This is a genomic window from Pseudomonas sp. DWP3-1-3b3, from assembly GCF_049896305.1.
Classification (GTDB): Bacteria; Pseudomonadota; Gammaproteobacteria; order Pseudomonadales; family Pseudomonadaceae; genus Aquipseudomonas; species Aquipseudomonas azotoformans_A.
This window is the reverse complement of sequence record NZ_JAFCUA010000001.1, coordinates 1,235,805-1,291,431: the sequence shown is the minus strand read 5'-3', so window position 1 is coordinate 1,291,431 and position 55,627 is coordinate 1,235,805. Positions and strand designations below refer to the sequence as shown.

53 protein-coding genes, 1 tRNA gene and 1 pseudogene (2 of these 55 only partly in view) are annotated in these 55,627 nt (G+C 60.4%); 29 read left to right on the top strand and 26 right to left on the bottom strand.

Features of this window, described 5'->3' with window-relative positions:
- On the bottom strand, positions 1 to 737 hold the 5' portion of the coding sequence (gene mksB, locus ACP7BX_RS06315; RefSeq protein WP_426127975.1) for an Mks condensin complex protein MksB. Its footprint begins 541 nt before the window's first position; only the first 737 of its 1,278 coding nucleotides appear in the window; its start codon is at positions 735 to 737; its stop codon lies beyond the left edge, outside the window.
- Between the two features lie 187 nt (positions 738 to 924).
- Between mksB and ACP7BX_RS06310 the strand changes: the two genes are divergently transcribed.
- Together ACP7BX_RS06310 and rimI are read left to right on the top strand one after the other, a co-directional pair.
- The gene (locus ACP7BX_RS06310) at positions 925 to 1,671 is read left to right on the top strand and encodes an energy transducer TonB (protein ID WP_426128448.1); all 747 of its coding nucleotides are present in this window, start codon (positions 925 to 927) and stop codon (positions 1,669 to 1,671) included.
- Positions 1,664 to 2,116, top strand: coding sequence for a ribosomal protein S18-alanine N-acetyltransferase (gene rimI / locus ACP7BX_RS06305; protein WP_005784514.1), 453 nt, complete (start codon positions 1,664 to 1,666; stop codon positions 2,114 to 2,116). The genes ACP7BX_RS06310 and rimI overlap by 8 nt, the downstream gene beginning before the upstream one ends.
- An 11-nt stretch (positions 2,117 to 2,127) precedes the next feature.
- On the opposite strand, the gene ACP7BX_RS06300 is transcribed toward rimI, so the two are convergent.
- Positions 2,128 to 2,430 carry a hypothetical protein gene (locus ACP7BX_RS06300; RefSeq protein ID WP_033898397.1) on the bottom strand — a complete coding sequence of 101 codons (303 nt, stop codon included), beginning with the start codon at positions 2,428 to 2,430 and terminating at the stop codon, positions 2,128 to 2,130.
- Positions 2,431 to 2,584: 154 nt separating this feature from the next.
- Between ACP7BX_RS06300 and can the strand changes: the two genes are divergently transcribed.
- Positions 2,585 to 3,229 carry a carbonate dehydratase gene (gene can / locus ACP7BX_RS06295; protein ID WP_003188288.1) on the top strand — a complete coding sequence of 215 codons (645 nt, stop codon included), beginning with the start codon at positions 2,585 to 2,587 and terminating at the stop codon, positions 3,227 to 3,229.
- On the opposite strand, the gene ACP7BX_RS06290 is transcribed toward can, so the two are convergent.
- The 5 genes from ACP7BX_RS06290 to ACP7BX_RS06270 form a co-directional block, all read right to left on the bottom strand.
- Complete coding sequence (locus ACP7BX_RS06290) at positions 3,226 to 3,750, bottom strand: SET domain-containing protein-lysine N-methyltransferase (RefSeq protein ID WP_426127977.1); 525 nt, start codon at positions 3,748 to 3,750, stop codon at positions 3,226 to 3,228. The two genes, can and ACP7BX_RS06290, sit on opposite strands and share 4 nt — an antisense overlap.
- Positions 3,751 to 3,897: 147 nt before the next feature.
- Positions 3,898 to 5,067 (bottom strand): hypothetical protein, encoded by a 1,170-nt coding sequence (locus ACP7BX_RS06285; protein WP_426127979.1) that lies wholly within the window; start codon positions 5,065 to 5,067, stop codon positions 3,898 to 3,900.
- A gap of 122 nt (positions 5,068 to 5,189) precedes the next feature.
- Positions 5,190 to 6,890, bottom strand: coding sequence for an acid phosphatase (gene acpA / locus ACP7BX_RS06280; RefSeq protein ID WP_426127981.1), 1,701 nt, complete (start codon positions 6,888 to 6,890; stop codon positions 5,190 to 5,192).
- 82 nt (positions 6,891 to 6,972) lie between these two features.
- The gene (locus tag ACP7BX_RS06275) at positions 6,973 to 7,293 is read right to left on the bottom strand and encodes a hypothetical protein (protein WP_314533407.1); all 321 of its coding nucleotides are present in this window, start codon (positions 7,291 to 7,293) and stop codon (positions 6,973 to 6,975) included.
- Positions 7,294 to 7,419: 126 nt separating this feature from the next.
- The gene (locus ACP7BX_RS06270) at positions 7,420 to 8,838 is read right to left on the bottom strand and encodes a short-chain fatty acid transporter (RefSeq protein ID WP_033898403.1); all 1,419 of its coding nucleotides are present in this window, start codon (positions 8,836 to 8,838) and stop codon (positions 7,420 to 7,422) included.
- A gap of 184 nt (positions 8,839 to 9,022) precedes the next feature.
- Between ACP7BX_RS06270 and ACP7BX_RS06265 the strand changes: the two genes are divergently transcribed.
- From ACP7BX_RS06265 to ACP7BX_RS06255, 3 genes are all read left to right on the top strand, one after another.
- Positions 9,023 to 10,327 (top strand): MFS transporter, encoded by a 1,305-nt coding sequence (locus tag ACP7BX_RS06265; RefSeq protein ID WP_426127983.1) that lies wholly within the window; start codon positions 9,023 to 9,025, stop codon positions 10,325 to 10,327.
- 71 nt (positions 10,328 to 10,398) lie between these two features.
- A complete protein-coding gene (locus ACP7BX_RS06260) occupies positions 10,399 to 11,535 on the top strand; it encodes an ImmA/IrrE family metallo-endopeptidase (protein WP_426127985.1) in 1,137 nt (378 codons plus the stop codon).
- Positions 11,532 to 12,029: a DUF4411 family protein gene (locus ACP7BX_RS06255; protein ID WP_033898408.1), complete on the top strand. Its 498-nt coding sequence runs from the start codon at positions 11,532 to 11,534 to the stop codon at positions 12,027 to 12,029. Before ACP7BX_RS06260 ends, ACP7BX_RS06255 begins: the two co-directional genes overlap by 4 nt.
- Before the next feature lie 40 nt (positions 12,030 to 12,069).
- On the opposite strand, the gene ACP7BX_RS06250 is transcribed toward ACP7BX_RS06255, so the two are convergent.
- The gene (locus ACP7BX_RS06250; protein WP_033898410.1) at positions 12,070 to 13,440 is read right to left on the bottom strand and encodes a gluconate:H+ symporter; all 1,371 of its coding nucleotides are present in this window, start codon (positions 13,438 to 13,440) and stop codon (positions 12,070 to 12,072) included.
- A 242-nt stretch (positions 13,441 to 13,682) separates the two neighbouring features.
- On the opposite strand from ACP7BX_RS06250, the gene ACP7BX_RS06245 reads away from it, so the two are divergent.
- Genes ACP7BX_RS06245 through ACP7BX_RS06235 form a run of 3 tightly spaced genes read left to right on the top strand, consistent with a single transcriptional unit; the run spans position 13,683 to position 19,184 of the window.
- Complete coding sequence (locus ACP7BX_RS06245; protein ID WP_426127988.1) at positions 13,683 to 14,903, top strand: TolC family protein; 1,221 nt, start codon at positions 13,683 to 13,685, stop codon at positions 14,901 to 14,903.
- Positions 14,904 to 14,921: 18 nt separating this feature from the next.
- Positions 14,922 to 16,028 (top strand): efflux RND transporter periplasmic adaptor subunit, encoded by a 1,107-nt coding sequence (locus tag ACP7BX_RS06240; RefSeq protein WP_426127990.1) that lies wholly within the window; start codon positions 14,922 to 14,924, stop codon positions 16,026 to 16,028.
- Positions 16,029 to 16,046: 18 nt separating this feature from the next.
- On the top strand, positions 16,047 to 19,184 hold the full coding sequence (locus ACP7BX_RS06235; protein ID WP_178952477.1) for a CusA/CzcA family heavy metal efflux RND transporter: 3,138 nt from the start codon (positions 16,047 to 16,049) through the stop codon (positions 19,182 to 19,184).
- On the opposite strand, the gene ACP7BX_RS06230 is transcribed toward ACP7BX_RS06235, so the two are convergent.
- The 3 genes from ACP7BX_RS06230 to ACP7BX_RS06220 form a co-directional block, all read right to left on the bottom strand.
- Positions 19,108 to 20,544, bottom strand: coding sequence for a heavy metal sensor histidine kinase (locus ACP7BX_RS06230; RefSeq protein WP_426127992.1), 1,437 nt, complete (start codon positions 20,542 to 20,544; stop codon positions 19,108 to 19,110). The two genes, ACP7BX_RS06235 and ACP7BX_RS06230, sit on opposite strands and share 77 nt — an antisense overlap.
- On the bottom strand, positions 20,541 to 21,215 hold the full coding sequence (locus tag ACP7BX_RS06225) for a heavy metal response regulator transcription factor (protein ID WP_177050424.1): 675 nt from the start codon (positions 21,213 to 21,215) through the stop codon (positions 20,541 to 20,543). The genes ACP7BX_RS06230 and ACP7BX_RS06225 overlap by 4 nt, the downstream gene beginning before the upstream one ends.
- Positions 21,216 to 21,558: 343 nt before the next feature.
- A complete protein-coding gene (locus ACP7BX_RS06220) occupies positions 21,559 to 22,878 on the bottom strand; it encodes an OprD family porin (protein WP_426127994.1) in 1,320 nt (439 codons plus the stop codon).
- 226 nt (positions 22,879 to 23,104) lie between these two features.
- Between ACP7BX_RS06220 and ACP7BX_RS06215 the strand changes: the two genes are divergently transcribed.
- The 4 genes and pseudogenes from ACP7BX_RS06215 (at position 23,105) to ACP7BX_RS06200 (ending at position 25,488) form a co-directional block, all read left to right on the top strand.
- Positions 23,105 to 23,437 (top strand): DUF2790 domain-containing protein, encoded by a 333-nt coding sequence (locus tag ACP7BX_RS06215; RefSeq protein WP_033898422.1) that lies wholly within the window; start codon positions 23,105 to 23,107, stop codon positions 23,435 to 23,437.
- A gap of 63 nt (positions 23,438 to 23,500) precedes the next feature.
- Positions 23,501 to 24,319, top strand: a pseudogene (locus tag ACP7BX_RS06210) (PAS domain-containing protein); the annotation flags it as partial.
- A 108-nt stretch (positions 24,320 to 24,427) separates the two neighbouring features.
- Entirely contained in the window at positions 24,428 to 24,859 is a 432-nt protein-coding gene (locus tag ACP7BX_RS06205) for a methyl-accepting chemotaxis protein (protein WP_370590784.1), read from the top strand.
- Positions 24,860 to 24,912: 53 nt separating this feature from the next.
- Complete coding sequence (locus ACP7BX_RS06200) at positions 24,913 to 25,488, top strand: flavin reductase family protein (protein WP_426127995.1); 576 nt, start codon at positions 24,913 to 24,915, stop codon at positions 25,486 to 25,488.
- 6 nt (positions 25,489 to 25,494) lie between these two features.
- Here the strand turns inward: ACP7BX_RS06200 and ACP7BX_RS06195 are convergent, their stop codons facing one another.
- Positions 25,495 to 26,304, bottom strand: coding sequence for an AraC family transcriptional regulator (locus tag ACP7BX_RS06195; protein WP_314533423.1), 810 nt, complete (start codon positions 26,302 to 26,304; stop codon positions 25,495 to 25,497).
- Between the two features lie 166 nt (positions 26,305 to 26,470).
- On the opposite strand from ACP7BX_RS06195, the gene ACP7BX_RS06190 reads away from it, so the two are divergent.
- From ACP7BX_RS06190 to ddlA, 4 genes are read left to right on the top strand one after another with little or no spacing between them, the layout of a single operon-like run.
- The gene (locus tag ACP7BX_RS06190; protein ID WP_426127997.1) at positions 26,471 to 26,851 is read left to right on the top strand and encodes a DUF2975 domain-containing protein; all 381 of its coding nucleotides are present in this window, start codon (positions 26,471 to 26,473) and stop codon (positions 26,849 to 26,851) included.
- Positions 26,852 to 26,858: 7 nt separating this feature from the next.
- Positions 26,859 to 27,080, top strand: a complete 222-nt coding sequence (locus tag ACP7BX_RS06185; protein WP_177111333.1) for a helix-turn-helix domain-containing protein — start codon at positions 26,859 to 26,861, stop codon at positions 27,078 to 27,080.
- 33 nt (positions 27,081 to 27,113) lie between these two features.
- Entirely contained in the window at positions 27,114 to 27,752 is a 639-nt protein-coding gene (locus ACP7BX_RS06180; protein ID WP_314533429.1) for a LysE family transporter, read from the top strand.
- Between the two features lie 44 nt (positions 27,753 to 27,796).
- The gene (ddlA, locus tag ACP7BX_RS06175) at positions 27,797 to 28,891 is read left to right on the top strand and encodes a D-alanine--D-alanine ligase (protein ID WP_426128000.1); all 1,095 of its coding nucleotides are present in this window, start codon (positions 27,797 to 27,799) and stop codon (positions 28,889 to 28,891) included.
- Positions 28,892 to 28,917: 26 nt separating this feature from the next.
- Here the strand turns inward: ddlA and ACP7BX_RS06170 are convergent, their stop codons facing one another.
- The 5 genes from ACP7BX_RS06170 to ACP7BX_RS06150 form a co-directional block, all read right to left on the bottom strand.
- Positions 28,918 to 29,232: a helix-turn-helix domain-containing protein gene (locus ACP7BX_RS06170; RefSeq protein ID WP_426128002.1), complete on the bottom strand. Its 315-nt coding sequence runs from the start codon at positions 29,230 to 29,232 to the stop codon at positions 28,918 to 28,920.
- The gene (locus ACP7BX_RS06165) at positions 29,219 to 29,461 is read right to left on the bottom strand and encodes a hypothetical protein (protein WP_426128004.1); all 243 of its coding nucleotides are present in this window, start codon (positions 29,459 to 29,461) and stop codon (positions 29,219 to 29,221) included. Before ACP7BX_RS06165 ends, ACP7BX_RS06170 begins: the two co-directional genes overlap by 14 nt.
- A gap of 215 nt (positions 29,462 to 29,676) precedes the next feature.
- On the bottom strand, positions 29,677 to 30,429 hold the full coding sequence (pgeF, locus tag ACP7BX_RS06160) for a peptidoglycan editing factor PgeF (protein ID WP_426128450.1): 753 nt from the start codon (positions 30,427 to 30,429) through the stop codon (positions 29,677 to 29,679).
- Positions 30,430 to 30,455: 26 nt separating this feature from the next.
- Positions 30,456 to 32,285, bottom strand: a complete 1,830-nt coding sequence (gene ggt / locus ACP7BX_RS06155) for a gamma-glutamyltransferase (protein WP_426128005.1) — start codon at positions 32,283 to 32,285, stop codon at positions 30,456 to 30,458.
- A 36-nt stretch (positions 32,286 to 32,321) separates the two neighbouring features.
- The gene (locus ACP7BX_RS06150) at positions 32,322 to 33,101 is read right to left on the bottom strand and encodes a PhzF family phenazine biosynthesis protein (protein ID WP_426128007.1); all 780 of its coding nucleotides are present in this window, start codon (positions 33,099 to 33,101) and stop codon (positions 32,322 to 32,324) included.
- A gap of 179 nt (positions 33,102 to 33,280) precedes the next feature.
- Here ACP7BX_RS06150 and ACP7BX_RS06145 point away from each other — a divergent pair, with 179 nt between their 5' ends.
- Positions 33,281 to 37,573, top strand: coding sequence for an AvrE-family type 3 secretion system effector (locus ACP7BX_RS06145; RefSeq protein ID WP_426128009.1), 4,293 nt, complete (start codon positions 33,281 to 33,283; stop codon positions 37,571 to 37,573).
- Between the two features lie 2 nt (positions 37,574 to 37,575).
- Here ACP7BX_RS06145 and idi read toward each other — a convergent pair whose 3' ends face one another.
- The 5 genes from idi to ACP7BX_RS06120 form a co-directional block, all read right to left on the bottom strand.
- Entirely contained in the window at positions 37,576 to 38,118 is a 543-nt protein-coding gene (gene idi, locus ACP7BX_RS06140) for an isopentenyl-diphosphate Delta-isomerase (protein ID WP_426128011.1), read from the bottom strand.
- A 31-nt stretch (positions 38,119 to 38,149) separates the two neighbouring features.
- Complete coding sequence (locus ACP7BX_RS06135; RefSeq protein ID WP_426128013.1) at positions 38,150 to 38,956, bottom strand: class I SAM-dependent methyltransferase; 807 nt, start codon at positions 38,954 to 38,956, stop codon at positions 38,150 to 38,152.
- Positions 38,953 to 41,121, bottom strand: coding sequence for a cytochrome P450 (locus tag ACP7BX_RS06130; protein ID WP_426128015.1), 2,169 nt, complete (start codon positions 41,119 to 41,121; stop codon positions 38,953 to 38,955). Before ACP7BX_RS06130 ends, ACP7BX_RS06135 begins: the two co-directional genes overlap by 4 nt.
- Before the next feature lie 323 nt (positions 41,122 to 41,444).
- Positions 41,445 to 41,521 (bottom strand) — tRNA-Met (locus ACP7BX_RS06125).
- 191 nt (positions 41,522 to 41,712) lie between these two features.
- On the bottom strand, positions 41,713 to 42,264 hold the full coding sequence (locus ACP7BX_RS06120) for an RNA polymerase sigma factor (protein WP_426128017.1): 552 nt from the start codon (positions 42,262 to 42,264) through the stop codon (positions 41,713 to 41,715).
- A 262-nt stretch (positions 42,265 to 42,526) separates the two neighbouring features.
- On the opposite strand from ACP7BX_RS06120, the gene sctW reads away from it, so the two are divergent.
- The 11 genes from sctW to sctU are packed head-to-tail and all read left to right on the top strand — an operon-like array spanning position 42,527 to position 52,664.
- Complete coding sequence (gene sctW / locus ACP7BX_RS06115; protein WP_426128019.1) at positions 42,527 to 43,591, top strand: type III secretion system gatekeeper subunit SctW; 1,065 nt, start codon at positions 42,527 to 42,529, stop codon at positions 43,589 to 43,591.
- On the top strand, positions 43,588 to 45,681 hold the full coding sequence (gene sctV / locus ACP7BX_RS06110; RefSeq protein WP_426128021.1) for a type III secretion system export apparatus subunit SctV: 2,094 nt from the start codon (positions 43,588 to 43,590) through the stop codon (positions 45,679 to 45,681). Before sctW ends, sctV begins: the two co-directional genes overlap by 4 nt.
- 34 nt (positions 45,682 to 45,715) lie before the next feature.
- On the top strand, positions 45,716 to 46,615 hold the full coding sequence (locus ACP7BX_RS06105) for an FHA domain-containing protein (protein ID WP_426128023.1): 900 nt from the start codon (positions 45,716 to 45,718) through the stop codon (positions 46,613 to 46,615).
- Positions 46,612 to 47,970, top strand: coding sequence for a FliI/YscN family ATPase (locus ACP7BX_RS06100; RefSeq protein WP_426128025.1), 1,359 nt, complete (start codon positions 46,612 to 46,614; stop codon positions 47,968 to 47,970). Before ACP7BX_RS06105 ends, ACP7BX_RS06100 begins: the two co-directional genes overlap by 4 nt.
- Positions 47,957 to 48,385, top strand: a complete 429-nt coding sequence (sctO, locus tag ACP7BX_RS06095; protein ID WP_314533453.1) for a type III secretion system stalk subunit SctO — start codon at positions 47,957 to 47,959, stop codon at positions 48,383 to 48,385. Before ACP7BX_RS06100 ends, sctO begins: the two co-directional genes overlap by 14 nt.
- On the top strand, positions 48,382 to 48,840 hold the full coding sequence (locus ACP7BX_RS06090; RefSeq protein WP_426128027.1) for a type III secretion system HrpP C-terminal domain-containing protein: 459 nt from the start codon (positions 48,382 to 48,384) through the stop codon (positions 48,838 to 48,840). The genes sctO and ACP7BX_RS06090 overlap by 4 nt, the downstream gene beginning before the upstream one ends.
- The gene (locus ACP7BX_RS06085; RefSeq protein WP_426128029.1) at positions 48,837 to 49,850 is read left to right on the top strand and encodes a FliM/FliN family flagellar motor switch protein; all 1,014 of its coding nucleotides are present in this window, start codon (positions 48,837 to 48,839) and stop codon (positions 49,848 to 49,850) included. The genes ACP7BX_RS06090 and ACP7BX_RS06085 overlap by 4 nt, the downstream gene beginning before the upstream one ends.
- Complete coding sequence (gene sctR / locus ACP7BX_RS06080) at positions 49,847 to 50,500, top strand: type III secretion system export apparatus subunit SctR (RefSeq protein ID WP_033896936.1); 654 nt, start codon at positions 49,847 to 49,849, stop codon at positions 50,498 to 50,500. Before ACP7BX_RS06085 ends, sctR begins: the two co-directional genes overlap by 4 nt.
- Positions 50,501 to 50,507: 7 nt before the next feature.
- The gene (gene sctS, locus ACP7BX_RS06075; RefSeq protein ID WP_033896937.1) at positions 50,508 to 50,771 is read left to right on the top strand and encodes a type III secretion system export apparatus subunit SctS; all 264 of its coding nucleotides are present in this window, start codon (positions 50,508 to 50,510) and stop codon (positions 50,769 to 50,771) included.
- A gap of 10 nt (positions 50,772 to 50,781) precedes the next feature.
- On the top strand, positions 50,782 to 51,570 hold the full coding sequence (gene sctT, locus ACP7BX_RS06070; protein ID WP_314533461.1) for a type III secretion system export apparatus subunit SctT: 789 nt from the start codon (positions 50,782 to 50,784) through the stop codon (positions 51,568 to 51,570).
- On the top strand, positions 51,567 to 52,664 hold the full coding sequence (gene sctU, locus ACP7BX_RS06065; protein ID WP_033896939.1) for a type III secretion system export apparatus subunit SctU: 1,098 nt from the start codon (positions 51,567 to 51,569) through the stop codon (positions 52,662 to 52,664). The genes sctT and sctU overlap by 4 nt, the downstream gene beginning before the upstream one ends.
- On the opposite strand, the gene ACP7BX_RS06060 is transcribed toward sctU, so the two are convergent.
- The 4 genes from ACP7BX_RS06060 to ACP7BX_RS06045 form a co-directional block, all read right to left on the bottom strand.
- A complete protein-coding gene (locus tag ACP7BX_RS06060) occupies positions 52,665 to 53,003 on the bottom strand; it encodes a transcriptional regulator (RefSeq protein ID WP_314533464.1) in 339 nt (112 codons plus the stop codon). It lies immediately after the preceding gene.
- Between the two features lie 11 nt (positions 53,004 to 53,014).
- Complete coding sequence (hrpT, locus tag ACP7BX_RS06055) at positions 53,015 to 53,218, bottom strand: HrpT family type III secretion system protein (RefSeq protein WP_033896942.1); 204 nt, start codon at positions 53,216 to 53,218, stop codon at positions 53,015 to 53,017.
- On the bottom strand, positions 53,215 to 55,254 hold the full coding sequence (gene sctC / locus ACP7BX_RS06050; RefSeq protein WP_426128033.1) for a type III secretion system outer membrane ring subunit SctC: 2,040 nt from the start codon (positions 55,252 to 55,254) through the stop codon (positions 53,215 to 53,217). Before sctC ends, hrpT begins: the two co-directional genes overlap by 4 nt.
- A gap of 116 nt (positions 55,255 to 55,370) precedes the next feature.
- Positions 55,371 to 55,627: the 3' portion of a type III secretion protein gene (locus ACP7BX_RS06045; protein ID WP_314533468.1), read on the bottom strand. 136 nt of this gene lie beyond the right edge of the window; only the last 257 of its 393 coding nucleotides appear in the window; the start codon falls outside the window, past its right edge — the gene reads right to left on this strand; it ends in the stop codon at positions 55,371 to 55,373.

Here is a 55,627-nt window from a genome sequence, read left to right as displayed (position 1 = left end):
CGGGCATGACGCAAGGTCAGTTGGGCGCTGGTCTGCATTTCGAGGATGCGCGCGTGGGTACGCAGCAGCATGTCGTCGTCCACCAGGTGGCCGAGGCGCTGTTGCTCGGTGAGCATGCGCAGCAGCACATTTTCCACCTTGCGCACGCCTTGTTCGAAGGCGCCATCGGCGTTCACCAGTTGGATCATCGGTTCGACGTATTCGTCCCAGGTCGCCAGGACCTCGGCGTAACGCTGGCGCAACGGGATCTGCCGGTCGCTGGTCTTGGCCCGGTCGGCCACGGCGGCGAGGGCCTGTTCGTCGTTGGCGAGTTTTTTCAGCACATCCCGCACGCGCATATCGAGCAGGCGCAGTTGGCGGGCGAGGTCGTGGCCGTCACGGATGTCGAAGGCGTCCTGGATATAACCCGCCAGGCGCTCGAGATGGCGCAGGTAGGCTTCGATTTCCAGGCACAGGCCAAGCCGGTGCTCCTTGCGAAGATAGGCCAGGAAGTCGTGGATCTGCGCGTTGAGCTCGAAACGGTTCGGGCTTTTGGCGACAGGCACCAGGATATCCAGGCGAATCCACACGTCCAACAGGCTGGTAATGTCCTGCGGCGTGCTGTCCAGTTGTTGGGCCGCCAATTGCGCGCGCAACTCGCCAAGGCTCAAGGTGCCTTGGTCGAAGTGTTCGCACAGTGGCTCAAGCAGGGCCCAGTGTTCGGCGAGGGCGCGCAAGACGCGCTTGGGTTCGATCATCGGAATGGCCAGCTGGTTGGCGATTAAAAGTCGCGATTGTACTGCATCGGACGCGGGATTTATCCACAGCCGGTCAATGCGCAGTGGGCGATTGTTGCCGAACAGCGGTAGAATCCCCGCTCTTTAGTTATCCACAAGTGGCCGAGCTGTGCTTATCGAGTCCCGACGTCGCGCTTACTTGACCGCCATGCAGGTGGTCAACTGGCTGCCCCGCACCGAACTGCCGTTTGCCGCGCCGTCGCGGCCCGAGCTGTTGCAGGCGCTTGAGCCCTATGAGGCGTTCGAGTCGTCCGGCGAGGAGGCGGCCGCGCCAGTGACGGTGGTCAAACCTGCGCCTGAAGCGCGCCCGGTCGTCGAACGGGCCAAGGTCGAAGTACCGCGCCCGTCGCCGATGACCAAAGCGGTCAAAGTCGTGGAAGAGGCGGCCCCGGTGGTCAAGGCCCCGGTGGTGCCGCCGCCGCGTTTCGCCCTGCAGTTGTTGCGAGCCGGCCGCTGCCTGTTGCTGGTCGAGTTGCCCACCGGCGAACGCTTCCAGACCCGCGACCCCGCCTACATGCTGCTCAAGGACATGCTGCGCGCCGCCGGCCTGCCCGACAGCCCGCAAATCGTCGGCGACCCTGTGCGCTGGCCGCTCTTGGTGCGCGGCAAAATGGATCAGGGCCCGGAAGCGGCGCGGGATTTTGTGCAAGGTTTTGTGTCGGCGCGCCTGGAAGACGAACCCTGCGTGTGCCTGTGGCTGATTGGCCTGCCCGCTGTGCGCTTTGCCGGCGAAGCCAATGCCGAAGCCTGGTACCGCGAACTGCAGGTCGAAGGACTGGGCTCGGTGTGGGCCCTGCCGGGCCTGGAATTATTAATGGAAGAGCCACAGCGTAAGGCTGATGTCTGGCAAGCCATGCGCCAGCTGATGGCGCGCTGGAAAACAACCGATGAGTGAGGCTTTATCCTTTCGCCCGATGACCGAGGCTGACCTCGACGCCGTGCTGAAAATCGAATACGCGGCGTTCAGCCACCCCTGGACCCGTGGGATCTTTCTCGACGGGCTGGGCAAATATCAGATCTGGTTGATGTTCGAAGGTGAGCAGCAGGTAGGGCATGGTGTGGTGCAGATCATCCTCGACGAGGCCCACCTGCTGAACATTACCGTCAAACCGGAAAACCAGGGACGCGGCCTTGGCCTGGCGCTGCTGGAGCACCTGATGTCTCGCGCCTACGCTGCCAGTGCGCGTGAGTGCTTCCTGGAAGTGCGCGACAGCAACACCGGCGCGTTCCGCTTGTATGAGCGTTATGGTTTCAACGAAATCGGCCGTCGGCGGGATTATTACCCCGCCGTGGGTGGCCGAGAAGATGCGGTCGTCATGGCCTGTACCCTGGTCGACTGACCGCGCCTGACTTAGCGGTTTCCGTCCAGTGGATCCCGCTTCGCCAATTCCGCCTCATCCAGGCCATTGCCGCCGCCAATCTCGTCCTCGTCCACGATACTCAGGTCGTAATCCGCCGGATTGTCTTCGCCTTCCTCCCTGGCATCCCGCGCGCCATCCTCGGGGATCAAGGTTTCCGGGGTTAAATCATCACCGGTCTGCGCCGAGGGTTCATCCTGGTCAAAATCCAGCTCGCGCATCGAACCCATGCGATCTTCATTGTCATCAATCGGTTCGGGCTGCGTAGCGCCGTAGGGACGTCGTGATTCAGTCATGGCCTATCCTCATACTGTGGGGCTTATAGTGTGTGGACAGGCTACGCGGCCCAAAGATTCAAGCTAATTCACGCTTGTTATTCACCGGCAGGGCGTGACCTGGACGTGGGGTTGTCAGTCACAAAACTGCGCATCATTCCTGAGGCTTTCCCTGATGAACGAACTACAAGACCTGCTTGATAACAATGAACGCTGGGCGGACGCGATCAAACAGGAAGATCCCGAATTCTTCGCCAAGCTCGCCCGCCAGCAAACTCCGGAATACCTGTGGATCGGCTGTTCCGACGCCCGTGTGCCGGCCAACGAGATCGTCGGCATGCTGCCGGGGGATCTGTTCGTGCACCGCAACGTGGCCAACGTAGTGCTGCACACCGACCTCAATTGCCTGTCGGTGATCCAGTACGCAGTGGACGTGCTCAAGGTCAAACACATCCTCGTTACCGGCCACTACGGCTGCGGCGGCGTGCGTGCCTCGATGCAGGACCGCCAATTTGGCCTGATCGACGGCTGGCTGCGCACCATTCGTGACCTCTATTACGAAAACCGTGACGTGCTGGCCCAGTTGCCGACCGAAGAAGAGCGCGTCGACCGTATGTGCGAGCTGAACGTGATCCAGCAAGTGGCCAACGTCGGCCACACCAGCATTGTGCAAAACGCCTGGCACCGTGGGCAGAGCCTGTCGATCCATGGTTGCATCTACGGCATCAAGGATGGGCGCTGGAAGAGCTTGAACACCACGATCAGTGGCTTTGAGCAGTTGCCACCGCAGTATCGCCTGCGTCCGTTGGGTGAGGCCTAAGGGCTGTCGCGGCTGCGCTTCTGTTCCAGGAAGCGCAGCCCCTCTGTGTTGATTTGTTGCTTCCCTCCTTTGATCCAGCCTCTGCAATTAGGGGTGCCGCAATGGCAAGAAAATTGGCGGTGCAAGCTGTCGAATGTCAACGTGAAGTCGAGTGTGATCCAGCTGCCGGCGGTGACTTTCGCCACCGTCCACAGCTCCAGGTAGTCCGTGTCGGCACACGTATTGGGAGCGCACGAGTGACGAATCAGGCTCATGAACCATCGGTCATACAGGTAAATGCGCGAAGAAATCTGGAACGCATGTTGCCCCAGTTCACTCAACGCGTAGCCGGATAACCTGGCAATACACGTCTGACTGTCAAAATTGACGCGGGCCTTGATCCCTATGGACTCACCTTCTCGGTTGTTAACCACTTGAAACTCGCGGCTTGAGGGGTAGCCGCTTGCAGGAGATAGGTTCGCGAAAGGGTAAAGGCAGTCACTCACAGCAGTTTTAGCCTTGTCCATGGCCTGAGTTTTCATAACTCTCCTTGGCTAGGCTGCATCGACCTGCGGGTGGTGTCTGACTACCAGTCTTGCAGCGGATGGGCGCGGTTCAAGACTCGCTGAACGTGGATCCGATTTCTACTGTCAATGTTGACAGTAGAAATCGGTTGTTTTTTGTGCGATTTACAGCGCCGGGGCTGTGATCGCGGGGGCTGGGGCGGCGTTTTTCAGCTGTTTCAACTGGCCCTTGATGGCGGGTGTAGCGCACTTTGCATTGGCATCCACCGAGGTCATATGGCGCACCGAGGTGTAGAACAATTCACACGTCTGCTCCTTGCGCGTGACCTGCCAGGTATTCATGCACGCCTTGAGCAACACGTTCGGATCACTCGCGGGTTTCTGACCCATTCCGGCCTGCCAGCAGGCGGCGCTCAAATCCTGACCCATCACCTTCAAGCCGGCCTCGTCGGCTTTCTGCTCGTTGCCATCGTAGGTGTCGGGGCTTGCGGCATACCAGATATAACTCGGGTGATTGGCGCCCAGCACTGACACGCTTTTGCCCGGCGTCGGGCTGATCTGCGCCAGGCTCAGCACGTTCACGGTCTGCCCATACTGCTGCTTGATCCAGCTGCGTACCGGTGCGCCAAATGCCACCATCGGCAACGCGCCTTTGGCGGACAGGCTCAGTTCCTGGACCATGCGCGTCTGGTAATCGGTGAAGTAGCTGTAGACGGTTTCCAGGTCCTTGCCCGCGTTGGAAGGCGCGGCGATAGGCGCAATATCGATGATGGTCTGGTAAGCCGGCGTTTCGGTGGCCGGGATGCCGTTATCCGTGAGCAACGTGGCCCAGCGGTCGGTGGTGGCCGATTCCAGGTAATCCTGGGCCTGGGTCAGCGAATAATCCGGCGGGAAGTGCAGCAGTTCGATGCTTTTGCGGTTTTCAAGGGCCATGCCCAACGGCAGGAACAAGTACCAGTTGTAGGCCCAATTGCCGTCGCTGTTGAGCTTGCTGGCGCCTTGATAGGCCAGGTCGGCGGTATTGAGCAGCGTGGTCAGGGGTTGGCCGTAATTGTCAGGCACACCGCTGAAGGTCGCTGAGACCTGCCCGTCATGGGTCTTGACGCTGACTTTTGCGCGGCTGTAGCCATCCCGTTGGAGGCTCTGGTTCAAGTAATGCTCGGCAGTCTGTTCCAGCGTCCATGGCCGAAAGCAGATCACATTGCAATTGTTGGGGAAGGCGAACAGTTGGGTCACGCGTTGCGTACTCCCCAATGGCACCTCGATGTCGGCCTGTACGACCGCACTCGCCATCAGTGCGGCCAGGGTGAAGGACAACCTGGTCGGTTTAAACATTGTTGTTTCCTTGTCAGCGAAAGCCCGTCTGCGCGGGGTGAAAGCCCACCTCCACACAGTAGCGGTTGACCAGGAAAACCGCGTGCTAAATCGCCAGGTGTGTCGCTATTGGATAAGAAAACCTACAGGCTGAACTGCAACGCGTTGCTCAAGTCGCCCATGGGTTTCTGGCCACGGGCGGTCATCGCGTCATCGCGTTGCTTGAGGCCGTCCAAGGTCTCCAGCTGGAATACGCGGGTGATCAAGCGCAGGATCGACGCCGTGTCATACACCGTATGGTCAACGGTGCCCTTGCGTGCGAACGGCGACACCACAATGGCCGGGATCCGCGTGCCAGGGCCCCAGCGGTCGCCCTTGGGCGGTGCCACAGGGTCCCACCAGCCGCCGTTTTCATCGACGGTCACCACGACCACCATGTTTTTCCACTGCGGGCTCTCTTGCAGCACCTTCAGGGCGCGGGCGATATGGCGGTCGCCCGAGGCCACGTCGGCATAGCCCGCGTGCATGTTCAGGTTGCCCTGAGGCTTGTAGAAGGTCACGGCGGGCAGTTTGCCGGCCTGGGCGTCGGCGAAGAACTTGTTGGTGCTGGACTCGTCACCCAGGCCGCCATCGCGCAGACGCTTGTCACGCTCGACGCGATTCTCCGGACCCTGCTGCTTGAAGTAGTTGAATGGCTGGTGGTGATACTGGAAGTTGGGGATCTTCGGGATACCGCCCGAATCCTTGAACTGGTCCAGGGTGGCTTGCCACGCACCGGCATACCAGGCCCAGTCGACATTCTTTTTCGACAGTTTGTCGCCAATGTGTTCGTGGGTTTGCGGCACCAGCACGTTGGGCAGGTCGGGTTTGGAGTAATCCGGGTTTTCCGGGTCGCGGATCCAGGTCGGCCAGTAGGGCGGGGCCAGGGTATTCACGCCGTAACCGTCTGGGGTCAACGCGCTGGGACCGAACTGCGGTGGGCCGGTCATGGCGCTGGCTGGCGACTTGTCCAGCGGCTTGAGGCGCGGGTCGGTGGGGTCATCGCTTTGCAGCGTGGCGATCTGCGCCTTGGCCACCGATTGCGCGGCATTCGGATAAAACGGCGCGGTGGCGCTGATCAGGTACTGGTGGTTGAGGAACGAGCCACCAAACGCACCCTGGAAGAAGTTGTCGCAGAGCACGAACTCCTTGGCCACGTCCCACAGGCGCAGGGAATAACGGCTCTGGGCGTAGTGACCCATCACCAGGCCACCCGAGTCGGCCCAGGCGACGAAGCTGTCGTTTTTACCGCCGTTGATTTGCATCTGGTTCTGGTAGAACACGTGCCACAAGTCGCGGGTGACCAGGCTCAGGGGCAGGTCTTCGGCGTTCGGGCCCTTAAGGGCGAAGGGCGCATTGGGCAGGTTTTCCTGGAATTGCACTTCACTGGGGTAGGTCACCCCGTCCACTGATTGTGGGCCGACTTGCAGCACGCCACCCCAGGCTGGTGGCAGGGTGGTCAGCAGGCTACCGTCGCGGTCGCGTTGTTGGGTATCGGCGGCGGACAGCGCCGACAGCGGCTTCTCTACACCAGGGAAATCTGCAAACAAATTATTGAAGCTGCGGTTCTCGGCATAGATCACCACCACGGTTTTCACCTGGTCGTGCAGTGCCTTGTCCAACTCTTGCGACGTGAGCGGACGTGCCACCGGTTTGCCCGGCGCCTCGTTGGTGTTGCCGCAGGCACTTAACGTCGCGCCGACCCCCAACACCGCTGCGCCTCCCAGGAAGCGCCGACGGCTGGTGTCGACCGGAGGTTGGGCGGCGGAATCGGGGGCAGGGCGGTCTTCGTGCTCGTCACTCATTGCGGGGGAGTCCTTGGCGAGATGTTGCAAGATATTTCGCAGGACGGTAGCAATGCAATGTGACGGAACGAAGACACTGATTTCACAGCAGACGCAGTGCCAGCTGGCTGCCCGCGCGCAAGTACTCCACCTGGGCCGTCACCGCATCCTTGACGATGGCCTCGCCGGTGTCGGTCAGCTTGGCCTTCTTTGCATCGATGACACTGGTCTGCAACAGCTGCATCGCCACGTCGATCGATTTCTGGAACGCGGTGATGTTGTTATGCAGGCCGAACTCCTTGATCACGGCGGCCATGCGGCGGTCGGCGTCGTCGCGCAAGGTTCGGTATTCAGTGACCGAAACGTTGTCGTCCTTGTAGATATCAGTGATCAGTTCTTCCAGTGATTTGGAGAGGGGCGTCATCGGATTTTCCTTGGTTTCAGGTGAGGAGGAATCCGAGACAGGTTAATCAAAGGCATTGATGGGAGGAGTCAGGGGTTGTCGTCGTCTTGAGTAGGACAACCCCACGCGATTAATCGGAAGATGCGGTCAAGGCATGACCGGCGGCAAATACTTCAACGTCGTCCCCAACGCCCACAGCAAGAACAACACCAGCGGCGTGTGCACCAGCAACTGCACGAACGAAAACCCAATCAAATCCCGCGCCTTCAACCCCAGCACGCCCAGCAACGGCAGCATATAGAACGGGTTGATCAGGTTTGGCAGCGCCTCGGCAGCGTTGTAGATCTGCACCGCCCAGCCCAGGTGATATTGCAGGTCATTGGCGACTTGCATCACATAGGGCGCTTCGATAATCCACTTGCCGCCGCCCGACGGAATGAAGAAACCGAGCACCGCCGAGTACACGCCCATCAGCAGCGCGTAGGTGTCGTGGGAGGCGATGGAGGTGAAGAAGGTCGAAATGTGGTGGGCCAGGGTCTGGCCGTCACCGCCTTTCACCACCGTCATCAGCGCGGCAATCGAGCCGTACAGCGGGAACTGGATCAGCACGCCGGTGGTGGTGGGCACCGCACGGGCCACCGCATCGAGGAAGCTGCGCGGGCGCCAGTGCAGCAGGGCGCCGACCATGATGAACAGGAAATTGTAGGTGTTCAGCCCCGAAATTGCGCTGATCGCCGGCTTGGTCGAAAACTCGTGGAACAGCCAACCGGCTGCCAGCAGTGCCAGCAGGATGGTCAGCAATGGGCTGTGTTCCAGCCATTCACCGGGTCGCGTCGGTGCTTGAATCTTTGGCAGGTTGAACGCCGGGTCGACGCCACAGGCCTTGGCATCACGCGCGCTGTTCGGGCCGGGCGCGGTGGCGTAGGCGATGATGAGCGAGACCACGATCAACGCCAGCAGCAACACGCCGGATTGCCACAGGAAGATGGTGTCAGTGAACGGGATCACCCCCGTGATCGACAGAATCGACGGCGGCAGGCTGGCCGGGTTGGCCTGTAACTGCGCCGCGGACGACGACAACCCCAGCGCCCATACGGCGCCCAGCCCCAGATACGCCGCCGCACCGGCCGCGCGGTAATCCATCTTCAAGTCCGTACGACGCGCCAGCGCCCGTACCAGCAAGCCGCCGAACACCAGGGACAGGCCCCAGTTCAGCAGGGAGGCGACCATCGAGATCAACGCCACCCAGGCCACGGCCGAGCGGCCGTTCTTCGGGATACGCGCCAGGCGGTCGATCAGTTTCACCGCGGGCGGCGAACTGGCCACCACATAACCGCCGATCACCACAAAGGCCATCTGCATGGTGAAGGGGATCAGGCTCCAGAACCCGTCGCCGAACGCTTTGGCGGCCTCGGTCGGCGCGGCGCCCATGCCCAGGGTCGCCACGGCGACGATGATCACGGCGAGGGCGGCAAACACCCAGGAGTCTGGGAACCAGCGTTCGGCGAAGTTGGAGCAACGCAGGGCAAAGCGGGCATAGCGGCTTTCTTCGATAGCGTCGGCCACGAGTCTTTCCTCTTATAGTTATTAGGTGCAGGCAATTTTCCGGCATGTTCCGCTACGGCCATTGATATGGGAATGCAGTTATCTTCATCGATCCATGAGGAAAACAAATATATCTGTCGTGATTGCCATCAATGGGCTCAGCTCATAACCTGCACGCCATTTTGTTTGTCTGCCGAGCCTCCACATGACTGCCACCCTTCCTGCACAGGCGCAGCGTTTTTCCCGCTCCGACTACAAAACCCTGGGCCTGGCCGCCCTGGGCGGTGCCCTGGAAATCTACGACTTCATCATCTTCGTGTTTTTCGCGCTGACCTTGAGCCAGCTGTTCTTCCCGCCGGAAATGCCCGAGTGGCTGCGCCTGTTGCAAAGCTTTGGCATTTTCGTCACCGGTTACCTGGCGCGCCCGCTGGGCGGCATCCTGATGGCGCACTTCGCCGATCACCTTGGACGCAAGCGCGTGTTCAGCCTGAGCATTCTGATGATGGCGCTGCCCTGCCTGCTGATCGGGATCATGCCGACCTACGCGCAAATCGGTTATTTCGCACCGCTGATCCTGCTGGCGTTGCGCGTGCTGCAAGGCGCGGCGGTGGGCGGTGAAGTGCCGAGTGCCTGGACCTTCGTCGCCGAACACGCGCCGCCCCACCATCGCGGTTACGCCCTGGGCTTCCTGCAAGCCGGCCTGACCTTCGGCTATCTGCTCGGTGCGTTGACGGCGACCCTGCTGGCGCAAGTTTTCACCCCGGCCGAAATCCTCGACTACGCCTGGCGCTTTCCCTTCCTGCTCGGCGGCGTGTTCGGCGTGATTGGCGTGTGGCTGCGCCGCTGGCTCAGCGAAACCCCGGTGTTCCTCGAAATGCAGGCCCGCCGCCAGGCCGCCGCCGAACTCCCCCTGCGCACCGTATTGCGTGACCATCGCGCCGTACTGCTGCCGGCAATGATCCTCACCTGCGTGCTCACCTCCGCCGTGGTGGTGTTGGTGGTCATCACCCCGACCATGATGCAGAAAACCTTCGGCATGAGCCCCAGCCACACCTTCGCCTTGAGCGCCTTGGGCATCGTGTTCCTCAATATCGGTTGTGTGCTGGCGGGCTTGCTGGTCGACCGCATCGGCGCCTGGCGCGCAGTGCTGGTCTACAGCCTGTTGCTGCCGGTGGGGATTGCGGTGCTGTATGCCAGCCTGATCAGCGGCGGTATCTGGCTGGGTGCAGCGTACGCCGTGGCGGGCTTGAGTTGCGGCGTGGTGGGCGCGGTGCCGTCGGTGATGGTCGGCCTGTTTCCGGCGCAGGTGCGGGTGTCGGGGATTTCCTTTACCTACAACATTGCCTACGCGCTGTGGGCGAGTACCACGCCGTTGTTGCTGATTGCGCTGATGCCAACCAGCCCGTGGATTTGCGTGGGGTATTGCGTGGTGATGGGGGCGGTCGGGGTGGTGAGTGTGGCGCTGTTCGGCAAGCGCCACAGCTTGGCGGCTGTTACAAAAGGGGCCTAAAGGCTATCAATTGACGGGGTGGGTAGTCACTCCTATAGTCACGACCATTCTTGATGAGCACATCTACTGCCATGACCCAGACCGCCTTTATCAACCCTGCAATCCTGTCTTGGTCTCGACAGCGGGCGGGGCTGTCTGAGGCACAAGTTGCTAAAGGTCTTACGGTCAAATTGGAAAGAGTAAAGGCATGGGAAGGTGGCGAAAGTCTTCCATCCTTTACCCAGGCGCAAAAGTGGGCTGCTGTTGTGCACGTCCCTTTTGGCTTCCTCTTTCTCAAGACTCCACCGCAGGAGCGCCTTCCTCTCCCTGACCTGCGTACTGTGGGTGGCGTTTTTCCAGACAAACCCAGCTTGAACCTGCTGGACACAGTGCGAGACGTGCTGCGTAAACAAGACTGGTACCTGGAGTACCTACAGGATCACGAACGCTCTGCGCTGCCCTTCGTGGGAAGTTTCAACAGCCGTTCGCCTATCAAGGACGTGGTAACAGATATTCGTCGCGTACTCGGCGTGACGGATGACTTTGCTCGTATGACTTATGAAGACTATTTCAGAGCTTTGGTGAGTGGCGCGGAGGAGGCCGGCATTCTCGTCATGCGCAGCGGTGTTGCCTTGGGAAATACCCACCGCAAACTGGATGTCAGCGAATTTCGAGGATTTGCGATCAGCAACGCTCTAGCCCCCGTGGTTTTCATCAACAGTGCGGACGCACCCACGGCACGCCTTTTTACCTTGATGCATGAGCTGACGCATATCTGGATTGGTAGCACGGGGGTATCTGATGGCAGCAGTCACAGCGCGCGTCAGGAAGAAGCTTTTTGCAATTCGGTAGCGGGGGAGTTTCTGGCACCGGAACTCGTCTTTCGAGCGCAATGGGATTCGAACGTGCGCTGGGAGCAACACCTTGCGCCGCTGGCCGGGCGCTTTCGGGTCAGCACGCTGGTGATTGCACGTCGTGCCCGTGATCTCGGCTATATCAGCAGTGATCAATACGGCGCTTATTACCGTCGGATCTTGCAGGAATATCGAGATAAGGGCGGTAATGGAGGAGATTACTACCGCACCGCAGCTATTCGAAACAGTACGCGGTTGAGCAAGGCCGTCCTGGCAGAAGCGCAGAGCGGCCGAATTCTGCTACGAGACGCAGGAAAACTACTGGGTGTGCAGCCTGCCAAGTTGAAGACTTACGGGATGAAGCTATCGGCATGAAGCATCTACTGGATTCGAATACGCTGATTGAGGCCAAAAATCGCTATTACGGCATGTCGATTTGCCCAGGATATTGGGCGTGGATTCTTCAACAGCATCAGGCTCTGGAAATTGCCAGTATCGTGCCGGTAAGGGATGAATTAGCCAGAGGCAATGATGATTTGACCCAGTGGGTTAAAGGCAACGCGCACCTGTTCGAGGACTCCAGCGATGAGCCAACTCAAACCGCGTTTGGGCATATCGTCGCAAAGATTGCGCAGCAGATGCCTGCAATGAAAGCCGGAGCGTTTGAAGAGTTTCTCGAGGGCGCAGATCCCTGGTTGATTGCCAAGGCAATGACCACCGGCGCAGTGGTCGTCACGCATGAGGTCTACAACCCTGACATCAAGCGTAAGTTCACGATTCCCAATGTGTGTTCTCTGTTTGGCGTGCCTTACATGAACACATTTGAATTGCTCGGCAAGCTCGATGCTCGTTTTGTTCTGCATCACTGATTGAGTGAGGGGAAGGATACTTCCCCTCGACGTGGCAATTTCAAGTCAGGAAGTGCCAGAACAGCAGCGTACCGATCAAGCCGACGACTGAAACAATAGTCTGCAACACCGACCACACCCAGATCGTCTGCTTCAACTGCAAGCCAAAGTACTCACGCACCATCCAGAACCCGGCGTCGTTGACGTGGCAGAAGAACACCGAGCCGGCGCCAATCGCCAAGGCCACCAACGAACTCTGCGTCGCCGCCAGCCCGGCCATCATCGGCGCGAGAATACCGGCGGTGGTCGTCGTGGCGACGGTGGCCGAGCCGGTGGCCTGGCGCAGCGCAACTGCAATCAACCACGCGAGTAGCAGGTAGGGCATGTGCGCGCCTTCGGCGACCTTGCTGATGGTCTGGCTCACGCCGGCATCCAACAGCGTTTGCTTGAGGCCGCCGCCGGCGCCGATGGTCAGCAGCAACACGGCAATGGGCGCGAGGGCCTTGCGTAGGGTGTTGCCGACCTCGGTGCGCGGCATGCCGGCGGCCCAGCCCAGGCAGATCACGGCGGCGATCACGGCCAGGCCGAGGGCGATCAGCGGTTCGCCAAGGAATTTCAGGGTCAGGCCGAGGGTGCTTTCAGCCGGCAGTGCGACCTTGGCCAAGGTGCTGCCCAACATCAGAATCACCGGCAACAGAATAATCAACAACGACACTGCAAAACTCGGCTGGCGCGGTGCCTTGGGCGGTGCGCTGAACAGCGCGCCGATATCCGCAGGCTCATCCACATGCAGGCGCTTGGACAGCCAGTTGCCGTAGATCGGGCCCGCCAGGATCACCGCCGGTACCGCGATGCAGAAACCCAGCAACATGGTCAGGCCAAGGTCGGCGTGCAGCGCGCCTACCGCAATCAGTGGCCCTGGATGGGGTGGCATCAGGGCGTGCAGGGTGGTCATGCCCGCCAGTGCCGGGATGGCGATTTTCAGCAGCGGCTGGTTTGAGCGCTTAGCCATCACAAAGATGATCGGCACCATCATGACCAAGCCCACTTCGAAGAACAGCGGCAAGCCGATCACCATGGCCACCAATGCCATCACCCAGGGCAGTGACTTGCCCTTGCCCAACCCGAGCAAGGTTGTGGCGATGCGGTCGGCTGCACCGGATTCCGCCATCAGCGCGCCGAGCATCGAGCCCAGGGCGATGATGATCCCGGCTTCACCGAGAATCGCGCCGGCACCTTTACTGAACGCCTTGGCCACTTCTTCAGGCGGCAGGCCCGCGCCGACCCCGGCGATAAACGTGCCGATCAGGATCGACAGGAACGGCGGCAATTTGGTCGCACTGATCAGCACGATGATGCTGGCGATGGCCAGCAGTACACAGAACATAAGGCGGGTGTCGTGAACCATCCACGCGGCAGTCGATAACTCCAAAACGGGACTCCTTATCGAACAGGTTGGGGAAATTGTTTCTTTTTGTTTCCTGTCCGAAAAGCATACCTGATCCCGCGATGGCCAAGTGCTTATGTGCCGTTTTGGTGCGATCAGCGGTAAGGCGCCGTGAGGCCCGCCGCAGAGCCATTGCTGTCGGATTTGTAATCTTTGCTCCACCGCCCTGATAAGTCGTGACAGCTACATTGCCCCGGCTTGTACTTCATGGGCGTGGAACTCTCGTTATGGCAATTTCCGTTAGAAAACTTCTGGGGGCGGGCGTGTTGTGGGTGGTTGCCAGCGCGAGCCAGGCACAAACCCTCACCCTCGACTCGGCCCTGCAAACCGCCTTCGCCAACAACCCGGAACTGGCGGCAGCACAATGGGACATCGACATTGCCCAGGGTGGTCGCCAGCAGGCCGGGTTGATCCCCAATCCGGTGGCCTCCTGGGATGTGGAGGACACCCGTCGTGACTCCCGCACCACCAGCATCAAGATCAGCCAGGCCCTGGAACTGGGTGGCAAACGGGGGGCGCGAATCGACGTGGCGTCCCGCGCCCAGGACGCCGCTGCGCTGACGTTGGAGCAGCGCCGCAACACCCTGCGCGCCGAAGTCATCGACAACTACTACGGCGCTTTGCGTGCCCAGGAACGCCTCGACTTGGCGCAGCGTTCCATGACGGTGGCCGAGCGCGGGCTGGTTGTTGCCAACGGTCGGGTGACAGCAGGCAAGGCCTCACCGGTGGAGGCCACACGGGCCCAAGTGCAGTTATCGGAGATTCGTCTGGAACTCGACCGCGCGCAGATTGGCCTTACCGATGCCTATCGTCGCCTGGCCGCCAGTACTGGCAGCGCCGCGCCGAACTTCCAGGCCGTCGCCACACAAAACCCGTCAACACCGACCGTGCCGTCGGCCACCCAGTTGCTGGCGCGCCTTGAGCAGACCACCGAGTTGCGCCTGGCCGAACTGAGCATCCTGCAAAACGAAGCCAGCGTTGGCCTGGAAAAAGCCCAGCGTATTCCTGACCTCGACGTGTCCATCGGCAGCCAGTACGACGCCAGCGTGCGCGAGCGGGTGAACCTGGTGGGCGTGTCGATGCCGATCCCGTTGTTCAACCGCAACCAGGGCAACGTTCTCGCCGCCACCCGCCGCGCCGATCAGGCCCGCGACCTGCGCAACGCCACCGAACTGCGCCTGCGCACCGAAACCCGCCAGGCCCTGGACCTGTGGCAGTCCGCAAATACCGAGGTGCGCGCGTTCAACCAGCAGATCCTGCCCGCCGCCCAAAGCGCGGTGGACAGCGCCACCCGTGGTTTCGAAATGGGCAAGTTCAGCTTCCTCGACGTGCTGGACGCCCAGCGCACGCTGATCGCGGCCCGCACCCAATACCTCAACGCCACCGCCCAGGCCACCGATGCCTGGGTGCGTATCGAACGGATTTACGGCGACCTCGCCCGGTTTTGATTTTTCCTGGAGTCCTTTATGAACAACAAACATGGCGTGGCGCTTGCCGTCGCCTTGAGCCTGATGCTGTCCAGCTTTGCAAGGGCCGACGAAGAAGAAGGCGAGCTTGAACTCACCGAGCAGCAGATTCAGGCCGCTGGCATTCAGGTCGCCCAGGCTCAACCGCGTTCGATCAGCACGTTGCTGGTGCTGCCGGGTGAAGTGCGCTTTGACGAAGATCGAACCTCCCACATCCTCCCGCGTACGGCGGGCGTGGTGGAGTCGGTAAAGGTCAACCTCGGCCAATCGGTGAAGAAAGGTGAGCTGTTGGCGGTGATCGCCAGCCAGCAGATTTCCGACCAGCGCAGCGAATTGGCGGCCAGCGAGAGACGGGTCGAACTGGCACGCACCACCTTCCAGCGCGAACGCCAATTGTGGCAAGACAAAATCTCCGCCGAGCAGGATTACCTGCTGGCGCGCCAGGCGTTGCAGGAAGCCGAAATCGCCCTGAACAATGCCCGCCAGAAGATGACGGCTCTCAGTGGCAGCGCCGTATGGGTGGGCGGCAATCGCTATGAGCTGCGTGCGCCGTTCGCTGGCGTGGTGGTGGAAAAACACTTGGGTGTCGGTGAAGTCGTGAGTGAGACCACTAACGCCTTCACTCTTTCGGACTTGTCCCAGGTGTGGGTGACGTTCGGCGTGTTTCCCAAGGATTTGAACAAGGTGCGAGTCGGCAAGCCGGTCAAGGTCAGCTCTACCGAAATGGGCACCGAAGTGCAGGGCACTGTGGCCTATGTCGGCAGCCTGTTGGGTGAACAAACCCGTACGGCCACCGTGCGCGTGAGCGTGCCCAACCCTGACGATGCTTGGCGTCCTGGTTTGTTTGTCAGCGTGCAACTGGCCACCGACACGTTCCAGGCCAAGGTCACCGTCCCCCAGGACGCGATCCAGACCGTCGAGGACAAACCTTCGGTGTTCATGCGCACCGAGCACGGGTTTGTCACCCGTCACCTGGAGCTTGGCGCGAGCGAAAACGGCTACGTCGAAGTACGCCAAGGTCTCGACGCCGGCGCACAGGTGGCCACCGTTGGCAGCTTCATCCTCAAGTCCGAACTGGGCAAAGGCTCGGCCGAACACGCCCATTGATCCCGCGAGTGATTCCCCATGTTTGAGCGCCTTATCCAATTTGCCATCGAGCAGCGCATCATCGTGCTGCTGGCGGTGCTGTTGATGGCCGGTGTCGGCATCGCCAGCTATCAGAAGTTGCCCATCGACGCGGTGCCCGACATCACCAACGTGCAGGTGCAGATCAACTCGGCGGCGGCCGGGTATTCACCGTTGGAGACCGAGCAGCGCATCACCTTTCCCATCGAAACCGCCATGGCCGGTTTGCCGGGTTTGCAGCAGACGCGTTCGCTGTCGCGTTCCGGTTTGTCCCAGGTCACGGTGATCTTCAAGGACGGCACGGACCTGTTCTTCGCTCGCCAATTGGTCAATGAGCGCCTGCAAGTTGCCCGTGAGCAATTGCCCCTGGGCATCGAGACGGCGATGGGGCCGATTTCCACCGGGCTGGGGGAAATTTTCCTATGGACCGTCGAGGCCAAGGATGGCGCACTCAAGGACGATGGCACGCCCTACACACCAACCGACCTGCGGGTTATCCAGGACTGGATCATCAAGCCGCAACTGCGCAATGTGCCGGGCGTGGCCGAGATCAACACCATCGGCGGCTTCGCCAAGGAATACCAGATTGCACCCGACCCCAAACGCCTGGCCGCCTACAACCTGACCTTGAATGACCTGGTCACGGCGCTGGAACGCAATAACGCCAACGTCGGCGCCGGCTATATCGAGCGCAGCGGCGAGCAACTGCTGATCCGTGCGCCGGGGCAATTGGCGTCCATCGACGACATCGCCAATATCGTCATCACCAGTTCGGATGGCACGCCGATTCGCGTGCGCAATGTGGCCCAGGTCGAGATCGGCCGTGAGCTGCGTACCGGCGCCGCCACCGAAAATGGCCGCGAAGTGGTGCTGGGCACGGTATTCATGTTGATCGGCGAAAACAGCCGCAGCGTGTCCCAGGCCGTGGCGAAAAAACTTGAAGAGATCAACCGTTCGCTGCCTGAAGGCGTGGTCGCCGTCACCGTCTACGACCGCACCAACCTCGTCGAAAAAGCCATCGCCACCGTGAAGAAAAACCTCTTCGAAGGTGCGCTGCTGGTGGTCGCAGTGCTGTTCCTGTTCCTCGGTAATATCCGCGCCGCGCTGATCACCGCGATGGTGATTCCCCTGGCGATGCTGTTCACCTTTACCGGAATGTTCACCAACAAGGTCAGCGCCAATTTGATGAGTCTCGGCGCGCTGGACTTCGGCATCATCGTCGACGGCGCGGTGGTGATCGTCGAGAATGCCATTCGCCGCTTGGCTCACGCACAGCAGCGTCACGGGCGACTGTTGACGCGCAGCGAGCGCCTGCACGAAGTATTCGCCGCCGCCAAGGAAGCACGGCGGGCGCTGATCTTTGGCCAACTGATCATCATGGTGGTGTACCTGCCGATCTTCGCCCTCACCGGGGTGGCCGGGAAGATGTTTCATCCCATGGCGTTTACCGTGGTGATTGCCCTGCTGGGCGCGATGATTCTGTCGGTGACGTTCGTGCCGGCGGCGATTGCGCTGTTCGTCACCGGCAAGGTCAAGGAAGAAGAAAATATCGTCATGCGCAGCGCGCGTCGGGTCTATGCGCCCGTGCTGGATTGGGTGATGGCGCGTCGGCCGCTGGTGTTTGGCCTGGCCGTGTTGACCATCGTCGCTTCGGGTGTTGTCGCCAGCCGTATGGGCAGCGAATTTATCCCCAGCCTCAGCGAAGGCGACTTTGCCCAGCAGGCCCTGCGCGTGCCCGGCACCAGCCTGACGCAGTCGGTGCAGATGCAGCAGCAACTGGAAAAAACCTTAATGGCCCAGGTCCCGGAAATCGAGCGGGTATTTGCGCGCACCGGCACCGCGGAAATTGCTTCTGACCCGATGCCGCCGAACATTTCCGACAGCTACGTGATGCTAAAACCCAAGGACCAATGGCCGGATCCCAAGAAGTCCCGCGAAACCCTGATCGCTGATATCCAGCGTGCCAGTGCGATTGTGCCGGGCAGTGCGTACGAGTTGTCGCAGCCGATCCAACTGCGTTTCAACGAGCTGATTTCCGGGGTGCGCAGCGATGTGGCGGTGAAGGTGTTCGGCGATGACATGGCGGTGCTCAACAAGACCGCCGGGGAAATCGCCGAGACCCTGCAAAAGCTTAGTGGCGCCTCGGAGGTCAAGGTTGAACAAACCTCCGGCCTGCCGGTACTGACCATCAATATCGACCGCGACAAAGCCGCGCGTTTTGGCCTGAACGTGGGGGATGTGCAGGACACCATCGCCGTCGCTGTCGGAGGGCGTCAGGCCGGTACGTTGTACGAAGGCGACCGGCGTTTCGACATGGTCGTGCGTTTGTCCGACGCGTTGCGCACCGATATCGACGGGCTGTCGCGGCTGTTGATTCCGGTGCCGGGTAATGCGTCTGGCCAGTTGGGTTTCATTGCGTTGTCCCAAGTGGCCAGCCTGGACCTGGTGCTTGGCCCGAACCAGATCAGCCGCGAGAATGGCAAGCGCCTGGTGATCGTCAGCGCCAACGTGCGGGGACGGGATATCGGTTCGTTCGTAGAGGAAGCCGAGGCGGCCATCCTCGCTCAGGTGAAAGTGCCAGCGGGCTACTGGACCACCTGGGGCGGCCAGTTCGAACAGCTGAAGGAAGCCTCCGAGCGCTTGCGCATCGTGGTGCCGGTGGCGCTGCTGCTGGTGTTTGGCTTGCTGTTCATGATGTTCAACAACCTCAAGGATGGCCTGCTGGTGTTCACCGGCATTCCGTTCGCCTTGACCGGTGGGATCATGGCGTTGTGGCTGCGGGATATTCCGCTGTCGATCTCGGCGGGGGTGGGCTTTATTGCCTTGTCCGGCGTGGCGGTGTTGAACGGCCTGGTGATGATTGCGTTCATCCGCAACCTGCGCGAGGAAGGGCGCTCGTTGTCGATGGCGATCAACGAAGGCGCACTGACCCGGCTGCGTCCGGTGTTGATGACCGCGTTGGTGGCGTCCCTTGGATTTATCCCCATGGCGCTCGCCACCGGCACCGGCGCCGAAGTGCAACGTCCGCTGGCGACGGTGGTGATCGGCGGGATCATTTCCTCTACGTTGCTGACCTTGCTGGTGCTGCCGGCGTTGTATCAGTGGGCCCATCGCAAAGAAGAGGAAACACCAGGCTGAACCGTGTGAACCGGCCCGGCTGGCTGCTGACGTCGGCGTGCCCCTGATGCAGGCGCATGATCGACTGCACAATCGCCAGCCCAAGGCCGGTGCCGCCTTCGGCACGGGCGCGGCTGTTGTCGGCGCGGTAGAAACGTTCGAACAGGTGGGGCAGGTGATGGGCTTCGATACCGCGCCCTGGGTTGCCCACCGACAGCGACACGTTCTGGTCGTAGCTTTCCACCAGCAGCAACACACTGGAAGCATCGGGGGTGTGACGAATGGCATTGGACAGCAGGTTGGAGATGGCGCGCTGGATCATCAGGCGATCCCCCATCACCCAGGCATTGCCGCGCAGGCTCAGGGTGATGTGCTTGTCTTCGGCGCTGAGGGCGAACAGCTCCATCACCCGCTGTGCTTCCTGTGCCAGCGACACCGGGGCAAAACCGGCGCGCGCGGCGGGATGGCTGACCTGAGCGAGGAACAACATGTCCGAGACAATCCGCGACAGGCGCTCCATTTCCTCGGTGCAGGATTCCAGGCCGGCTTTGTATTCCTGCGAAGGCCGCTCGCGGGACAAAGTCACCTGGGCCTTGCCCATCAGGTTGGTCAACGGCGCGCGCAGCTCGTGGGCCAGGTCGTCGGAGAACTGCGACAGTTGCTGCACCCCGGCGTCGAGGCGATGCAGCATAACGTTGATGCCCTCGGCCAGTTCTCCCAGCTCCTTGGGCAGGTTGTCCAGGGACAGGCGATGGGTCAGGTCTTGGGTCGTGACCTTGGCCGCCACGCGACTGAACTGCTGCAACGGCGCGAGCCCGCGCTGCACCAGCCACCAGGCGCCCATGCCGATCAGGATCAACAGCATCGGCAGGGCGATCACCGTGGAGCGCAGGTAGGCACTGAGCAGCGCTTCATCATCGGAGCGGTCCAGCGACAGCAGCACGCGGACATACTCGCCCCCTTGCAAGGGCATCAGGCGCGTCGCACTGAGGATGCGATTGCCCTGGCCGTCGACCCAGTTCAAATAGGCCAGGTTCTTGCCGGTGGGCACGTCGAGTAGCAGCGGCTGCTGGGGCTTGGCGCCAACGCTGAGCAGTACCGGTGCATCGGGCCGTGCGCCGAGGATGGTCAGGTAGATGTTGTCATGGCCCATCACCAGGTCCAGCAGTGAATGAGGACGGTTGGTGATGCGGTGTTCATCGAGGCCCTGGTTGAGGGTATGGGCCAGTTGCTCCATTTTGTTTTCCAGGCCCTTGCGCGCAAGCTTGTCCAACTCGTGCGTCAGGGCCAGGTACGCCAGGCTCGCCAGCAGCACCACCAACCCGGCGCCCATCAGGCTGACCGTCAGCCCCAGGCGCATCGACAGGCTGCTGGTCTTCATGGGCGCGCCTCCAGCACATAACCCACACCGCGAATGGTATGGATCAACTTCACCTCGCTCTGGTCATCGACTTTGGCGCGCAGGCGGCTGATGGAGACTTCCACCACATTGGTGTCGCAATCGAAGTTCATGTCCCACACCAGCGAGATGATCTGCGTGCGGGTCATCACTTCGCCGGCTTGGCGCATCAGTACGTGCAGCAGGGCGAATTCCTTGGTGGTCAGGTCAATCCGACGGTTGCCGCGATAGGCGCGGTGTCGGCGGGGGTCCAGTTCCAGGTCCGAGACGCGCAGCACATCCGGCAGTGGGATGTGCTCGCTGCGTCGCAACAAAGTGCGCACACGGGCGAGCAACTCGGGAAATTCGAAGGGCTTGACCAGGTAATCATCGGCGCCCATGTCCAGGCCCTTGATCTTGTCGGCCAGCCGACCGCGCGCGGTCAGCATCATCACGCGCTGGTTACCGTCGCGGCGCAGTTGTTCCAGCACTTCCCAGCCGTCGGTGTTGGGCAAGTTGACGTCGAGGATCACCAATTCATAGCTGTGTTGCCTGGCCAGGTGCAGGCCATCAACGCCGCTGGCGGCGCAATCGACCACATAACCGCTTTCGGTCAGGCCTTGCTGCAGGTAGTCGGCGGTTTTTTGTTCGTCCTCAACCACAAGGATACGCATGGGGGTTACCTTCAAAGAAAACGAAGAGGGGCATGGCCTCATGGCGAGGCTGAGTAGGCTGTAGGAAAACTCTGAAGCGTGAAGTAGCTTTAGGGTCAAGCCGCGTCAGGCGGGTGCGACGATTCGTCACTGACCCAGCACACAAAAAAACGCCCCAACCGGGGCGCAAAAAGTTCATCTCTGTTCCAAAGGAGCTACACAAAAGCCGCAGAGATGAGTTGTGTTCGATGTGCAGTGTAAAAAGTGCAACTTAACGAGAAGGTGAGGCCAATATTACAGTTCTGACAGACTTCAACTTGTGAACAGATGTAGCGCATCGGCAAGTGAATGTAATTGGCCTCGCTTAAAGCACTGCAATGGGATACTCGACAATCAAGCGAACCTCTTCCAGGTCCGATTCAAATGCACTTGAGCGCACTGTCGCCTGGCGCAGTCGCAGCGATAAGTCCTTCAAGCGGCCACCTTGCACCACATACTTGGCCTCTATATCCCGTTCCCAGCGGCGTTGGTCGGTGAGCGGGTTGCCGGACGCATCGCGACGCATGTACACCGCGTTGGCGTTGCTGTAGTCAGCGCCGGTGCCTTTGCCGTAGCGGGTCATGAACGACAGGCCGGGAATGCCGAACGCCTGCATGTCCAGGTCGTAGCGCACCATCCACGAACGCTCCTTGGGCGAGTTGAAGTCGCTGTACTGGATCGAGTTGTTGAGGAAGATCGAGTCGGACTGGCGCAGGTAATCGAAGTCGTCATCGCCATTGTTGCGTTGGTGCGAGACGGCTAGGCTGTGGGCGCCGACCTTGACCCCGAGCCTGGCGCTCCAGATGTTGTTGTCGAATTCGCCCAGCAGCTTTTTACCTTCGTCCACGGCCTTGTAGTAGTTGAAGTCGCCGAACAGCGAGACGTCTTCGCCCAGCGGATAGTTGCCGGCGGTGCCGAAGTAGTATTGGTCCCAAGCGTCTTTCAAGCGGCTGCTGTAGAGGCTGACGCTGAGGTTTTTGTTGACGGTGTAGTCGCCGCCGAAATAGCCGATCCAGGGCGAGTCGACCGGGCCCGCGTAGAAGGTGGCAAAGCCCTTGTCCATGCCGCTTTGCGTCGGCTGGCTCATGCCGCTCAAGCGCCCGCCCTGCAAACTCAGGCCCTCAAGGCTGGTGTTTTGCGCGGTGACGCCGCGAAAGCTTTCCGGCAAAACACGTGAATCTCCGTAAGCCACGACCGGGGTCAGCGGGAATACATCGCCGGCCTTGATCACGGTATCCAGCACGCGCAGTTTCGCCGCGCCGCCGAATTTGCTGTAGCTGTCTTCCGGGCGGTTATCGCTGTCCACCGGCAATACGCCGAACGAGCCTTTGCCACCGCTGCGGCCGGTGCCCGAATCCAGCTTCACGCCGACCATGGCGAATGCGTCCAGGCCAAACCCCACGGTGCCCTGGGTAAAACCGGATTCGAAGCGCCCAATCAATCCCTGCGCCCAGGCTTCTGAGTAGCCGTTGCCGGTGGGGCTGGACTGGCCCTTGCGATCATCGCGGTTGAAGTAAAAGTTACGCGCCAGCACGTTGAAGCTGCTGCCTTCGATAAACCCCTCGGGTTTCTCTTGCGCCGCCACGGCGGCCAAGGGCAAGGCGGCGCACAGTGAAAGGGGAAGGCTGTAGTGACGGATACGCATGGTTCGCTCCTAAGTAATGGCAGTTTTCAGCTTCTTATGGGAGTGGGCGTTCTTATTGATCTGGCCCGGGCTGATAGTTGCAAACCGTGGATAACGAAGAAGTGGCGTGAAGATTACAATTCTGGAAGCTCACCGTTATCTAACAAATAAGTAATGTTCTGGTGAAGATTGCGTCAGGGTCAGTTGGTTAGTCTCGGCACTGAACTTTTCAACCGAGGAACTAACCATGAACTTTTATAAAATCGCGCTGGGCGTGTTAACGGCAGTTTTATCGTTCGGTGCATTGGCTGAAGGCGGGGGCGATCGTACGTTCGCGCTGATGATGGAGCGCAATCAGAAAGCCATGGCCGACTATGCCGCCAAAAAGGGCAAGCCGGCGCCCGAGGTGCAGGCGTACCGCTATGGCATGAAGCTGGACATCGCCAAGGTGGTCAACGTCACGCCGCCGATCCGTTCGTGCAACCCGGTGCCGTCGCGCATGACCTACGAAGACTCCAGCGGCAAGCTCAATACCCTTGAGTACCAAGTGATGGGGGTGTGCCGAAACAATGGCAGTTGATGGATCCAAAAATATAGTTGGGCCTGGGGCTAAAGCCCTCTTCAGAAAACGCCGACAGCGCCGATGCAGGTCAGATCACTCTCCCCATTTGACCATCGGTGCCCCATGTTCAACACCCGTTTGAAGCAGGAGCTGTCGGCTCTTCGCGAAGAATTGTCCAGCTTGAATCAGGTCAAGGAGAGCCTGGAAAGCGAAATGCTGTGCCTGACGCTGGACGCCGAAGGCCGGGTGGAGTGGGCCAATGCCAACTTCCTGCAAGAGTTGGCCTATCAGAGCGGCCAACTGCTGGGGCGAAAGATCGAAGATCTGGAGCCGGTCCATGTGCGTCGGGATGAATTCCAGCAGCGCTTCAAGAACGCCCTGGTACGCGGCGAGCACTTCGCCGGCACCGTGCGCCTGATGCGTGGCAACGGCCAGGAAGCCTGGCTGCGTTCGATTGTGCAGCCGGTGCGCAGCTCCGATGGGCGCATCAAGCATTTTTCGATTTACTCCAGCGACCTCACCCGCACTATCGAGGCTTCTCGCGAACACGAAAACCTGATTACTGCGCTGGTGCGTTCTACCGCCGTGATCGAGTTCGACCTCGGTGGCCACGTGCTGACCGCGAACGAGCGTTTCCTGGGCGGCATGGGTTACAGTCTGGCGCAGATCCAGGGCAAACATCACCGCATGTTCTGCGAACCGGAGGAATACAACAGCACCGAGTACCAGGATTTCTGGAAGCGCCTGAATGCCGGTGAGTTCGTTGCAGCGCGTTTCAAGCGAGTGGACAGCCACGGCCGCGTCGTCTGGCTGGAAGCCACCTACAACCCGGTGATGGATGCCACCGACCGATTGTACAAAGTGGTCAAGTTCGCCACGGTGATCACCGATCAGGTCAATCAGGAACAGGCGGTGGCCGAGGCCGCGAACATTGCCTATAGCACTTCGCTGCAAACCGATAACAGCGCCCAACGCGGCACTACCGTGGTGACCCAGGCAGTGGATGTGATGCGCGACCTGGCCAAGCACATGCAACAGGCTGGCGAGGGCATTGAGGCGCTGAACGCTCAATCTCAGGTGATCGGGACCATCGTCAAGACCATCAGCGGCATTGCCGAGCAGACCAACTTGCTGGCGCTCAACGCGGCCATTGAAGCGGCGCGAGCAGGCGAGCAGGGGCGTGGTTTTGCGGTAGTGGCCGATGAAGTGCGGCAGCTGGCCTCGCGTACCAGCAAGGCGACTGAGGAGATTGTCGGCGTGGTGCGTCAGAACCAGGACATGGCGCGCGATGCTGTGAGCCTGATGACTGAAGGTCGCCTGCAGGCTGAGCAAGGCCTGGCCCTGGCGGCCGAGGCGGGCACGGTGATCGTGGAGATTCAGGACGGCGCACAAAAGGTGGTCAGTGCGGTAGGGCAGTTCGCCAACCAACTCTCGAGTTGAGCCGGGGGCTTCAGGTATCGTAGGCGCTTTCTTGCATGAAGAGCCGACCGTCCATGAGCCCTACCCACCGTCGCCCCGTTCCGCTGTCCAAGGCCTATCGTTTGCTCAACCACGGCCCGACCGTGCTGGTGAGCGCTGCGCACAATGGCCAACGCAATATCATGGCGGCTGCCTGGGCCATGCCGCTGGATTTCGAACCGCCGAAAGTCGCCGTGGTGCTGGACAAGGCTACCTGGACCCGCCACCTGCTCGAAAGCGCTGGCACCTTTGTGCTCCAGGTGCCTTGCGTGGCCCAGACCGATCTTGTGCAAACCGTGGGTAACACCACCGGCGCCGACACTGACAAATTTGCCGCCTACGGCTTGCAGACGTTCAAGGGTGAACACACCGGAGCGCCGTTGCTGGAAGGTTGTGTGGCCTGGCTGGAGTGCCGTCTGCTGCCCGAGCCTCACAATCAGCAGACCTACGATCTGTTCCTCGGTGAGGTGGTCGCGGCCTATGCCGACGCGCGCGTATTCAGCGACGGCCGCTGGCATTTTGAAGGCCATGATGAACTGCGCACCTTGCACCATGTGGCGGGCGGGCATTTCCTTACCATCGGCCAGCCGATTGATGGGCGTCAGCTCTAAGCCTGATCAGCGCCCCAGCATCTTCACCCAACGCGACGGTGGCATGCCGTAAGTGCTGCGAAATTGCCGGGTCATGTGACTCTGGTCGGTGAAACCGGCGGTCATTGCCGCGTCGACCAGCGATTGGCCCTGGGCCAACAGGCTGCGCACCAGGTCCAATCGACGCATGGTCAAGTAGCGGTAGGGGCTGGTGCCGAACAGCAGGCGAAAGTCCCGCGACAAGGCCCAGCGGTCGCGACCGGCATGGTCGGCCATCTCATCCAGGGTGATGCTGCGGCCCAGGGCGCTGTGGATAAACTCCCGGGCACGCTCGGCGGCCACGTAGTCGAACGTCTTGCGGCTGATGATCCCGCCCGAGACGTTACTCAGGGCGTGGGCCAGGTCAAACAGGGCGTCCTGTTCCTGCAACGGGTCGATGGGGTTATCCAGGTTCTGCAGCAACACTTCGCTGGCGCGAAACAGCCGTAGGTCGGTGGACAAACCATTGGGGATAAACGGCAGTGGCTTGCCGCCGAGGATCTGTTGGATCAGCGACGGCTCGACATAAATCATCCGGTACTTGAACCCCTCGTCGCTGCCTGCGTGGCCGTCGTGGGTCTCATCGGGGTGCAGCACCATGGTGGTGCCGGGCAGGCTGTGGACCATGTCGCCGCGGTAGTGAAAGCTTTGCACGCCCGTCAACGTACGCCCGATGGCGTAGGTGTCATGGCGATGCGGGTCGAAGGCGAAGCCGGCAAAGTACGCCTCGATACGGTCCAGGCCACTGGCATGCGGGGCGCGGTGCAGCCAGTCGAGGGTGGCGGTGGGTTTGCCCATGGTGGTGTGTCACAAAAAAGAGAGGGAAGTACGTTAACCCAGTCTGGCGCGGGTTGTCTGCCGAGTCTTGAATGATCGTGCGGGTTTCTGTTTGTGAGCGTCAAAGGGTTGGGTAGGGTTCGGCTTCGCGCTGAGCGACCGCCAGATTCAAGGGCGCGCCGAGCAGGTGGCGTTGTTTCCCTTTTGGCAGATTCTGGGGGGGATCGTATTGTCCAGTGTTCCCTTGATGGCACTGGCGTCCGGTCTGAATCACCTGCGCAAGCTGTTCAAGAATTATGCGCGGGGCGAGTATTTCTCCAGTGCGGCAGCGTTGCATCTGGGTAAGGTTGGCAAAGCCGTGGCGATCTGGGTGTTACTGGATTTCTTATGTGAGCCATTGTTAAGTGTCTGGGTGACCATGAACGAGCCGGTCGGCCAGCGCATGATCAGCCTGAGCGTGACGGCCCCCAGCTTTGTTGCCCTGTTTCTGGCTGCCTGTATTGCGGTAATCGCGCGTATCCTGTTACAGGCCAGTGAAGTGGATTCTGAAAACCGTACTTTTGTTTGAGATCGACATGCCCATTGTGATTGAGTTGGATGTCATGCTTGCCCGGCGCAAGGTCAAGTCCAAGGACCTGGCGGCGGCCATCGGGATTACTGAACAGAACCTTTCCTTGCTCAAACAGGGCAAGGTCAAAGGCATCAGGCTCGGGACGCTGGATGCCATCTGTACTTACCTGGATTGTCAGCCCGGTGACTTGCTGGTTCATACGCCAGAGCCGGTCACCGACCAGTAGGGCCTTATCAACACTGCGAAGAAGGATCATTCGATGCTGCTTTCCAACCTGCCATACGCTGCGCCGTTGTTGTCGTTGGCCCTGCTCTGGACGGTCGCGGTGGTGACACCGGGCCCCAACTTTTTCAACACCGCACAACTGGCGGCCAGTTGCTCACGTCGCCATGGCGTGGTGGCATCGGCCGGAGTGGCCACCGGGACTGTCATGTGGGGGCTCGCGGGCGGCTTGGGCATCAAGTCGCTGTTTACCGCCGCGCCCATGCTGTACATGGCGTTCAAGATCATCGGTGGTTGCTACCTGATTTATCTCGGCCTGAAACTGTTCAAACGCTCGGCACCGGCCATGAGCCAGAGTGTGCTGCCGGACGAGGCGCGTCGCTCGCTGTTTTCCGCCTGGCGACTGGGGTTGCTGGGTAACTTGTCCAACCCCAAGGCTGCCCTGTTTGTGGCGACCATCTTCGCGTCCACCATGCCACCGTCTCCCTCGCCGATGCTGCTGACCCTGGCGGTCATGACCATGGCCACCTTGTCGTTCAGCTGGTATTCCTGCGTGGCCCTGGTGTTTTCCAGTGAGCACATGGCCGACCTTTACAGCCGCTCGCGCAAGTGGCTCGACCGCTTTGCCGGTGGCTGCTACCTGCTGTTCGGTGCACATCTGGTAGCGAATCGCTGACCGCCCGTGGTAAGAAGCCTTACTTTCAACAGCGAGGCCGGGTCATGAGCAAGGTGCGGGTAGGTATTATTTTTGGTGGCCGGTCGGCCGAGCACGAAGTCTCGTTGCAATCGGCGCGCAACATTGTTGACGCGCTGGACCGCTCCCGTTTCGAGCCGGTGTTGATCGGTATCGACAAGGCCGGCCATTGGCACCTCAACGATACGTCGAACTTCCTGCTCAACCAGGAAAACCCGGCCCTGATCGCCCTCAACCAGTCCAACCGCGAGCTGGCGGTGGTGCCCGGCAAGGCCAGCCAGCAACTGGTGGAGACCTCGGGTACTGGCCTGCTGGAACATGTCGATGTAATTTTCCCCATCGTCCACGGCACCCTTGGCGAAGACGGTTGCCTGCAAGGCTTGTTGCGCATGGCGGACCTGCCTTTTGTCGGTTCCGACGTACTCGGCTCGGCGGTGTGCATGGACAAGGACATCAGCAAGCGCCTGCTGCGCGATGCCGGCATTGCCGTCACTCCGTTCATCACCCTGACCCGCAGCAACGCGGCGCGCACTTCGTTCGAGGCTGCGGTGAACAAACTCGGCCTGCCGATGTTCGTCAAACCCGCGAACCAGGGTTCTTCGGTAGGTGTGAGTAAAGTCGGCGACGAAGCCGAGTACTTCGCCGCCGTCGAACTGGCCCTGGGTTTTGATGAAAAGGTGTTGGTTGAATCCGCCGTAAAAGGCCGTGAAATCGAATGCGCCGTGCTCGGCAACGAAAACCCCATCGCCAGTGGTTGTGGCGAGATCGTGGTGAGCAGCGGTTTCTATTCCTACGACAGCAAATACATCGATGACCAGGCGGCCCAGGTAGTGGTGCCAGCCGAGATCAGCCTGGAAGCCAGCGAGCGCATTCGCGGGTTGGCCATCGAGGCCTTCGAGGTGCTGGGCTGTTCCGGTCTGGCACGGGTCGACGTGTTCCTCACAGACGAGGGTGAAGTGCTGATCAATGAAATCAACTCCCTGCCCGGCTTCACCCGCATCAGCATGTACCCCAAGCTGTGGCAGGCGGCGGGGATGAGCTACAGCGAGCTGGTGAGCCGGCTGATCGAGCTGGCGTTGGAGCGGCATGCGGGGCGTAAGGCGCTCAAGATCAGCCGGTAGTCACTGCCCAGGACTGGGTAACGCTATCAGGCGTTACTGAGGACTTCCCGAAACACGTCCGGTCTGATCGCTGCAATATGCAGCAGCGATCGAGCTGCGCCAGAAGGCGATCGGCGGCCTTGCTCCCACTCTTGGAGGGTTCTTACCGAAACCCCCAAAAGCTCAGCAAACTTGGGTTGCGACAACCCAGTCTTACTTCTTGCTTCGGCCGCTTGAGTGACCTCTATTTGGCGTACTGCACCGTATCGCCCCGCTTTGACATCCTGAACAGCCGCCAGTAATTCTTCGCCGATATTGCGCTTGGCGTCACGTTCCTTCAGCTGTTTCTCAGTGAGTGGCATGGTTCATTTCCTTCGCGATTTTGTACAGGGTGTGCGCTGGAATGCTTTCGGTTGCATTCTTGCCATAAATCAGTAGTGCAACCAGGGCTCCACAAGCCAGCTGTGTGGTGTAGATGATCCTAACTGAGCCACTTTTACCTCGGCCATCCAGGCTCCAGCGCACTTTCCGGCATCCACCTGAGCCTGGTACAACGCTACCTGCTTCAGGATGGTTGGCTAGAAAAGCCATGAAAATGCCTCTTTCCTCTTCGGTCCAATAGTCAGGCCACAACCTGCTGAACAACGGAGATTCTATGATCGTCAACACGCGAAATTCTACGTCCTTGACGTAGCCTCTGGCAAGAAAGGGCGAGCCAGAAAATCGCAGGAGAAAAGGAGAGACTCAAGGGGCCTTTTATCGCAAAACGTGACACCCACGTTACGCAATGAAGGTATGAGTAGGGCCTAAGAAAGTGGTTTGTAGGTTTTCTCTCGCGGCCCCGTGCGAGCAATCCACGAGTAAATCAGCGTCTTCACCTCGTCCGGGTGGTGCGTCCTGCGGCGGTAGCTGGCAAAGGTGGGTGACGTGCAGTAAGTGCACACCTCACTCACCTCGATCTGCTCCCGCCGCAGGCCGGCCGCTTGCAGCAACATCACGCCATAACCACTCAAATCAAACCACGCACTTGCGGCTTGCCGGGCATGGGGTGGTGCGATTTCAGGTGGTAGCAATGGCGCGGGTTGCACAACGCTCCACGGCGCTCGCCCGCTTAACCACAAGTGCCCCTGATCCGCCTGGAACTGCGTGATAAACGCCTCGCTCACCTCATAGCAGCACGGCTTGATCGACGGCCCTATCGCCACCCGCAACTGGTCGGCGGCAACGCCTTCATCCGCGAAGCGCTGCACGGTGTTAGCAATAATCCCTGCGTGTAATCCCTTCCATCCGCCATGCACTGCGGCGACTTTCTCGCCATCCTTTGAGGCAATGAGAATGGGCAGGCAATCGGCGGTGATTACCGCGATGGGCTGATGCTCGCCGGTGCACACGCCATCTGCCTCTACCGTATTGGCCACCTGATCCGCTTGCCATTCAATCACTGACGCGCTGTGTACCTGCTTGCAGATAAACACTTCTTGCGGGCGCAGTGGATCATTGATCGAACAAAAACCGTGGTCGACGCCAGGAATGGCGCCGAGATTATCTGCCTGTTGCACGAGCGCGTTCTCCATTGATTGAATCGTCAGTCGCCAACCGCTGCGCCTTCGCGCCGAGGGTCGGCGCCGCCGCTCAGCGACAGCTTGCCCTGGGCATCCCGCGTGCGGACGATGGCCTGGATGCCGCTGGTCATATCGATTTCGCTCAGCGCATGGCCTTTGTCCTTGAGGGCCTGTTTCAGCGCGGGGCTGAACAGGCCGGTTTCCAGTTCGGTCGCGCCATTGCGGCTGCCGAAGTTAGGCAGGCTGATGGCGGCTTGCGGGTCGAGTTTCCAGTCGAGCATTGCCACCAGTGACTTGCTCACGTACTCGATGATTTGCGAGCCTCCAGGCGAGCCGATCGTGGCCAGTAACTCGCCGCTGTTGCGCTCGAACACCAGGGTTGGCGCCATGGCCGAACGCGGGCGTTTGCCGGGCTCGACGCGGTTGGCGACGGGCTGGCCATTTTCTTCAGGGATAAACGAGAAGTCGGTCATCTGGTTATTGAGCAAGAAGCCCTGCACCATCACATGGGAGCCGAATGCCGCTTCCACCGTGGTGGTCATCGACACGGCGCCGCCCAGGTCATCCACGGCGACCACTTGCGAGGTGGAAATGCGCAGCGCCGAGCGGTCCGGCGCGTAGGCCACCTGGATGCCCGCAGGTACGCCCGGCTTGGCGATGCCCATGCTGCGCTCGCTGATCAAGGCCGCACGCTTGGCCAGGTAATCCGGTGCGACAAGGCCCGCCACGGGCACGGGGACGAAGTCCGCGTCGGCGACATAGAGCGCGCGATCGGCAAACGCCAGGCGCCCGGCTTCGGCCAGCAGGTGCACGGCTTCCGGTGTGGGTTCAAGGCCGGCAGGCGACGGGCTTTTCACTGGGAGCATGGGGGCGATGGCCAGGGCGGGATCGCGGGCCTCCAGCGCCTGCAAGGTGCCGAGGATTTGCGCGATGGCGACTCCACCCGATGACGGCGGCGGCATACCGCAAACTTTCCACTGTTTGTAGTCGGTGCACAGCGGCGTACGCTCCTTGGCGGTATAGCCCCTGAGATCCGCCTGGGACAGGCTGCCCGCGTTACGATGGCCCTGCACCTTGCGCGCGATTTCATCAGCAATCGGCCCTTGATACAGCGCATCCGGGCCTTCCTTGGCGATGCGTTTGAATACATTGGCCAGTGCCGGGTTTTTCAACAGGGTACCGGTGGCTTTCGGCGTGCCATCGGCGTTCAGGAAGTACGCCGCCATGTCTGGCGATTGTGCGATAGAACGGTCGGCTGCGATCAGGCTGTGCAGGCGTGGAGAAATCGCGAAGCCCTGTTCCGCCAAACGGATTGCCGGCTCGAACAGCTCGGCCCATTGCAGGTGACCGGTCTTCTTGTGAGCCATCTCCAGTGCTCGCAATACCCCAGGCGTGCCGACCGAACGCCCGCCAATCTGCGCCTCTGGGAATGTCATCGGCTTGCCATCAGCCTTCAGGAACAACCGCTCCGTCGCCCCGGCCGGCGCGGTTTCGCGGCCGTCATAGGCGTGCACGGTTTTTCCGTCCCACAGCATGATGAACGCACCACCGCCGATGCCGGATGACTGCGGCTCCACCAGGGTCAACACCGCCTGCATCGCAATTGCTGCATCAATCGCCGAACCGCCTTTGCGCAGCATTTCGCGTCCAGCCTCGGCCGCCAGGGGGTTGGCGGCGGCGGCCATATGACGCTCGGCGTGTTGGGTGGTGAGGTCGGTGCGATAGCCTGAACCCAGTTCGGGGGCCGGTGGCTGTTCGTTGACAGAGGTGTTGCATGCAGCCAGGGCAAGGGCTGCGGCAATCACCGACAGTTGACGGCGGGAAATCGAAAACACGCGCTGAACTCCGTTCATTTTGAGAATGATCTGTTGTCCTTGGGGTACTGCGTTTTACAGGTAAATCGTGCCTTGCAGGTAGAGCACGGCATGGCCGGAAATGATCACACGGTCACCCTTGAGTTCGCAGCGCAGTTGGCCACGGCGCGTTCCGCCTTGTTCCGCTGTGAGTTGCGACTTGCCCAAGCGTTCGGCCCAGAACGGCGCCAGTGAAGTGTGGGCTGAGCCCGTGACCGGGTCTTCATTCACACCCACGTTGGGGCCGAACCAGCGCGAAACAAAATCAAATCGCGCGCTTTTGGCGGTCACTGCAATCCCGCGTTTCGGCAAGCCTTTGAGACGGGCGAAATCCGGCTTCAGTGCGGCGACTTGCGCTTCGTCTTCCAGCAACACGATGTAGTCATCGGTACTGAAGACTTCGGCCTGTTCAATCCCCAGCGCGCTCAACATGCCATCGGGTGGTTCGCAGCGCTGGGGTTGCTTGGCCGGGAAGTCCATCGCCAGTTCTTCGCCGTTGCGGGTCACCCGCAATTCGCCGCTGCGTGTCGCAAAGCGCAACACTTCAGGCGCGTCCGGCAGTTGGTGAATCAGCACCCACGCTGCCGCAAGTGTGGCGTGGCCGCACAGGTCCACTTCGACCTCCGGCGTAAACCAGCGCAACTCGTAGAACCCGTCACGGGGCACGAAGTAGGCGGTTTCAGAGAGGTTGTTTTCTGCCGCGATGTTTTGCAGCTGCTCATCGCTGAGCCACTCGGTCAGCGGGCAGACAGCGGCCGGGTTGCCGCCGAAGACGGACTGACTGAAAGCGTCGACTTGATAGATATCCAGTTTCATCGAGAGCACTCCGTGTAAGGGTGGAGCCGGACACTAACAGTGGGTCAGGCGAGCGTCAAAATACAGATGAGCGGTTTTTTCCTGCGCATGCAGTCGCCGTTATGAAAAAGCCTGCCTGGAACCAAACAGGGCGGATATCCACTAGACAGCTGTGATGAATTTTGTTTGGGAGTATTGCCATGCGCACAGAATTGAAAGCTCTCTTTAAGCTGCAGCATGACCTGGTGGAACGCTTGAAGAGGCCGGCCCAGGAACCGCCTCCGCCCGTGTTGTTGCACTATCAATCGTTGCAACCGACTTCGATGCAGTTCGATGTGTCCCTGCGCGATGGCAAGGTGCAGGCTGATACGACACTCACCGGACGTGAGATTGCCCGCCACCTCAACCAGCCCGATAAGCACTATGTGGCTGATGGTCCTTCTGCAGCAGGTACGTTGCGGATGAAGGATGAGCGCCAGTATGTGTTTCACATCCAATCCACGCCGGCTGTTGCTGCAGTGTTCAAAAGCAGTCTTGCGGATACAACCGGCGGCGCTGGCGAGAGTCCGGGGCGCGCGCACGTGGGGAGCGTCAGCGCTGTTCAGACGACGGTCGAGGGTCAGCAGTTTCGTCTGGAGGGCCAGCGCCTGTTTCGCTTTGAACCGCTCACACTTTCCTGGGTACCCGACGCGGATAGCCGTGCACTCAGCCGCATTGGCCTGACGAGCGAAGGGCAGTTGCTGAAGACCCCCAAAGGCTTTGCAGACAGCAGTGCGCATGGCCGTACGACGGTGCAGTTGAGCCAGACTCGGGATGCTTCTTTTGTGCAGGTCCAGGGCGGGAGTGTACAGGCGTTGCAGCCGGTGGATGAGGCAGGAGTGCCTGTGCAGCTCGCACGTATCGGGTTGTCTGGAAACACGCTGTATGGTGCGACAACGGACGGCGAGCTGGTCCAAGCAGACCTGCGTATGGCACTAGATCAGCAGCTGCCGATGGTCGGGCAACCAGTCGACTCGCTGGAGCGAGCGCTGAAGGGGGCCGTCCGTGTCGAAGGCTTCTTTCATGATGATGCGGGGCAACTCAATGCTCAGGTGCGCGACGCGCGTGAGCAATTGCACAGCGTGCCCTTGAGTCACGCTGACGCGCTACGCCCGCAGTGGAACCTCAGTGACGTGCTGGTCAAGGGCATTGAGAAAGGCCTGCCTCTGCCCAGTCAACAGGCACTGGCATCGGCAGTCGATCTTGGGCCGCGTGGCAAGGTGGCGTTGGACGCAGGCAGCCTGCTGACCTGGGACGCGGCGGCGCAACGTTGGCAAGACACTGCTCAACCTGGCGTCGAACATCTGGAGCGCGGGTTGGATGGTCGTGCCTATGTGCTGCAAGACGGGCAACTGAAGGCCGTGGCCATCGGTAAAGTGCGCGACCCGCTGATTGAGGGGGGCAGTCATGATTTGGCCGCGCTTCCCATTCCGCGCCCGCAGGTGTCTGTTGACGAAGTGCTTGCAGGCAATGATCAGCGACGCATTACCGGATTCGCGGTCGTGGACGGGCGCAATTTTGTCACCGTCGATCAGGATCACCAGCTTCAGGTTCACCACGACGGGGATGCGAGGCCGCTTCACGCGTCGCCTTCGATTGATATAAAAACGCTGGCCTTGGATCACGTGGGTAATCTTTATGCGCACACACAGGGCGGTGAGCTGTTCAGGTTGGATCGTCAGGCCTGGCAGGGCAATACCGCGAGCGCGCAACGTTGGAGCAGGGTTGAATTACCGGGTCGCCAACCGTTGGAGTCCTTGCGCATGGGGGCTGACCATCACCTGATTGGAGGGTGGGATAAGCGGTTTTTCCAACTGGACAATGCTTCCACCAGCGCGATGGAGTGGGGCCCGCTGCCATTGAAGACCCAGGCGCCGTCGCTGGCCGACACGTTGGCGAGCACGCCAATGCGCACGCAGTTTTCCGGAGGGGCACTGACGGTCAGCAGTAATGTCATGGGACAAACCCGTGAAGGGATACCGCTCAAACGTTCATTTTTCCAAGGCATCGGCGCACACTTTCACCCCCTGGAAGCCCTCGGCCAAAAGGCTAAAGGCGTTGCGCAACACTTCAATGGCCGCAAGGGATTGGAGGACGTCTACGCTGACGATCAGCGATTGCACCAGCAACTCAATGCACTCGCACAGAGCCGACCGGTTTCTGCTGATCTCAATCATCGGCTCGCTGCCCTGAGCGAACCTGGGCCGCGACAGGCACTGGCCGAACAGATCCGCCAGGCGTTGACGCAGGTGGAGCAGAGCAGCCAGTCAAGCGCGCGCCGCTTGGGCGATGCACACGGTGTTGCGTTTGACCCTCAGCCCACATTGAACCGGGCGACCATTACTCCAGATTCGACGCTGCACTCGCTGTATGAAGCGTTCAAGAGAGTCTCTCCTTCGCCGGAAAAGTCGACCGCCGCCTTGCTGGCCAACTTTGAGGGGCAGGGTTTGACGCTTCCCGCGTCCAAGCCCGGGAATAAGCGCGACCTTGATCACCCCTCGGCATTGATCGAAGGCGACCTGATCCACCATGCAGGTACGCTCAGGCAATTGGCGAACCTGGTACAGGAACTCGACGCTACGTCGAGCCTCAGCCCAAGTGCCTTGACGCGTATAGAAACGTCTCTGCGCGATGTCATGCAAGCGTTCCAGAATAGCCCTGTGCACACGTTGGCCAGCCAAGGCATCGCCAGTTACGAGCAGGCGGAATCGTTGTATGGCAATTTCAAACTGTTGGCCAAGGACCTTGGAACGCCTGGCTCTGCGCTTCATTGGCATCTTTCGGGACTGTTGGGGTTGCCCAAGGATGCGCCGATCAAAGAGGCGATGACGCAGCAGGTACAGCAACTGGGCAGTGGCCAGACCCTTTCTCCGAGCCGAACCCAAGGTAAAACCCTGGGGTTGATCGTGACTGGGATAAAACCGGTAGCCCCTGTGGAGTTTTTTCTGGAGGCATCCGCGTCCCACACTCATGGTGTGAGTATCAGTCGTACCGACAAAGGTGCCCGCGTTGAAATCAGCACGGACAACACGCGACGGTTGGTGGGTTCGGTGGCTTCGGGTGTGACGCTGGGAGGTGGGGCAGGTGCGGTGAGGCCAGGCTTGAGGGTGGCTGCGGAATTGAGTGCAATGGTGGCAAAAAATACGGGATCCAGCATTGGCTTTGATGTGAAAGAGTCAGACTTTGGCAAGATGATGGCGATCCTGACCGGCGAGACCGGGACCGTCTACGACTTGCTGGCGCTGGGCGAGGGGCACTCGGCCGGCACAAGCTCGAAACTCAGTGGCGACGTTAACCTGGACGCACTTGCGCAATTGCGTTTGATGTACAGCCCTCAGGAGGACATCGCCGCCCTCGACTCAGTGATCCGCGCGGGCATTGGTGGGGTGGGCAACCTCAATCTCGCGCATGCAGACAAAAGCCAATCCACCACACGTACCGCACAAGGCGTCCGCCACGGTAGCGCCACTGCCGCGCAGCTTCTGCGACAGGGCGGAGTAGGGGCCAATATCGTGCCGCTCGGCGCGTTGGTGTTGGGCAATGCTGGCAGTGGTGGCCCCAGCGCGATGGCGTTCGCGCTGCCGGAGCTATCGGTCATGGTGCGGTTTGATCGCGGGGTATCCCAGGCCTTTAATTTTGCCTTCACGCATCCGCAACCGGTGAGTCAGTCGCAGGTTGATGAGCTCAAACGCAGCGTGTCGCTCTACTCGCCGACGTTCAGGCGGGAGCTGGCATCGACCGAGCTGTCGGAGGGCGCAGTGGATCAACAGTTGGCCACTCTGCAGCAGTTCCTCGCGACTCATCCGTCCCTTGCAACAAAACCGGACGCCTATCACGCGATCAGCCAATCACTCGACAAGCTGATGAACCAGCAAAACCTGGCAAGGAATGGGTTGCGCCAACTGGCGTCGGTTGAGTCATCGGTCACCCGTGTCGGCTTGCGGGACGATGGGCGCCATGCCTGGCTGGATGATGTGGCGCCGGCCAACAAAGCGGCGATTGAACAATGGATGAAGGATGATCCGCAGTTTGCCCAGGTGCTCGATCAGTTGCAGCGTGGCGAAGGCACTTCAGTCACGCTTGGCATGGAGCTCAAGCCAGAGGTCCTGCGAGCGATAGAGCGCAGTCACCTTGCCGGAGAAAGTACCGAGCGGCTGATCAAGCGCGCACTGAGTGATCGCAACAATCTGCGGGTCAAGCACATGAGTCTGAGCTACACCGCCACTCAGTCCCATGGCATGTCGATACCCGCTATGACGAATTTCAGTTTTTCCAGCAGTGCCGGCCTGAGTCATTCCCAGGTGCGCGTCAATGCAGACCTTGAATACGGGCAGGACCCCGACAAGCCATTGCGAATGAACCTGAACGACACGCTGGGCAGCCTGCCGAGCCCTGATCTGACGATTGACCTGGGAGACCTGCGCGTGAGGACACAAGGTCTATCAGCGAGCTGAACTTATGCCTGAGAGGTTGGCGTATCGAATGAGTGGTGCTGCGCTAAAAGGCGGCGCCACTGCATTCGAAACCAGGGCGTGAAGTGTGCTGCCGGATCTGCGAGTTGGGCTGAGACTTGAGCGCGGTTCAGCCACTGGATCTCGCTGACCTCTTCGACGGCCGGGGAGACCACCGTGTCAGATTGAGCAACCAGTACATGGCATAACTCATGTTCCGCACCGATCACCCCAAAGCGTGCATGGTATTCAAAACTGTACAGGAAGCGGCAGGAGGCGCAGATCCCCAGCTCTTCGCGCAGACGACGACACGCTGCGTCCATAACAGTCTCGCCAGGTGCCGGATGGCTGCAGCAGGCATTCGACCAGAACCCAGGCCAAAGCATTTTGCCTGCGGCACGACGTTGGATCAGATGGCGCCCGGCACTGTCGATCAGGTGAACCGAAAATGCGCGATGAAGCTGGCCCGCTCCCAGGTGTGCGTCGCGTTTATCACACACACCAATCTGACGATCGTGTGCGTCGACCAAAATCACGGAGTCTGTCATTCGGTGTCCTCTTTTGTTCAGTTACGGCTGTCTAGTCGCGCTCGGGCACTTGCCCCCAGGCGCTGATGAACGTCAACGCTGCCTCGGTGAAGGTCGCAGAGGCGCGCAGCCTGGCCATGGCATCAAGGTCATCCTGAGTGAGCAGCCCGAGCTTCAGTAACGTCGGTCCGGCTTGTGCTGTGGTTGCCGCCCAGAATGCGTCGGCCGGGCTGTCGTCGCCGATGCGGCCTTCGAGGGTGCGACACCCGATATTGCACAGTCCCCGTTCACCTAGCCGGTCGGGGAGCGTATCGGCCCAGAGCATGTCGGAGCCAATGGACTGCTCCAGGAGCGTGAAACCGGCCTGCGCGATTTTCCGGAATAGTGGGTTGGCCGTGCTCAAGCTGGGTCGCAAGCTCACATCTTCGATCACCAGCCAGCCGCCCGGACGGACCCAGGTGGCGGCTCTGGTCAGTATGTCTTCACGCTCGGGCAGGTGGCACAACAAGGCCCTGACGTGCACCAGGTCAAAATAGGCGGCGGGGAAATCATCGGTCGCGGCATTATGCGTGACCACCTGAATGCCGGGTATGTCGTTGAGAAACCGGGTGTCAATGTCGGTGGCAATGACCGTCGCGTCGGGGTAGCGCGTGCTCAGCCAGCCAGCGAATGATCCGGCACCGGCGCCGAGGTCAAGAAGGGTCAGTTTGTCCGGAAGAGGCAGTTGGCCAAACACTGTTTGGCTCAGCGGGTCAAAGGCACGCTCCAGGGTACGCATCCGCGCCAACTGGCCGGCATGCTGATCACCGAGATAGCTGTTGGTGTAGCTGGGCTCCTCGGCTGGGTCAGTGGTGCTCACAGTACGACCTCCAGCCGTGGAGGGCAGCGGTTGAGGAAACCGTGTTCGGCGGGCTGGAACCCTGGAGCCCAGCGCACGTCTGGAAAGATCTGTAGCAGCAGGCGAGCGCCAAGGGTGATTTCCATCCGTGCAAGCATGGATCCCAGGCAGAAATGACGCCCTGCGCCGAACGCAAAATGATTCGTCTCCTGATGGGCGCGCGACAGAGTGAAGATGTCCGGATCGGTGAACTGGTGCGGATCACGGTTGGCCGAGCCGATCAGGCAGGCCAGGGTCGCGCCGCAAGGAATGGTTCCGGACGGCAGCTCCAGCGCTTCTCGGGCCTCCCGGAGAATGAGTTGCAAAGGAGGGTTGCGTCGCAAGGTTTCAGCGAGTGCATTGTCCATCAAGTCCGGATCAGCCATCACTGCTTCTTTCACGCCGGGCTCGTTCAGCAGATTGACGATGAGGTTTGCTAGGGCACCGTGGCTGGTCTCACTGCCGGCCGTCATCAAGATCGCGCAGTAGGCCCGCACGAATGCCTCGGACAAGGGCTGACCGTCAATCCGTGCGGCCACAAGATGTGAGATCAAATCGTCGGTGGGCGCCGCGCGACGGGCGTCGATGTGGGGCTGGATGAAGTCGTAGAAACTGTCACGGTTGGATAAGCCGCCGGTCAAGAGCGTCGGATCCTGTCGGTAGTTGCCCATATAGGCGAAGCCGATGGCACACCAGTTCTTCAGCCGAGCGACTTCCTCCGGGGTTTCAGCCGGGAGCCCCAGCGCGTGAGCCATCACCCGTACGGGCAGCACTGAGGTGAAATCGGCAACGAGGTCCACCTGGCAACGGCCACGCATCTGCGCCAGCAGGTCCATGCTCACCGAGGTGACCGATGCTTCAAGGACTGTGAGGGCCTTGCTGCGGAACGACGGGCTCAGCAACGCTCGATGCTGGGCGTGTTCACAACCGTCCATGGCGACAATCGTGCGCCCCAGCAACGGTCCGATTTGCCAGCTGTAGTTGTTGCTGCTCGTTCCTGGGTGGGTCAACGCTGCTTTGACATCCGCATAACGGCTGACCAGCCACACGTCCGTAGGCTCGTCGTAGACAATGGGCAGCGTGGTACGCAAACGCTCATAAAGGGGGTAGGGGTCGATTTCGAATTGCCGGGATTTCAGGGTAGGGGGGATGCACGCCAGATCCACCTGCCGGTTGGCCTGACCCGTGGCGTCGGTGGCCTGCAGGTGATACCGGGAAACGTTCTTGTGCCAATCGCCCGCCGCTCGGGCAACCTGGCGCAGCCGCTCCGGGTCGGTAGCGGCGGACGCTCGATGGGGCCGAGCTGAGGCCTGGGTGAATGCCTCGACGGCTGTATGCAGCATGTGCAGGGCCGCTTCGATCGATGCTGGCCAGTCGGTGCCATGGGTGTCCGCTAGAATGGAAACCAGGTTGAAGCGTTCGCCACACACCACATCTTTGGCAATCGAGTGGATGTCGTTCGTCCAGGTGATGATATCGGCCGCGTGCTCGCGGAGTGTGTTCCACCAGACGATGTTTTCTGAATGCTCGTAGGGATCGAGCGTTTCGGCCGCGTCGATGAGATCGAAGAAGAACAGTGCGCCGAACGAATCCCGTCGCAACGGCAGGTATTCGGCCAGCGTGAGCGCCGTGCCGGTTTCGCGCATTCTCACCAGGGTCGCCTGCGCACGCAGATGCCCGAGTAAATTGCGTACGAGCCTAAGCCACCAATGCTCATCACCCCAGCTCCGTGTCCGTGGCCACAGATCATCGATCAGGACACTGAGCATTGGGTCATCAAGCCGGCCGATTTCATCGGGTGAATCGACACCGTCGCTTTCGGTTATGGACTGCACCGCTGCGACGAAACGTTCCAGCACGCCGTTTTCTGCCCAGGGGCCGTCATCGATCCGGTCATCGAGTGTGAGTGCCCACAGATACCAGCACACCAGGGTTTCGGCCTGGTGCGTCGGAGCTTGTCCGCACAGCGCTATCCCCAGGTCGAGCAGCGCAGTGGTGCTTAGCCGGTGCGCGCCTCGACGGCCGATCAAGCCGTATCGTTGCGCCCAGGCCAGGGCATGTTCCCGCAACTGATGGCTGTCAGAACGTGGCGGCGGGCAGGAAAACGGAAGCTGTATTTCGGGAATGATCAGGGGTGCTGTCGGCATGAAGCCCCCTCTGAATTATCTGTCATGTGACATCCTTGTTTCATATCCAAGCAACCTCAGTGGGAGGTTCAGGACAAGGTGGCTGTATTCAAACCCTGTGGAGAATGCTTGGAAGTAAATGGCTTTGGATGTCAGGTGTTTCCGACTGAGGCGCGGGAACCCCCGCAAAACTGAAGGCGAAATGGGGTTTCAGGAAGGAGGGCGTTCAGGAGAAGGCGCTGTGAGGCTGTGGTGTTTTGAAACGCCAGAAACAAGAAAGCCCGCACTAGGCGGGCTTCTTGAGGTGATTCATAGACTGCTGTAGACATCTATGGATCGGTACTTGGTGGCTACACAGGGACTTGAACCCCGGACCCCAGCATTATGAATGCTATGCTCTAACCAACTGAGCTATGTAGCCAAGTGGCGCGCATTATTCGCGTAGAACGGGAATGCGTCAAGTATTTATTTTGAATTTTTATCTACGCTTTCAACTGTTTAAGCGAAATCAGCGGATCTGGCGACGAGTGGATCAGTATTCGCCCTGCCGAGGCCCCGCAAAATGTGATCGCGTTGAGCAGATATCCCTGCCGCTCAACGCGTGCACTGACGCTAAGGGAGTTTCGGACTGTGCGTGGCGCGTTTGAGCTGCTCGCGGGCCCGTGACAGGCGTGAGCGCACGGTGCCGATAGGAATGTCCAGCGCGTCGGCGGTGTCCTGATAGCTGCCGTCGGTTTCCAGTGACGCGTACAGCGTCTTGCGCATTTCCGTCGGCAGATGATCGATAGCGCTCAGGGTTTTTTCCAGGCGACGGTTGACCTCAAATTCCCAATCCAGATTGTGGTTGTCCTCCTGGCCGTGCCAGAGCGACTCATCAAACTCGCAATGCACGGGCTTGGCGTACAAGCGCCTGAAGTGATTGCGGATCAGGTTTTGCGCGATACCGCACATCCACGTACTGAGCGTGGCATTGCCGCTGAAACGCTCTCGGTTGCGCCAGGCTTCCAAGTAAGTCAATTGCAGAAGATCATCCGCATCTTCCGGGTTGAGTACGCGCTTATGAATGAAGCGCCGCAGTTTTTTTTGCTGGTAGTCTGTCAGGTGAAGCATGAATTGAGGCGAGCTGCCAACGAGGTGCGCTAAAGCTTCAATAGGGATATTCATGATTGTTTCCTTGGTGTAGACGCAGTCGAAAAGGTGTCGACGGGAACCCCTTTTGCACTGGCTATGCCAAGAAAATAATTTTCATAACTTTATGATTTATATCGATAATTTTTTTTGAAATGTATTTTTTCGTGCAGCCCTTTGCATAGAGCCTTGAAGGTCTGTGCAAGTCTTTTCAAACTTTTCGTGTGATCTGACTTTTTGGAACCATTTGCGCTGGCCTTGCCACACAGGGAAACACTCTTCCTGTTCAGGTCTGTCCATGAAAGTCGAATCCTCCCCGGATGTGCAAACGGTCCAGCCGCTGGATCAACCTGCCGTCAGCCCGGCCTCCATGCCGGCGCCGGCTTCTGGCATGGATGAGCTCGCCCACCTGTTCAACCTGGAAGTGCAAAACAACAGTCAACCGTTGAGTCAGCGCATGATGAGTGTGCGCGTGCCGCCGGCCGAGCAGCTCGCGCAAATTTATGATCAGTTGGGTCACCCTGCCCAGGCGACCCTCGCGAGTCTTTCGCGCCGTATCCGTTGGCAGTTGCTGCAGCATCCCCATGTCGACAAATTGCTGGAACTGGCGGGTGGAGACCCCGCCCGTGCGTTCGTGGTACTCAAATATGTGGCAACCCAGGCCGATGTTGAAATACGCCCATCGGAAGCTGCGTTGGCCCGTGATGCAATTGCCAAGCTGGAGGTCCGCTTCAAAGGGGAGATCCAGGCTGGCCTGAACATTGCCGTGGCGCTGCAAGCGGCGAGTACCGATCCACAGGAGCGCCAGGCGCTGCGTACGCTCTACTACGCCAGTGTGGTCGCGCGTCAATCGTTGTCGACGATGATGCAGGCGCTGCTGGGGGTTTATGGCGAAGGACGGTTTGCCGACGGGCTCAAGATGATGCGCAAGGCTTTGGCGGACGACATCGCGGCCAAGGTGTCGTCACTGCCAACGCCGCTGTTGCGTACCCTGTTACTTGGGCTGCAAAGCTGTGGGCAGTTGAGCGGCGTGTTAGCCGGTTGCAATGCCCTGATGCAACGCCTGGGTATCGATCATGATGCCGTGAGCCTGCTGCAACGCCTGCTGGGTTACGCGGGCGCCGGTATCGCGGCTGCTGAAATCCTGCGGCTTGGAAGCGATCTGTCAGGGAGTTCGAATGCCCAGCAATTGCTGGCCCTCAATGCGCTTTATCCCGTGATCCAGCAATTGCCTTTGGCGATATGGCTCGACGGTCGGGTACGCGAAGAAACCTTGCGTGGCTTCCTGGCGGTAATCGGTGAGCTGGACCGGATGACGCGTGGCCCCGCGCGTTTTCCGGGTGAGCTGGGAGTCATGGCGTGACAGCGCTTTCGGCCATCAACGGTTTTCTGCTCAAGGTCGCGCAACGCGCAGAAGTGCTGGGCGCCGTGGTGGTGATGGCCATCGTGTTCATTTTTATCGTACCGCTGCCCACTTGGCTGGTGGACATCCTGATCGCACTCAACATCTGCATCTCATGCCTGTTGATCGTGTTGGCGTTGTACCTGCCAGGCCCCCTGGCGTTTTCTTCGTTCCCGTCGATCCTGCTGTTGACCACCATGTTTCGCCTGTCTCTGTCGATTGCCACGACACGCCTGATCCTGCTGGAGCAGGACGCCGGAGACATCGTCGAGGCCTTCGGCAACTTTGTGGTGGGCGGCAACCTCGCCGTGGGGATGGTGATCTTCCTGATCCTGACCCTGGTCAACTTCCTGGTGATCACCAAGGGCTCGGAGCGGGTGGCCGAAGTGGCGGCGCGTTTCAGCCTGGACGCGATGCCCGGCAAACAGATGTCTATCGACAGCGACTTGCGCGCCGGCTTGATTGACGGCATGCAAGCGCGGGACAAACGGGAGCAGTTGTCCCGTGAGAGCCAATTGTTCGGCGCCATGGACGGCGCCATGAAATTCGTCAAAGGCGATGCCATCGCTGGTCTGATCATCGTTGTGGTGAACTTGCTGGGTGGTTTTTCCACCGGCATGTTTCAGCACGGCTTGAGTGCTTCCGAGTCCATCACGCTGTACTCGGTATTGACCATCGGCGACGGCCTGATCGCACAGATCCCGGCGCTGCTTATTTCCCTCACCGCCGGCATGATCATCACCCGTGTGGCGCCGGACGGACGCAAGGGCGCCAGCAACATGGGCGCCGAAATTGCCCGGCAAATGACCAGCGAACCCAAGAGTTGGATGATCGCCTCGGTGGGAATGCTCGCGTTTGCCGCGGTACCCGGCATGCCCACTGGAGTGTTTATCCTGATCGCACTGGTCACCGGCAGCCTGGGGTACTACCTGATGCGCCAGCGTCAACGGCAGGAGCAACCCGCTGCTGAAACTGCCGAAGCGGTGCGTCCTGAAGAGAACGGCCGTGAGGACTTGCGTGGGTTTGATCCGTCGAGGCCCTACCTGCTGCAATTCTCCCCGGTGCTGCGGGGGACGCCTGAAGTGACGGATCTTGTTCACTCGATCCGCCAGGCCCGAAATGCACTGGTCGCCAATATCGGCTTGACGCTGCCACCGTTCGAGGTGGAACTCGACGATTCACTGGAAGACGATGAAATGCGTTTCTGTGTGCACGAAGTGCCCATGGTCAAGGCATCGGTGGTCAGCCATGTGGCGGTGGAGCGTAAAGCGCTGACGGTTGAGCCGGCACATGCCATTCCAGGATTGGTGGATCGCGATGAACAGGATTGGCTATGGCTGGCACCGGATGATCCTCTGCTCGATGACCCGCAGTTGGAGCGCTTCACCTCGGCGAGCCTGATCGTCGAGCGCATGAAGCAGGCGATGATGCTCAGCGGGCCGCAGTTCCTGGGGATCCAGGAGAGCAAGTCGATCCTCAGTTGGCTGGAGCACAACCAACCCGAACTGGTCCAGGAACTGCAGCGGATCATGCCGCTGTCGCGGTTTTCGGCCGTACTGCAACGCCTCGCCAGCGAGGGTGTGCCGTTGCGCGCCGTGCGGCTGATCGTCGAGTCGCTGATCGAGTACGGCCAGCATGAACGCGAGCCGGACGCGCTGGCCGACTACGCGCGCATTGCGCTCAAGGCACAGATCTACCATCAGTACAGCGAAGCCGACGGCCTGCATGCCTGGTTGCTGTCGCCGCACACTGAAAACATCCTGCGTGAGGCACTGCGCCAGACCCAGACCGGCGTGTTCTTCGCCCTCGATGACGAACACAGCGCGGCGTTGGTCAGCCTGCTCAATCAAGCCTTTCCCGTTCGCCCCAAACTCAAGAGCGTGATGCTGGTCGCACAGGACTTGCGCAGCCCGCTGCGCACGCTGTTGCTGGAGGAGTTCAACCACGTGCCGGTGCTGTCCTTCGCTGAGCTGGGCAGCTCTTCCAAGGTCAAGGTGCTGGGGCGCTTCGACCTGGGCCAGGACGAGTTGATGCGTGGTGCGGTGGCATGAAGACTTGGCTATGTCAGGCCTGGGGGGCTCGCTGATGTTTGAATTGCGAGTGCTTGATGGGCGGCATCAGGGGGCTGCGCTGCCCTTGTTCGGAGAGCAGTGGAGCATCGGTGCCCACGCCGATGCTGACCTGGTGCTAAGCGATCCAGGCGTCGCCGAGCAGCATGCCCGGCTGCGACTCATCGACTCGAACTGGTCGGTGCAGGCTGAGGCCGGGTTGTTGCAGGGTGCAGAGGGTCAGGTGCTGGCGCAGATTGCGCATCTGGCGCTGAACGCCACGTTTCTGGTGGGCAACGTGCGGCTGTGCGTCACGTTGGCCGATGAGCCCTGGCCCCAGGCTGCAGCCTCTGCACCGGAGGTGTCGCCACGGGTCAGTGAGCCGGTGCCGGTGCTTAAGTTGTCGGCCATTTCGCACGCTCAGCAGAAGCGTCTGATTACGCTGGTGCTGGTGGTGACGGTGATCTTCATTGTGGTGGGCATGGCGTCCACCGGGAAGCCTGAGGCCCAGGCCTCGCTGATGCCGCCTGTGGTGCAAAAGCACGAACTGGCCTCACCGTTTGAGGTCCGCCAGCAGTTGTTGAAGATGCTCGGCGAACGTGAATTGAACCAGCGCGTCGGTTTGCAAGTGATCAATGGGCAGGTCGCGCTCAGTGGGGACGTCTCACAGGATGATGTTGAGCTGGTCGCACGCATGCTCAGCCGTTTTGGCGAGCAGTTCGACAGCGCGGTTCCGGTGATCAGCCGTGTGCGCGCACGCGATGGGACGTTGCCGTTCAAGATTGTGCAGATCGTGGGCGGGCCCAATGGTCACGTGGTTCTGGAAGAGGGTAGCCGCCTGTTTGTCGGGGATGAAGTCGACGGCCTGCGCCTGGTGCTGATCGACAACAGCAAGGTGGTGTTCGACGGCGTACAGCGCTACGAGGTGCGCTGGTGAGTGCGGAACTGCAAGCACGCCTGGAAGCCTGGCAGCAACGCCAGGTCCAATCGCTGGCCACCTTCGCACCGGTGACCATGCGGGGGCGCATCCAGCGCGTCAATGGCATGTTGTTGCAGTGTCGGCTGCCTCAAGCGCGTATCGGTGATCTGTGTCGGGTCGAGAAAAAGCAGGGCGACTACATGCTGGCCGAGATCATCGGTTTCGATCAGCAGGACGCGGTGCTCAGCGCCCTGGGCAATCTGGAAGGCGTGCAGGTGGGCGCGGGCGTGGAGCGTCTTGGGGTCTCGCATCGCGTGCAGGTCAGCGAGGCTTTGCTGGGCCAGGTGCTGGACGGCTTCGGGCGGCCGATCACGGGAGAAGGTCCGAGTGCGTTTGTCGAGGCTGACTCGCCGGACTCCAGCGCGGTGTTGTGTGAGGCGCCGTTGCCGACTGATCGACCGCGCATCAACCGCGCGTTGGCCACCGGCGTGCGTTCGATCGATGGCCTGTTGACGCTGGGTGAAGGCCAGCGCGTGGGCCTGTTCGCCGGGGCCGGTTGCGGCAAGACCACCCTGTTGGCCGAGATCGCTCGTAACGTGGAGTGCGATGTCATCGTGTTCGGCCTGATCGGCGAGCGGGGTCGGGAACTGCGTGAATTCCTCGATCATGAACTCGATGAGCAACTGCGTTCCAAGGCCGTACTGGTGTGCGCCACGTCCGACCGTTCCAGCATGGAGCGAGCCCGTGCAGCCTTTACGGCAACGGCCTTGGCTGAAGGTTTTCGGCGTGAGGGCAAGCGAGTGCTGCTGCTGATCGACTCCCTCACCCGATTTGCCAGGGCCCAACGCGAGATCGGCCTGGCCGCCGGCGAACCCCTCGGACGCGGTGGCCTGCCGCCTTCTGTGTACAGCCTGCTGCCGCGCCTTGTAGAGCGCGCCGGGTTGACCCGTGAGGGGGTGATCACGGCGATCTACACCGTGTTGATCGAGCAGGACTCCATGAACGATCCAGTGGCCGATGAAGTGCGCTCGTTGCTCGACGGCCACATCGTGTTGTCTCGCAAGTTGGCGGAGCGTGGGCACTATCCCGCCGTGGATGTGCTGGCGAGCCTCTCGCGGATCCTGAGCAACGTCGCCGAGCCTGTGGATATCCAGGCGGGCACGGCGTTGCGACGCTTGTTGTCGGCCTATCAGCAGATCGAACTGATGCTCAAGCTAGGGGAATACCAGTCCGGCAGCGATGCCTTGACCGACCTGGCGGTGGACAGTCGCCAGGCGGTGGACAATTTCCTGCGTCAGGACTTGCGTGAGCCTGCGCCGATGGCGACGACGCTTGAGCAACTCAAGGAGCTGACGGCCTATGTCCCCTTCTGATGGGTTGCTCGGCGAAGTCGAGACGCTGCGCCGCCTGCGCCGGCACCGGGCAGACCGGGCTGAGCGTGCCTTGCGTGAGGCGAAGCGGGCCCAGCAGGCCCTGCTTGCCAATATCCGCCAGGCCGAGGATGCACTTGAGCAGATCCGGCGTGATGAGGCTGAACGAAGCGCCCAGTTGCTCAGTGAGCACCAGGGTCAGGTATTGAACCTGCAGGCGCTGAAGTCCTGGGGCGCGCAGGAACGTTCCTTATCGGCCAATACCCGGCGGGGCATGGGGCAATTGGAAGTCTTGCAGGGCCAGCAGGAAGAACGACTGACCTGCGTCGGCAGAGCCCAAAAGCAGGTCACCGCCTGCCTGCGACAGGTGGAAAAACTTCAGGAGTTATCTCTTTTACTGGCGCAGGAGCCGACATGACCCAGGTTTCAGATAAACCCGCCGAGCGTCCACGCCCACGTGAAACGCGAGAGGAGCGAGAGCCCGCCATGACGGGCGTCCTGCCTGCGGAGCTGACGCGATTGTTTTCCCAGTTGTGGGCGGATGAGGAGGAGGGCTCTGGGGCAGGGCCTCAGCTATCGGGAACCAAGGCGTCGGGCGCTGCGGCGATGATCGAGGCGCTGGCCGTGCAACTGGTACCTCGCCTGCAGGCCGCGTCGCAGTGGCCGCTGCAGGCGGTGTTGTACTTGCCCCGCCTGGGGCGGATCAACGCCAGTGTGCGCCGTGAACAGAACGCCTGGAGTATCGACCTGGACGCACAAGATGATGCGACGGCGCGCTGGCTGAATGGCGTGCGGCAACAGGTTGAGGACCGCTTTACACAATCGTTGGGGCAAACGGTCAGCCTGCTGCTTCCCTCTATCGGGGCTGCATGATGATTCCGGCAGTGCCGCTGCCTCGGGTCAGTGGCGACATAGTTGCCGCACGCCGTCGTCTCGGGCGCGGCTTGCGCTTGCCCTTCGACGTCGCGGGGCAGCGTGGTGAGTTATGGCTCGAACCGGGTCGTGCGCCCACTGCGGGCCAGTCATTGTGCTTCGAAACGGCACGCGGGGTGTTGGCGCTGGCCGAGGCTGGTCCCTTGCTCAGTCTGCTGGGCGAATGCCCAGTGACCCTGGCCAAGACGGGCAACGATCCGGACTCCTGGTTCTGGGCGTTGTTCCAGCACCATCTGAGCCCACAGGTGCAAGGACTGCTGGGCCATGTGCGACTGCTGGAGGTCGAGCGCCCGAAGGGGTTTGGTTGTCGAGTCAGCGTGACACTGGGGGCCTCCCGTGCAATGGGCTACCTGTGGCTGACGGCCGAGAGCTTCCTCGCGTTGTGTGATGCCGGGTCGTGGCGCAGCAACGCCGCGCCGTTGCCAGCGTCATTTCAACTGGCAATTGCCGTGACCCTTGGACGCCTGCAATTACCGATTGCACAGGTACGTGGCCTGCGGGCTGGGGATGTGCTGATACCAGAACAGAATTTTTTCCAGGCCCAGGGCGCTGGCCACGTACAGGTTGGCAGGCAGCGGCTGCATGGGCGTATTGACGATGACGCAGGCGCGTTGTGTCTGACACTGACTTCGATTGAGGGCACCTCCATGGATGAAGAATTTATCGCTCCCCACTACTCGGGGTATGACGAAGATGAACCCGTTGTGGACGTATTCGGTCATGAGCCCTTTGAAGAGTTGAGCATGGCGTTGAACATACGCTGCGGAACACTGAACCTCACCCTGGGCGAGTTGCGCAGCCTCGCCCCCGGTGCCGTACTGGGTGTCGCCGGTTATGCGCCCGGCATGGCCGGTCTCTATTACGGTGACCGGCCGATCGGCCTGGGGCAGTTGGTGGAAATCGACGGGCGCCTGGGTTTGCAGTTGTCCCGCGTGATGTTCGGCGGATGATCCTTCAAGGGCTGGACCCCTTAGTTCTCGCGGTCTTCCTGGCGGCATTGTCATTGATGCCCATGCTGTTGATCGTCTGTACGGCGTTCCTGAAAATTGTGATTGTGCTGATGATCACCCGCAACGCCATCGGTGTGCAGCAGGTGCCGCCCAGCATGGCCATCAATGGCATCGCACTGGCGGCCACGCTATTCATCATGGCCCCGGTGGGGTATGAAATCGCCGAGCACGTCAAAGCCTCGCCCTTGGACTTGAGCAACGTGCAAATGCTTCTGCAGACAGGCAGTGAGGCGATCAAACCGCTGCGTGCCTTCATGCTGCGCAACATCGACCCGGATGTGCTGACGCACCTGTTGGAGAACTCCAAGCGCTTGTGGCCTGCGCAGATGGCCGAGCAGGTGCAGCGCGAAGACTTGATCCTGGTGATCCCGGCCTTCGTGCTGTCGCAGCTGCAGGCGGGGTTCGAGATCGGCTTTCTGATCTATATCCCCTTCATCGTAATCGACCTGATTGTCTCCAACCTGCTCCTGTCGCTGGGCATGCAAATGGTCTCGCCGATGACTATTTCCCTGCCGCTGAAATTGCTGTTGTTCGTGATGGTGTCCGGCTGGTCCCGGTTGCTCGACAGTCTGTTCCTCTCCTACCTCTGAGTGCCCTATGGAACCTATCGTGCTGTTCAAGCAGGGCATGTTGCTGGTGGTGGTGCTGTCGGCGCCGCCGTTGATCGTGGCGGTGGTGGTGGGGGTGTTGACGTCTCTCGTGCAGGCATTGATGCAGGTACAGGACCAGACATTGCCCTTCGGTATCAAGCTGGTGGCCGTGGGTATCACGCTGATCATGACCGGCCGCTGGATTGGCGTGGAGTTGATCCAGCTGATCAACCTGACCTTCGAAATGATCGGCCGTTCGGCCCTGAACTGAGGCATCGCCCATGCTGCTCTATCTCGAATACCTGCCCAGCCTGGTGATCGGCATGGCGCGTATCTACCCGTGCGGCATCCTGGTGGCGGCGTTCTGTTTTCAACACATCCGGGGCATGCCGCGGCACACCCTGGTGATGGTCATGGCGTTGATGCCCGCACCGGGTATTCATGCTGCGTTGGCGGGCCAGGATTACTCCGCAATCATGCTGGCTGCGTTGGTACTCAAGGAGGTGGCCCTGGGGATTTTACTGGGGGTGCTTCTGGCGATGCCGTTCTGGATGTTCGAGTCAGTGGGGGCACTGCTGGATAACCAGCGGGGTGCCTTGGCGGGTGGGCAACTCAACCCTTCGCTGGGGCCGGATGCAACGCCGATCGGGCATATGTTCAAGCAACTGGCGATTTTCCTGCTGATGACCAGTCTCGGCCTGGGCACGCTGACCCAGGTGATCTGGGACAGCTACCTGATCTGGCCGCCCACCGTGTGGTTTCCGCTGCCTGCGGTGAATGGCTTTGATGTGTTTATCGGCCTGCTGGGGGATACGTTCACCCACATGATGCTCTATGCCGCCCCCTTTATTGCGGTGTTGCTGTTGCTGGAGTTCGGTATCGCACTGTTGGGGGTCTACAGCCAGCAGTTACAGGTGAGTACCCTGGCGCCACCGGTCAAGAGCCTGGCGGGCATTGGCATCCTGTTGTTGTACTTTGCGCTGCTGCAGGATCTGATCGTCGGGCGTATAAGCCTGCTGGGCGACCTTAAACATTCATTGGGCGTTTTGCTCAAGGTCGCAGTGCCATGAGTGACTCAGGCGAAAAAAAGCACCCGGCGTCCGCCAAGAAACTGCGTGACCAACGCAAGAAAGGTCAGGTCGCCCAGAGCCAGGATGTCGCAAAACTGCTGGCGCTGACAGCGATCAGTGAAATTGCCTTGGCCACCGCCGAGACCAGCCTGCAACGCTTCCAGCAATTGATGCTGTTGCCGATGTCACGGCTGAACCAGCCCTTCACGCGTGCGCTGGAAGAGGTGCTGTTCGACGCGCTGGGGGTGTTCTTTTCATTTGCCCTGTTGATGGCCGGGGTCGCGATTACCACGAAGCTGATCAGCAGTTGGATGCAGTTCGGGCTGCTGTTTGCGCCGGAGGCCTTGAAGATGGATTTCAATCGCCTCAACCCCGTCAGTCAGGTCAAGCAGATGTTCTCTGCCCAGCAGTTGATGAACCTGCTGATGAGCGTGGCGAAAGCCTTCCTTATCAGTTTGATTCTGTATGTGGTGATCTGGCCCGCAGTGGGCACTCTGATCAACCTGGCCACCAGTGACCTGCAAAGCTACATCGTGGCGTTGATCGCGCTGTTCCGTCATCTGCTGCACGTGTGCCTGGGCATGCTGCTGGTGCTGGCGCTTGTCGACATGATCCTGTCCAAGCACTTTTTTGCCAAGCGCATGCGCATGACCCAAGTGGAGGTCGTCAAAGAGTACAAGGACATGGAGGGCGACCCCCATGTGAAAGGGCAACGCCGTTCGTTGGCGTACCAGTTGGCTCAGGAAGAACCAAAGGTCAAGCTGCCCAAGCTCGAGGAGTCCGACATGCTGGTGGTCAACCCGACGCACTATGCCGTCGCGCTGTATTACCGTCCGGGTAAGACACCACTGCCGATGTTGGTGAGCAAAGGTACGGATGATGAAGCCCGCACATTGATCCGCCGCGCCAAGGCGGCCGACGTGCCGGTGATCCAGTGTGTCTGGCTGGCGCGCACGCTCTATACGAAAAAACTGGGCGCTGGTATCCCACGCGAAACCTTACAGGCCGTGGCGCTGATTTACCGGACCCTGCGTGAGCTCGATGATGAGGCCAAGCGCGAAACCCTGGAGCTTCCCGAGCTTGAGCGACGCTAATCAGGTGTCCAAGGCTTGCAGGGTGGCCAGCGACAGCATCCGGCTGAGGATCCTGTCGAGCGTGCTGGTGGTTGCCGGCAGTGCATGCCAGATCACCAGGGCATGCTGAGGGTCGAGGTAGATAAAGCAGCCATCGAACGCGACTGCCTGCTCAAAGCGTCGCTCCAGCACCCGTTGCAATTGCCCGGCCTGCAAAGCCTCACGCGCGATGCACAAGGCTAACCCGGGTCGCTGGCCGGCGCGCTGTGCGCAGACCTTGATGCCGGGCGCCAGGGGCAGGTGAGCGGCTGCGCCACTCACCAGGTTGTCGAAAAATGCCTGCCTTGGGTCGTCGGGCATATCCGGGTGTCTCATCGTTCCAGTGATACCGTTTGGTAATCCGCCCGCTCACCGGAGGGGGCGGGCTCGACGCGCATCTGCGGCGGCCACCAGATCACCATTTTGTCTTGGCTCGATTGCGGGCGTGAGCATGAATCACCTTTGCACGTCGGCGTACAGCCGGTGAAGAGCATCGCGGCGCCGATCAAGGTGACGCACAACAGTCGGTTCATCATGGTGTGGCCTTCTGAGCTGGAGTGATCAAGGAGGGGCGGGGCACACTGAGGTGTTCATCCTTCACCACCGGGCGCATGGCGATAAATACCTCGGCTTCTTCACCCGGCTTGAGCCAGGCGCGCGGCCAGACAGTGACCGCCAGGGTCTGCGAGTTGCTGCATTCCTTTTCATCGATACGCACATTACGTTTGAACTGGTTGCGCAACACCACAACCGCCACGTTGTATTCCGGGCCGGCGTACCACTGGCTGCGTTCGCTATTGAGCGCCAGCAAATCGCGGGTGCTGCACAAGGTGTTCAGTGCCAGAGGCATTGGTGCCGCACTGAAAGACTTGGGGACTTCTCCACTGACCAAGCGCGCCAGCGTGGTGATGATGTCACTGCGTTTGATCACCGGCTGATGCGGTGAGTAGCGTCTGGCCAACGGTGTGAGGGCCGCTTGCAACTCGGCCTGATCGTCCTGTGGCAAGTAGCGCGACGGGTCGTCCTGGTCCCCGATGACGCGGGGTGTGAGGATGAACAAGCGTTCACGTCGATTGTTGTGGCGTTCTGTCGAGGAAAACAGCGCCTTGCCCAGCAACGGAATATCCCCCAGCAGCGGGATCTTCTTTTGCTGGTCGGAACTGTCGGTGACATGGAAGCCACCCACTACCAGAGAACGCTTTTCCTGCATCACGGCCTGCGTGCTGACCTTGCCCCGGCGTACATCGGGGTGATTGGGGTCTCGCTCGGGGTTGCTTTCGTCGAAATTACCGTCTTCGATATCGATGGCCAAATGGATCTGGTGAACGCCGCGCCCCGTCGTTACCCGGGGAACCACTTGGAGGCTGGTGCCCACCGTGACGGGCAAAATGGTTGCGTAATCTCTACCGGGAGTGATGTATTGGGTGCGGTTGAAGTCGATCACCGCCGGCTGGTTTTCCAGGGTGAGCACCGACGGGTTGGAGACCATGGTTGCCAGCCCCTTGGCCTCCAGCGCGCGAATATCGGCGTAGAAACGATCACGGTTTTCAATCGATACTTGCGACGAGGTGCCAGGCGCCATGTTGACGCCGCCGCGGAAGCGGCTGTTCTGGAAACCCCAGTTCACCCCGAATTCGCGCAATTGCGTCCGTTCGATATCGAGAATGATTGCATCGATTTCGATCAGTTTGCGGGCGACATCAAGTTGGGTGATCAACTCGCGGTACATGGCCTGGCGCTCCGGCAGGTCATAGATCAGCACGGCATTATTGCGCACATCGGCTTCGACGCGGATGCGGCTGTTGGATGTCGGCGCCCGCGTGGTCATTGTGGGGCCGGCGTCCAACTGCCCTGTGTTGCCATTTGCACCGAGCATTTGGCCCAGCAACGGGTTGCCCAGCCGAGGCGCGTTGGGTGTCAGAGGGGATGGTTGGGATGAGGTGGGTTGGCTCATCCCCGAAAGCGTTGAGGCGGAACGGGGTTCCAAGAGTCCCCGCAAAATGCTCGCGACGCCGGGAACGACGAGTTTTTCGCCTCGGTAATCCACGGTGCGGTCTGCCGCGTTGGCAAATTTGAGCGGGAAGCTGAGCACGCTCTGCTTTTCGTCCGCCGAGCGGCGTTTGCTGCTGAACTGCTTGATCTGTTCGATGTAGGTTTTGGGGCCGGAGACCAATACGACACCGTCTTCGGGCAATTCGCCCCAGCCGAAACGGCTATCAAGCAGGCCGATATCGGTCAGCGCTTGCTTGAGGTCTGAAATAGTTTCCGAGGAGACTTCCAGGCGCGCGGATTCCTGCTGGTCCAGCGTGCTGATGAATAGGGTGTTGTTGTAGAGATACCATTGAAAACGGTGCTCAACGCCGAGTCTATCCAGCATGGACTGCGGGGTATTCGCGCGGATCTTACCGTTTACGTCGCCCTCCAGCAGGCCTTCGATTTGCAGTTGCGTACCAAAGGTCTGGGCGAAGTCGTCGAGCACTTCCCGCAGCGGTTTATGCTCGGCCTCGTAGGCGTAGGCGGTGTTTTTCCATTCTGAGGGGATGGCTGCAAGCAGGTTGTGCGCTGGAGCCATTACGCAGGCTAATAGTGCCAGCCATTGCCATTTCGCGCGTCTGGATGAAGTGTCAGGCGGATCAATATGCAAGCAGGTGTGTTGGGAAATCTTGTTATGCATAGGAGCTTTCCTGATTAATGCCGCAACGCACGTAGTGAAGTTGGTTTGGGTGTATGGGCTGGTTTATTCAGGCGTGCGAACATGGCGCGCCAGGTATCCCGTTGGTTGAGCAGAGATTCGATGCTACCCAACACGCGATGCTCGTCAGGCGCAACCTGAAGGCTTTGGATAATCCAGAGGGTGCCACAGCTGGATGCTTGCGCTACTGCGCCCTGAAAGTGATTCAGACTCGCAGAGCCGATCCGCATCCAATGTTGCAGTTCGGTGTTGT

Excerpts from the sequence above, each read along its gene's own strand:
- ACP7BX_RS06310 (WP_426128448.1), top strand. The coding sequence starts at position 925 with ATGCAGGTGGTCAACTGGCTGCCCCGCACCGAACTGCCGTTTGCCGCG.
- rimI (WP_005784514.1), top strand. The coding sequence starts at position 1,664 with ATGAGTGAGGCTTTATCCTTTCGCCCGATGACCGAGGCTGACCTCGAC.
- ACP7BX_RS06300 (WP_033898397.1), bottom strand. The coding sequence starts at position 2,430 with ATGACTGAATCACGACGTCCCTACGGCGCTACGCAGCCCGAACCGATT.
- can (WP_003188288.1), top strand. The coding sequence starts at position 2,585 with ATGAACGAACTACAAGACCTGCTTGATAACAATGAACGCTGGGCGGAC.
- ACP7BX_RS06290 (WP_426127977.1), bottom strand. The coding sequence starts at position 3,750 with ATGAAAACTCAGGCCATGGACAAGGCTAAAACTGCTGTGAGTGACTGC.
- ACP7BX_RS06285 (WP_426127979.1), bottom strand. The coding sequence starts at position 5,067 with ATGTTTAAACCGACCAGGTTGTCCTTCACCCTGGCCGCACTGATGGCG.
- acpA (WP_426127981.1), bottom strand. The coding sequence starts at position 6,890 with ATGAGTGACGAGCACGAAGACCGCCCTGCCCCCGATTCCGCCGCCCAA.
- ACP7BX_RS06275 (WP_314533407.1), bottom strand. The coding sequence starts at position 7,293 with ATGACGCCCCTCTCCAAATCACTGGAAGAACTGATCACTGATATCTAC.
- ACP7BX_RS06265 (WP_426127983.1), top strand. The coding sequence starts at position 9,023 with ATGACTGCCACCCTTCCTGCACAGGCGCAGCGTTTTTCCCGCTCCGAC.
- ACP7BX_RS06260 (WP_426127985.1), top strand. The coding sequence starts at position 10,399 with ATGACCCAGACCGCCTTTATCAACCCTGCAATCCTGTCTTGGTCTCGA.
- ACP7BX_RS06255 (WP_033898408.1), top strand. The coding sequence starts at position 11,532 with ATGAAGCATCTACTGGATTCGAATACGCTGATTGAGGCCAAAAATCGC.
- ACP7BX_RS06245 (WP_426127988.1), top strand. The coding sequence starts at position 13,683 with ATGGCAATTTCCGTTAGAAAACTTCTGGGGGCGGGCGTGTTGTGGGTG.
- ACP7BX_RS06240 (WP_426127990.1), top strand. The coding sequence starts at position 14,922 with ATGAACAACAAACATGGCGTGGCGCTTGCCGTCGCCTTGAGCCTGATG.
- ACP7BX_RS06235 (WP_178952477.1), top strand. The coding sequence starts at position 16,047 with ATGTTTGAGCGCCTTATCCAATTTGCCATCGAGCAGCGCATCATCGTG.
- ACP7BX_RS06230 (WP_426127992.1), bottom strand. The coding sequence starts at position 20,544 with ATGAAGACCAGCAGCCTGTCGATGCGCCTGGGGCTGACGGTCAGCCTG.
- ACP7BX_RS06225 (WP_177050424.1), bottom strand. The coding sequence starts at position 21,215 with ATGCGTATCCTTGTGGTTGAGGACGAACAAAAAACCGCCGACTACCTG.
- ACP7BX_RS06220 (WP_426127994.1), bottom strand. The coding sequence starts at position 22,878 with ATGCGTATCCGTCACTACAGCCTTCCCCTTTCACTGTGCGCCGCCTTG.
- ACP7BX_RS06215 (WP_033898422.1), top strand. The coding sequence starts at position 23,105 with ATGAACTTTTATAAAATCGCGCTGGGCGTGTTAACGGCAGTTTTATCG.
- ACP7BX_RS06205 (WP_370590784.1), top strand. The coding sequence starts at position 24,428 with ATGCGCGACCTGGCCAAGCACATGCAACAGGCTGGCGAGGGCATTGAG.
- ACP7BX_RS06200 (WP_426127995.1), top strand. The coding sequence starts at position 24,913 with ATGAGCCCTACCCACCGTCGCCCCGTTCCGCTGTCCAAGGCCTATCGT.
- ACP7BX_RS06195 (WP_314533423.1), bottom strand. The coding sequence starts at position 26,304 with ATGGGCAAACCCACCGCCACCCTCGACTGGCTGCACCGCGCCCCGCAT.
- ACP7BX_RS06185 (WP_177111333.1), top strand. The coding sequence starts at position 26,859 with ATGCCCATTGTGATTGAGTTGGATGTCATGCTTGCCCGGCGCAAGGTC.
- ACP7BX_RS06180 (WP_314533429.1), top strand. The coding sequence starts at position 27,114 with ATGCTGCTTTCCAACCTGCCATACGCTGCGCCGTTGTTGTCGTTGGCC.
- ddlA (WP_426128000.1), top strand. The coding sequence starts at position 27,797 with ATGAGCAAGGTGCGGGTAGGTATTATTTTTGGTGGCCGGTCGGCCGAG.
- ACP7BX_RS06170 (WP_426128002.1), bottom strand. The coding sequence starts at position 29,232 with ATGCCACTCACTGAGAAACAGCTGAAGGAACGTGACGCCAAGCGCAAT.
- ACP7BX_RS06165 (WP_426128004.1), bottom strand. The coding sequence starts at position 29,461 with ATGGCTTTTCTAGCCAACCATCCTGAAGCAGGTAGCGTTGTACCAGGC.
- ggt (WP_426128005.1), bottom strand. The coding sequence starts at position 32,285 with ATGAACGGAGTTCAGCGCGTGTTTTCGATTTCCCGCCGTCAACTGTCG.
- ACP7BX_RS06150 (WP_426128007.1), bottom strand. The coding sequence starts at position 33,101 with ATGAAACTGGATATCTATCAAGTCGACGCTTTCAGTCAGTCCGTCTTC.
- ACP7BX_RS06145 (WP_426128009.1), top strand. The coding sequence starts at position 33,281 with ATGCGCACAGAATTGAAAGCTCTCTTTAAGCTGCAGCATGACCTGGTG.
- idi (WP_426128011.1), bottom strand. The coding sequence starts at position 38,118 with ATGACAGACTCCGTGATTTTGGTCGACGCACACGATCGTCAGATTGGT.
- ACP7BX_RS06130 (WP_426128015.1), bottom strand. The coding sequence starts at position 41,121 with ATGCCGACAGCACCCCTGATCATTCCCGAAATACAGCTTCCGTTTTCC.
- ACP7BX_RS06120 (WP_426128017.1), bottom strand. The coding sequence starts at position 42,264 with ATGAATATCCCTATTGAAGCTTTAGCGCACCTCGTTGGCAGCTCGCCT.
- sctW (WP_426128019.1), top strand. The coding sequence starts at position 42,527 with ATGAAAGTCGAATCCTCCCCGGATGTGCAAACGGTCCAGCCGCTGGAT.
- ACP7BX_RS06105 (WP_426128023.1), top strand. The coding sequence starts at position 45,716 with ATGTTTGAATTGCGAGTGCTTGATGGGCGGCATCAGGGGGCTGCGCTG.
- sctO (WP_314533453.1), top strand. The coding sequence starts at position 47,957 with ATGTCCCCTTCTGATGGGTTGCTCGGCGAAGTCGAGACGCTGCGCCGC.
- ACP7BX_RS06090 (WP_426128027.1), top strand. The coding sequence starts at position 48,382 with ATGACCCAGGTTTCAGATAAACCCGCCGAGCGTCCACGCCCACGTGAA.
- ACP7BX_RS06085 (WP_426128029.1), top strand. The coding sequence starts at position 48,837 with ATGATGATTCCGGCAGTGCCGCTGCCTCGGGTCAGTGGCGACATAGTT.
- sctR (WP_033896936.1), top strand. The coding sequence starts at position 49,847 with ATGATCCTTCAAGGGCTGGACCCCTTAGTTCTCGCGGTCTTCCTGGCG.
- sctS (WP_033896937.1), top strand. The coding sequence starts at position 50,508 with ATGGAACCTATCGTGCTGTTCAAGCAGGGCATGTTGCTGGTGGTGGTG.
- sctT (WP_314533461.1), top strand. The coding sequence starts at position 50,782 with ATGCTGCTCTATCTCGAATACCTGCCCAGCCTGGTGATCGGCATGGCG.
- sctU (WP_033896939.1), top strand. The coding sequence starts at position 51,567 with ATGAGTGACTCAGGCGAAAAAAAGCACCCGGCGTCCGCCAAGAAACTG.
- ACP7BX_RS06060 (WP_314533464.1), bottom strand. The coding sequence starts at position 53,003 with ATGCCCGACGACCCAAGGCAGGCATTTTTCGACAACCTGGTGAGTGGC.
- hrpT (WP_033896942.1), bottom strand. The coding sequence starts at position 53,218 with ATGATGAACCGACTGTTGTGCGTCACCTTGATCGGCGCCGCGATGCTC.
- sctC (WP_426128033.1), bottom strand. The coding sequence starts at position 55,254 with ATGGCTCCAGCGCACAACCTGCTTGCAGCCATCCCCTCAGAATGGAAA.